Annotated in this window: 46 protein-coding genes, 2 pseudogenes and 1 riboswitch (2 of these 49 running past the window's edge); of the genes and pseudogenes, 18 read left to right on the plus strand and 30 right to left on the minus strand. The window is 72.6% G+C overall.

From position 1 onward, the window contains the following. On the plus strand, positions 1-529 hold the 3' portion of the coding sequence (locus tag M8J73_RS16535; RefSeq protein ID WP_206187869.1) for a response regulator transcription factor. The gene continues 140 nt to the left of window position 1, outside the view; 529 of the gene's 669 nt are visible here — the last part of the coding sequence; the start codon falls outside the window, past its left edge; the stop codon is at positions 527-529. Further along, positions 526-2,028 (plus strand): sensor histidine kinase, encoded by a 1,503-nt coding sequence (locus M8J73_RS16540; RefSeq protein ID WP_079054920.1) that lies wholly within the window; start codon positions 526-528, stop codon positions 2,026-2,028. The genes M8J73_RS16535 and M8J73_RS16540 overlap by 4 nt, the downstream gene beginning before the upstream one ends. Positions 2,029-2,089: 61 nt before the next feature. Here the strand turns inward: M8J73_RS16540 and M8J73_RS16545 are convergent, their stop codons facing one another. The 3 genes from M8J73_RS16545 to M8J73_RS16555 form a co-directional block, all read right to left on the minus strand. Continuing rightward, positions 2,090-3,631 (minus strand): ABC transporter substrate-binding protein, encoded by a 1,542-nt coding sequence (locus M8J73_RS16545; RefSeq protein WP_240501362.1) that lies wholly within the window; start codon positions 3,629-3,631, stop codon positions 2,090-2,092. 192 nt (positions 3,632-3,823) lie between these two features. Next, entirely contained in the window at positions 3,824-5,203 is a 1,380-nt protein-coding gene (locus M8J73_RS16550) for a metallophosphoesterase (RefSeq protein ID WP_055539542.1), read from the minus strand. Positions 5,204-5,219: 16 nt separating this feature from the next. Next, a complete protein-coding gene (locus M8J73_RS16555; protein WP_055518845.1) occupies positions 5,220-5,462 on the minus strand; it encodes an SCO4848 family membrane protein in 243 nt (80 codons plus the stop codon). 121 nt (positions 5,463-5,583) lie between these two features. Between M8J73_RS16555 and M8J73_RS16560 the strand changes: the two genes are divergently transcribed. Beyond that, positions 5,584-6,891: a D-alanyl-D-alanine carboxypeptidase family protein gene (locus tag M8J73_RS16560; RefSeq protein ID WP_055539541.1), complete on the plus strand. Its 1,308-nt coding sequence runs from the start codon at positions 5,584-5,586 to the stop codon at positions 6,889-6,891. Positions 6,892-7,129: 238 nt separating this feature from the next. On the opposite strand, the gene M8J73_RS16565 is transcribed toward M8J73_RS16560, so the two are convergent. From M8J73_RS16565 to M8J73_RS16575, 3 genes and pseudogenes are all read right to left on the minus strand, one after another. Beyond that, positions 7,130-7,993, minus strand: coding sequence for a YihY/virulence factor BrkB family protein (locus M8J73_RS16565; protein ID WP_249828758.1), 864 nt, complete (start codon positions 7,991-7,993; stop codon positions 7,130-7,132). 58 nt (positions 7,994-8,051) lie between these two features. Then, positions 8,052-8,912: a decaprenyl-phosphate phosphoribosyltransferase gene (locus tag M8J73_RS16570; RefSeq protein ID WP_249828765.1), complete on the minus strand. Its 861-nt coding sequence runs from the start codon at positions 8,910-8,912 to the stop codon at positions 8,052-8,054. Positions 8,913-8,984: 72 nt separating this feature from the next. Next, positions 8,985-9,502, minus strand: a pseudogene (locus tag M8J73_RS16575) (phosphatase PAP2 family protein). Between the two features lie 170 nt (positions 9,503-9,672). On the opposite strand from M8J73_RS16575, the gene dprE1 reads away from it, so the two are divergent. Together dprE1 and dprE2 are read left to right on the plus strand one after the other, a co-directional pair. Then, the gene (gene dprE1, locus M8J73_RS16580; protein ID WP_055542366.1) at positions 9,673-11,082 is read left to right on the plus strand and encodes a decaprenylphosphoryl-beta-D-ribose oxidase; all 1,410 of its coding nucleotides are present in this window, start codon (positions 9,673-9,675) and stop codon (positions 11,080-11,082) included. A gap of 56 nt (positions 11,083-11,138) precedes the next feature. Further along, a complete protein-coding gene (dprE2, locus tag M8J73_RS16585; protein ID WP_055542365.1) occupies positions 11,139-11,894 on the plus strand; it encodes a decaprenylphospho-beta-D-erythro-pentofuranosid-2-ulose 2-reductase in 756 nt (251 codons plus the stop codon). A gap of 153 nt (positions 11,895-12,047) precedes the next feature. Here the strand turns inward: dprE2 and M8J73_RS16590 are convergent, their stop codons facing one another. Beyond that, entirely contained in the window at positions 12,048-12,629 is a 582-nt protein-coding gene (locus M8J73_RS16590) for a 2'-5' RNA ligase family protein (protein ID WP_055542364.1), read from the minus strand. Between the two features lie 163 nt (positions 12,630-12,792). Beyond that, a complete protein-coding gene (gene trpS / locus M8J73_RS16595; RefSeq protein WP_055542369.1) occupies positions 12,793-13,806 on the minus strand; it encodes a tryptophan--tRNA ligase in 1,014 nt (337 codons plus the stop codon). A gap of 100 nt (positions 13,807-13,906) precedes the next feature. Here trpS and M8J73_RS16600 point away from each other — a divergent pair, with 100 nt between their 5' ends. From M8J73_RS16600 to M8J73_RS16610, 3 genes are all read left to right on the plus strand, one after another. After that, positions 13,907-14,536, plus strand: a complete 630-nt coding sequence (locus tag M8J73_RS16600; RefSeq protein ID WP_079055205.1) for an RNA polymerase sigma factor — start codon at positions 13,907-13,909, stop codon at positions 14,534-14,536. After that, positions 14,529-15,497, plus strand: a complete 969-nt coding sequence (locus M8J73_RS16605; RefSeq protein WP_372503957.1) for a hypothetical protein — start codon at positions 14,529-14,531, stop codon at positions 15,495-15,497. Before M8J73_RS16600 ends, M8J73_RS16605 begins: the two co-directional genes overlap by 8 nt. Before the next feature lie 194 nt (positions 15,498-15,691). Next, positions 15,692-16,462, plus strand: coding sequence for a hypothetical protein (locus M8J73_RS16610; protein WP_055542362.1), 771 nt, complete (start codon positions 15,692-15,694; stop codon positions 16,460-16,462). Between the two features lie 19 nt (positions 16,463-16,481). Here M8J73_RS16610 and M8J73_RS16615 read toward each other — a convergent pair whose 3' ends face one another. The 4 genes from M8J73_RS16615 to M8J73_RS16630 all read right to left on the minus strand — a co-directional run bounded on the left by M8J73_RS16615 (position 16,482) and on the right by M8J73_RS16630 (position 21,341). Then, positions 16,482-17,930 carry a glycine hydroxymethyltransferase gene (locus M8J73_RS16615; protein WP_055542361.1) on the minus strand — a complete coding sequence of 483 codons (1,449 nt, stop codon included), beginning with the start codon at positions 17,928-17,930 and terminating at the stop codon, positions 16,482-16,484. A 31-nt stretch (positions 17,931-17,961) separates the two neighbouring features. Then, positions 17,962-18,049: riboswitch (ZMP/ZTP riboswitch) on the minus strand. 86 nt (positions 18,050-18,135) lie between these two features. Beyond that, positions 18,136-19,320 carry a glutathionylspermidine synthase family protein gene (locus M8J73_RS16620; RefSeq protein ID WP_055542360.1) on the minus strand — a complete coding sequence of 395 codons (1,185 nt, stop codon included), beginning with the start codon at positions 19,318-19,320 and terminating at the stop codon, positions 18,136-18,138. Between the two features lie 21 nt (positions 19,321-19,341). Next, positions 19,342-19,725, minus strand: coding sequence for a hypothetical protein (locus tag M8J73_RS16625; protein WP_055542359.1), 384 nt, complete (start codon positions 19,723-19,725; stop codon positions 19,342-19,344). Positions 19,726-20,072: 347 nt separating this feature from the next. Continuing rightward, positions 20,073-21,341 carry a helix-turn-helix transcriptional regulator gene (locus M8J73_RS16630; RefSeq protein WP_249828759.1) on the minus strand — a complete coding sequence of 423 codons (1,269 nt, stop codon included), beginning with the start codon at positions 21,339-21,341 and terminating at the stop codon, positions 20,073-20,075. Positions 21,342-21,404: 63 nt separating this feature from the next. Between M8J73_RS16630 and M8J73_RS16635 the strand changes: the two genes are divergently transcribed. Both M8J73_RS16635 and M8J73_RS16640 read left to right on the plus strand, forming a co-directional pair. After that, positions 21,405-22,679, plus strand: coding sequence for an epoxide hydrolase family protein (locus M8J73_RS16635; RefSeq protein ID WP_169797894.1), 1,275 nt, complete (start codon positions 21,405-21,407; stop codon positions 22,677-22,679). Between the two features lie 109 nt (positions 22,680-22,788). Continuing rightward, positions 22,789-23,232, plus strand: a pseudogene (locus tag M8J73_RS16640) (FAD-dependent oxidoreductase); the annotation flags it as partial. A 14-nt stretch (positions 23,233-23,246) separates the two neighbouring features. On the opposite strand, the gene M8J73_RS16645 reads toward M8J73_RS16640, so the two are convergent. From M8J73_RS16645 to M8J73_RS16655, 3 genes are all read right to left on the minus strand, one after another. Further along, a complete protein-coding gene (locus tag M8J73_RS16645) occupies positions 23,247-24,032 on the minus strand; it encodes a serine/threonine kinase C-terminal domain-containing protein (RefSeq protein ID WP_249828760.1) in 786 nt (261 codons plus the stop codon). A 267-nt stretch (positions 24,033-24,299) separates the two neighbouring features. Next, on the minus strand, positions 24,300-25,289 hold the full coding sequence (locus M8J73_RS16650; RefSeq protein ID WP_055539569.1) for a malate dehydrogenase: 990 nt from the start codon (positions 25,287-25,289) through the stop codon (positions 24,300-24,302). Positions 25,290-25,964: 675 nt separating this feature from the next. Then, entirely contained in the window at positions 25,965-27,236 is a 1,272-nt protein-coding gene (locus tag M8J73_RS16655; RefSeq protein ID WP_206187873.1) for a helix-turn-helix domain-containing protein, read from the minus strand. A gap of 494 nt (positions 27,237-27,730) precedes the next feature. On the opposite strand from M8J73_RS16655, the gene M8J73_RS16660 reads away from it, so the two are divergent. Continuing rightward, the gene (locus M8J73_RS16660) at positions 27,731-28,264 is read left to right on the plus strand and encodes a peptidoglycan-binding domain-containing protein (protein ID WP_055539571.1); all 534 of its coding nucleotides are present in this window, start codon (positions 27,731-27,733) and stop codon (positions 28,262-28,264) included. Positions 28,265-28,365: 101 nt separating this feature from the next. Here the strand turns inward: M8J73_RS16660 and M8J73_RS16665 are convergent, their stop codons facing one another. From M8J73_RS16665 to M8J73_RS16675, 3 genes are all read right to left on the minus strand, one after another. Next, positions 28,366-28,860: a helix-turn-helix domain-containing protein gene (locus tag M8J73_RS16665; protein ID WP_055539572.1), complete on the minus strand. Its 495-nt coding sequence runs from the start codon at positions 28,858-28,860 to the stop codon at positions 28,366-28,368. A gap of 338 nt (positions 28,861-29,198) precedes the next feature. Beyond that, positions 29,199-29,714 carry a DUF3017 domain-containing protein gene (locus tag M8J73_RS16670; protein WP_055539481.1) on the minus strand — a complete coding sequence of 172 codons (516 nt, stop codon included), beginning with the start codon at positions 29,712-29,714 and terminating at the stop codon, positions 29,199-29,201. A 469-nt stretch (positions 29,715-30,183) separates the two neighbouring features. Next, on the minus strand, positions 30,184-31,038 hold the full coding sequence (locus M8J73_RS16675) for a bifunctional methylenetetrahydrofolate dehydrogenase/methenyltetrahydrofolate cyclohydrolase (RefSeq protein ID WP_055521975.1): 855 nt from the start codon (positions 31,036-31,038) through the stop codon (positions 30,184-30,186). Positions 31,039-31,546: 508 nt separating this feature from the next. Between M8J73_RS16675 and M8J73_RS16680 the strand changes: the two genes are divergently transcribed. Next, positions 31,547-32,128, plus strand: coding sequence for a hypothetical protein (locus M8J73_RS16680; RefSeq protein ID WP_055537135.1), 582 nt, complete (start codon positions 31,547-31,549; stop codon positions 32,126-32,128). Positions 32,129-32,267: 139 nt separating this feature from the next. Here M8J73_RS16680 and M8J73_RS16685 read toward each other — a convergent pair whose 3' ends face one another. The 3 genes from M8J73_RS16685 to purN all read right to left on the minus strand — a co-directional run bounded on the left by M8J73_RS16685 (position 32,268) and on the right by purN (position 35,146). Further along, positions 32,268-32,651, minus strand: a complete 384-nt coding sequence (locus tag M8J73_RS16685) for a hypothetical protein (RefSeq protein ID WP_079054668.1) — start codon at positions 32,649-32,651, stop codon at positions 32,268-32,270. Between the two features lie 285 nt (positions 32,652-32,936). Further along, a complete protein-coding gene (gene purH, locus M8J73_RS16690) occupies positions 32,937-34,520 on the minus strand; it encodes a bifunctional phosphoribosylaminoimidazolecarboxamide formyltransferase/IMP cyclohydrolase (RefSeq protein WP_249828761.1) in 1,584 nt (527 codons plus the stop codon). Then, positions 34,517-35,146, minus strand: coding sequence for a phosphoribosylglycinamide formyltransferase (gene purN / locus M8J73_RS16695; protein ID WP_055541668.1), 630 nt, complete (start codon positions 35,144-35,146; stop codon positions 34,517-34,519). The genes purH and purN overlap by 4 nt, the downstream gene beginning before the upstream one ends. A 530-nt stretch (positions 35,147-35,676) precedes the next feature. Here purN and M8J73_RS16700 point away from each other — a divergent pair. Beyond that, positions 35,677-36,558 (plus strand): hypothetical protein, encoded by an 882-nt coding sequence (locus M8J73_RS16700; RefSeq protein WP_055541667.1) that lies wholly within the window; start codon positions 35,677-35,679, stop codon positions 36,556-36,558. Between the two features lie 38 nt (positions 36,559-36,596). Here M8J73_RS16700 and M8J73_RS16705 read toward each other — a convergent pair whose 3' ends face one another. Then, a complete protein-coding gene (locus M8J73_RS16705; RefSeq protein ID WP_372503959.1) occupies positions 36,597-38,390 on the minus strand; it encodes a cell division protein PerM in 1,794 nt (597 codons plus the stop codon). Positions 38,391-38,576: 186 nt separating this feature from the next. On the opposite strand from M8J73_RS16705, the gene M8J73_RS16710 reads away from it, so the two are divergent. Beyond that, positions 38,577-39,668 (plus strand): RNA polymerase sigma factor, encoded by a 1,092-nt coding sequence (locus M8J73_RS16710; protein ID WP_249828762.1) that lies wholly within the window; start codon positions 38,577-38,579, stop codon positions 39,666-39,668. Positions 39,669-39,787: 119 nt separating this feature from the next. On the opposite strand, the gene sucD is transcribed toward M8J73_RS16710, so the two are convergent. The 7 genes from sucD to M8J73_RS16745 all read right to left on the minus strand — a co-directional run bounded on the left by sucD (position 39,788) and on the right by M8J73_RS16745 (position 51,417). Beyond that, positions 39,788-40,672, minus strand: coding sequence for a succinate--CoA ligase subunit alpha (gene sucD / locus M8J73_RS16715; RefSeq protein ID WP_055542035.1), 885 nt, complete (start codon positions 40,670-40,672; stop codon positions 39,788-39,790). A gap of 19 nt (positions 40,673-40,691) precedes the next feature. Continuing rightward, positions 40,692-41,870 carry an ADP-forming succinate--CoA ligase subunit beta gene (sucC, locus tag M8J73_RS16720; RefSeq protein WP_055542036.1) on the minus strand — a complete coding sequence of 393 codons (1,179 nt, stop codon included), beginning with the start codon at positions 41,868-41,870 and terminating at the stop codon, positions 40,692-40,694. Positions 41,871-42,389: 519 nt separating this feature from the next. After that, on the minus strand, positions 42,390-44,687 hold the full coding sequence (locus M8J73_RS16725) for a hypothetical protein (RefSeq protein ID WP_055542037.1): 2,298 nt from the start codon (positions 44,685-44,687) through the stop codon (positions 42,390-42,392). A gap of 261 nt (positions 44,688-44,948) precedes the next feature. Continuing rightward, on the minus strand, positions 44,949-46,001 hold the full coding sequence (locus M8J73_RS16730) for a hypothetical protein (protein WP_055542038.1): 1,053 nt from the start codon (positions 45,999-46,001) through the stop codon (positions 44,949-44,951). A 253-nt stretch (positions 46,002-46,254) separates the two neighbouring features. After that, the gene (locus M8J73_RS16735; RefSeq protein ID WP_372503960.1) at positions 46,255-47,490 is read right to left on the minus strand and encodes a vWA domain-containing protein; all 1,236 of its coding nucleotides are present in this window, start codon (positions 47,488-47,490) and stop codon (positions 46,255-46,257) included. A 220-nt stretch (positions 47,491-47,710) separates the two neighbouring features. Continuing rightward, positions 47,711-50,239 (minus strand): DUF5682 family protein, encoded by a 2,529-nt coding sequence (locus M8J73_RS16740; RefSeq protein WP_249828763.1) that lies wholly within the window; start codon positions 50,237-50,239, stop codon positions 47,711-47,713. Then, entirely contained in the window at positions 50,236-51,417 is a 1,182-nt protein-coding gene (locus M8J73_RS16745) for an ATP-binding protein (protein ID WP_055541325.1), read from the minus strand. The genes M8J73_RS16740 and M8J73_RS16745 overlap by 4 nt, the downstream gene beginning before the upstream one ends. Before the next feature lie 133 nt (positions 51,418-51,550). On the opposite strand from M8J73_RS16745, the gene M8J73_RS16750 reads away from it, so the two are divergent. Both M8J73_RS16750 and M8J73_RS16755 read left to right on the plus strand, forming a co-directional pair. After that, a complete protein-coding gene (locus M8J73_RS16750) occupies positions 51,551-52,909 on the plus strand; it encodes an SWIM zinc finger family protein (protein ID WP_055541324.1) in 1,359 nt (452 codons plus the stop codon). 142 nt (positions 52,910-53,051) lie between these two features. Further along, positions 53,052-54,680, plus strand: a complete 1,629-nt coding sequence (locus M8J73_RS16755) for a DUF5691 domain-containing protein (protein ID WP_055541323.1) — start codon at positions 53,052-53,054, stop codon at positions 54,678-54,680. 216 nt (positions 54,681-54,896) lie between these two features. Here M8J73_RS16755 and icmB read toward each other — a convergent pair whose 3' ends face one another. Continuing rightward, positions 54,897-55,313, minus strand: a complete 417-nt coding sequence (gene icmB, locus M8J73_RS16760; RefSeq protein WP_055541322.1) for a coenzyme B12-dependent isobutyryl CoA mutase small subunit — start codon at positions 55,311-55,313, stop codon at positions 54,897-54,899. Positions 55,314-56,008: 695 nt separating this feature from the next. On the opposite strand from icmB, the gene M8J73_RS16765 reads away from it, so the two are divergent. Then, complete coding sequence (locus tag M8J73_RS16765) at positions 56,009-56,869, plus strand: lipase family alpha/beta hydrolase (RefSeq protein WP_055541321.1); 861 nt, start codon at positions 56,009-56,011, stop codon at positions 56,867-56,869. Positions 56,870-57,222: 353 nt separating this feature from the next. Then, a protein-coding gene (locus M8J73_RS16770; protein WP_055541320.1) for a M23 family metallopeptidase crosses the window boundary here: on the plus strand, positions 57,223-57,671 show its 5' end (the start). Its footprint extends 1,126 nt past the window's final position; only the first 449 of its 1,575 coding nucleotides appear in the window; the start codon lies at positions 57,223-57,225; its stop codon lies beyond the right edge, outside the window.

Raw genomic sequence — 57,671 nt, forward strand, 5'->3', positions numbered from 1 at the left:
GCTGGACGTGATGCTCCCGGACGGCGACGGCCGGGCCCTCGGCCGTGAACTGCGCGCCCGGCGGCCGGAGCTGGCGCTGGTCTTCCTGACCGCGCGGGACTCGCCCGCCGAGATCGTGGGCGCGCTCGGCTTCGGCGACGACTACATCACCAAGCCGTTCCACATCGACGAGGTGGTCGCCCGCGTCACCGCCGTGCCGCGCCGCACCCGGCGCGCCGACGTCCTCCCCCAGCGTCCCCCGCTGCGCTACGGCGACCTGGAGCTGGACGAGACGACGTACTCGGTGCACCGGGCCGGCCGCACGGTGGAGCTGACGCCGACGGAGTACGCCCTGCTGCGGTTCCTGGTGCGCAACGGCGGGCGGATCGTGCCGAAGGAGCAACTCCTGCGCCATGTCTGGCAGTACGAGCACGCGCCGGCCGAGTCGACCGTCGTGGAGACCTACATCAGCTATCTGCGCCGCAAGCTGGACGCCCTCGGCCCGCCGCTGATCACCACCCGGCGGGGCGTCGGATACGGACTGGCATGACACTCCCCCGGCGGCTCCTCGCCAGGCCCCGGCTCCCCGGCAGGTCCCGGCGGCTCCCCGGCGGACCACGGCAGGGCCGCCGCCACTACTCCTTGCGCGCCAAGCTCACCCTCGCCAACGTGGTGCTGCTGGCCGTGGCGATCACCGCGGCGACAACGGTCAGCGCGATGGGCATGCGGCTGTACCTACTCGACAGCGTCGACACGGAGCTGATGACGACCCGCGACTCGATCGGCCGGGCGCGGGTCAGCATGGAGCAGGTCGACGCGCTGAGCGCGCTGGTCGCCGTCAGCCGCAAGGCGTCCGCCGACCCGGCATCCGAGGACGCCGACTCCCTCGTGCAGGGCGCCGTCTTCACCGCCCTGGACGACCGGGGCGAGCCGCTGGCCGTCGCCGGTTTCGCGCCCACGGCCGGCCAGCGGGCGCTCGCCGCGGCCGTCGACGACCCGGCGGCCCTCGTCGCCGACGACGCACCCCACGATGTCCACGTGTCCGGCGCCCCGCACCGGGTCACCGCGGCCCGCCTCGGCGACGGCACCACCGTGCTGCTCGCCACCTCCACCGAGTCGCTCCACAAGGTCATCGCCAAGGCCCTCAGGCTGGACTTCGGCGTCGGCGGCCTGCTCCTCGCGCTCCTCGCCTGTCTGACGCTGTTCAGTGTGCGCCGCCGGATGCGGCCCCTGGAGGACATGGTCGAGACGTCGTCGGCGATCGCCGAGGGTGATCTGACCCGCCGTATCCCCTCCAGCTCCGAGGCGACGCTGGAGGTCGAGCAGCTGCGCCTCGCCCTCAACTCGATGCTCCAGCAGGTCGAGTCGGCCTACCGCACCCGTGAACGCAGCGCCGCCCAGCTGCGCCGCTTCGTCGGCGACGCCTCCCACGAGCTGCGCACCCCGCTGTCCGCGATCCGCGGCTACCTCCAGCTCTACGAGAAGGGCATGCTCACCGATCCCGCCGAACGCCGTCGCGCCTGGGACCGCATGAACGGCGAGGTCGACCGCATGGGCCACCTCGTGGACGAACTCCTCACCCTCGCCCGCCTCGACCAGCACCCCGAACTCCGGCTGCGGAACGTGGACCTGGCCTGCCTGGTCCGGGACGCCGCCGCCGATCTCCGCGCCCAGCAGCCCGAACGCCCCGTGACGGTCGCCGCGGCGGGCGCCCTCCTCGTGCACGCCGACGAGTCGGGGCTGCGGCAGATCCTGGGCAACCTGGTGAGCAACGTACGCACCCACACCCCCGCCGATGTGCCGGTCCGCCTGTGCGTGGCACGGGAGAACGGCACCGTGCGGCTGTCCGTCGCGGACGAGGGGCCGGGGCTGCCGGAGGAGGACGCGGCCAGGATCTTCGACCGCTTCTTCCGGGCGGGCGGGGGCGCCGGCAGCGGCCTGGGCATGGCCATCGTGCAGGGCGTGGCGGAGGCCCACGGCGGGGAGGTCACGGTGACCACGTCCCCGGGCGACGGCCTGGAGGTGACGGTGACCCTGCCACCGCGCTGAGACGTCCGCGACCCCCGCTCGCCGTCAGATCCAGCCCGGCCGCCACAACCGGGACATGCCGTCAGATCCAGTCCAGCCGCCACAGCCGGAACACCCCGGTCGCGTCGGACAGGTACTGCGCCCCGCCGACGTCCTCCGTGCTGAGCACGTACTCCTTGCGCTGCCACAGCGGGATCAGCGGGACGTCCTGCGCGACGACGTCCTGGAGGCTCTTGAAGTCGTCCACCGCCCGGCTGCGGTCCTCGTAGCGCCGGCCGTCCCGGACGAGCCGGTCGGCGGCCTCGCTGCTGTACCCGTTCTTCAGGGAGCCGTCGGTGCCCACCAGGGGCCCGCTGAAGGTGTCGGGGTCGGGGAAGTCGGCCACCCAGCCGACGCCGTACGCGTCCAGCCTGCCGTCGGCGTAACGCTGCTGGAAGTCGGCCCAGGGGTAGGCCTTCGTCGTCACGTAGAACAGCCCGGTCGCCTCCAGTTGCCGCTTCAGCTCGGCGGCCTCGGCGACCGCCGACTCCCGGCCCTCGGCGTACCCGTACGTGAAGCGCACCGGCATGCTCACGCCGGCCGCGTCGAGCAGCTTGCGGGCCCGCTGCGGATCGGGCTTCGGGTACGCGTCGAAGAACGAGGTGGTGTGGCCCGTGACGCCGGCCGGGATCAGGGAGTACAGCGGGTCGGTGGTGCCCCGGTAGACCTGGGAGACCAGCCTCTCCCGGTTGATCACGGCGGCGAGCGCCTGCCGCACCCGGCGGTCGTGGAGGGGCGAGTTCTCCCGGACGTTGAGGACCAGGTCGCGGGTCTCGGTGCTGTCGGACTCCGTGACCCGCTGGTCGGGGTCGCTGGGCGACAGTTCCGCGAGCACGGCGGGCGGCAGGGTGCGCGCGGCGACGTCGACACGGCGTGCCCGCCACGCCTTCTCCAGCGCCGCCGAGTCCTTGTAGTAGCGCATGAGGACGCGTCTGCCGGTGTGCTGGACGGCTCCCTGGTAGCTCTCGTTGGGGGTGAGGCGGGCCTGCCGGTCCTTCGTGTACGACGTCAGGACGTACGGTCCGGTGCCGTCGGCGCCGCCGTCGGTGCGCAGCCGGTTCGCCGGGTACCGGGTGCGGTCGACGATCGACCCGGCGCCGGTCGCGATCTTGTACGGGAAGGTGGCGTCCGGCGCGGTGAGGCGGAAGCTGACGGTCGGTCCGTCCACGCTCACCGACTGGAGGGTGTCGAGGAGCGAGGCGGGACCCACGTCGGAGTTGATCCGCTTGACCCGGTCGAAGGAGTACTTCACGTCGGCCGCGGTCACCTCGCGTCCGCTGGGGAACCTCAGTCCCTGGCGCAGGCTGCAGCGGTAGACGGTGAGCGCGTTGCCGGCGAACGCGCAGTCGCCGGCCGCGTCGGGGACGGGGCTCGCGCCGCCGGGCTCGAAGGTCAGCAGCGACTGGAAGACGTTGTTGAACAGGGCCCAGGATCCGGCGTCGTACGCGCCGGCCGGGTCGAGGGACGTCACCGAGTCGGTCGTCCCGACGGTGATCGTCCTGCCCGCGTCCTGCTGGGCGGGCAACAGCTGCCAGCCGCCGATCGCCGCGATCGCCAGCACCAGCAGCGACGCGAGAACCCGCATGCGAACCGACCGCATCGGCGCCCCTCCCATGACTCCACCCGGCCCACGACGCTCAGTGGCCACGCGGGGCGCCGATCACCTAACCACACGCGTTCATACGCACGGAAGAGGGGTTTTGTTGAGTTGAGGAAGAACTCGGTAAGCGTGAGGAGCGCGCGAACTACGCGCTCCCGACGAGATCCTGACGAACCTTCACGCCTGCTTCGACGCCAGCTCCACGACCGTGATGTCCGACGGCGCCCCCACCCGCACCGGAGGCCCCCACGCGCCCGCGCCGCGGCTGACGTACAACTGGGTGTCGCCGTAGCGCTCCAGGCCCGCGAGGGTGGGGTTGGCGGCCTCGGCGACGTAGTTCATGGGCCACAGCTGGCCGCCGTGGGTGTGCCCGGAGAGCTGGAGGTCGACGCCGTGGTCGACGGCGTCATGGATCTGGACGGGCTGGTGGGCGAGGAGCACGACGGCCCGCGAGGTGTCCCGGTCACCGAGCGCCCTGGCGAAGTCGGGGCCCTGCCCGTCGTCCTCCCCGGCGATGTCGTTCACGCCGGCGAGGTCGAGGTACGGCAGCTCCCGGCGGTCGTTCTCCAGCGGGGTCATCCCCAGGCGCCGCACCTCCTCCACCCACTGCTCGGCGCCGGAGAAGTACTCGTGGTTGCCGGTGACGAAGTACGTGCCGTGCCGCGCCTCGAGACCCGCGAGCGGCGCCGCCGCCGGGCCCAGGTCCTTCACGCTGCCGTCGACCAGGTCGCCGACCACCGCGATCAGATCGGGCTGGGTCGCGTTGATGGTGTCGACGACCTTCCGCGCGAAACCCCGGCCCAGCATCGGCCCGAGGTGGATGTCGCTGACCACGGCGATCCGGAAACCGTGCGCCGCGCGCGGCAGCTTCGCCAGCGGCACGGTGACCCGCTCGACGCGGGGGCCGCGTACGACGCCGTACGTGCCGTAGCCGACCGTCCCGACAGCGGTCGCGGCGACGGCCCCACCGACCACACGGGAGACGAAGAGACGCCGGGAGACACCCGAGGGGGACGCCCCGGCGGGCTGGAGGGGGGAGCCGGCGTCGGGTGCGGTGCCGTCCGTGGAGGCCGGGTCGGTGGTCGTGGTCGCGTCGGTCACCGTGGTGCCGGCGGTCGCGGTGCCGTCGGCCGGGGCCGGGTCGGTGGACTCGGCGGCAGCCGTGGGCTTCGCGCCCGCCGGTACCGGCTCCGGTTCGCGCACCGCCGGTTCGAGGCGCTCGGCCGGGGCCGGGGCGCGCCGCGCCAACAGACGGTTCAGCAGGGGGCGTACGACCTCCCCCGCCAGGAGGGCCAGCAGCAGGTACAGCGAGAGGGCGAGCCACAGGAAGCCCGGCCAGCCCAGCGTCTGCTGGAGCCAGAAGGGGGCGCCGCCGCGCTCGGCGCCGAAGGCCGCGAACAGCAGCACCGGCCCGGCGATGAACACACCGGCACCCACGCGTCTGGCCAGGCCCGGCCCCCGAGTCGTGTCCCGCACCAGCCGACGCCAGGCGTACCAGTGCAGGACACCGAAGGCGGCCAGCACCAGCAGCGCCACGACAACGAAGACGATCACCATCACGTCGTGCTCCCCGTCACGTCGTCCGACGAAGTGCGCGCAGACCGCGCAACCCGATGACACCGATGGCCGTCCCAAGGACAAAGGAGACGACGGCGAGCGTCAGATGCACCCAGAAGTACGCGGTCGGATCGCCCGCGTCGTCGAACGCGAGGCCGCTGCCGTCCTTCCAGAGATTCCGGATGAAAGTGACCCAGATGACCCAGCTCCACACCCCGAAGGCGAGCAGGAACCAGGAGAGGGGGCGGCTGAGCTTCATGGGTTCAGTATCACCGCCGGCCGCCGGGGCTTCGCGCCGGGGTGCGAGCGGGGGCGTGGGCGGCGCGGTGGCCGAGAACCGCGGTGGGATTCACCGGGCGGAGCCATGTACTTTCTCGATCGTGCCCGCCTCCAAGAAGACCGCCAGGCGCTCCCTGCCGGTCACCTCCGCCCTCGCCGTGTCCCTCTCGTTGACGTCGCTGTTCTCCCCGGCGCTCGCCCCGGCCGCCCATGCCGCCGACCCGAGCCCGAGCGGCAGCGCCTCCCCGTCGGCGACTCCCCCGGCGGCGATGTCGACCGTCGGAGGCGAACAGCTGGGCAGGCCGGGGACGCAGGCCAACCTGGGCGGTGACGCGCCGGTGGTGCCCAAGGGCATCAGCGCCCGCTCGTGGATCGTGGCGGACGCGGAGTCGGGCGAGGTGCTGGCCGCGCACAACGCGCACTGGCGGCTGGCGCCGGCGAGCACGCTGAAGATGCTGTTCGCGGACACGGTGCTGCCGAAGTTCAACAAGAACGACAAGCACAAGGTCGTCCTCAGCGACCTCGCCGGGATCGGCGCGGGCTCCAGCATGGTCGGCATAAAGGAGAACGAGACATACACCGTCCACGATCTGTGGCTCGGTGTCTTCCTTCGCTCCGGCAACGACGCGGTGCACGTCCTGTCCGCGATGAACGGCGGTGTCAAGCAGACCGTCGCCGACATGAACGCCCACGCCGAGGAGCTCCAGGCCCTCGACACGCACGCGGTCAGCCCGGACGGCTACGACGCCAAGGGGCAGGTGTCGTCGGCCTACGACCTGACGCTGATCGCCAGGTCGGGGCTGCAGAAGAAGGACTTCCGGGAGTACTGCTCCACCGTGCGCGCCAAGTTCCCCGGGGAGACGAAGAAGGGCAAGAAGGGCAAGAAGACCCGGTCGTCCTTCGAGATCCAGAACACCAACCGGCTTCTGACGGGCGACAGCGGTCTGGACGCCTACCAGGGCATCGCGGGTGTGAAGAACGGCAACACGACGAACGCGGGCGCGACGTTCACGGGGGTCGCCGAGCGGGACGGCCGGGTGCTCCTCGTCACCGTCATGCACCCCGAGAAGGAGGAGCACAACCAGGTCTACAAGGAGACCGCGAAGCTCTTCGACTGGGGGTTCGCGGCGGCGGGCAAGGTGCAGCCGGTGGGTGAACTGGTGCCGCCGAAGAGTGCGGAGACCTCCGGTGGCGGCACCGATCCGAGCGCGCAGCCGGGGGGTACGGCATCGGCCACCTCCCCCGCGCCGGCCTCCGGCGGCGCGGGCGGCAAGGCGGTGGCCTCCGCGGCGTCCGACGGAACGAGCGGCATCGGGATCGCGCTGGGGATCACGGGTGGAGTGCTCGCCCTGGTGGCCGGCGGGGTGTTCCTGGTCAACCGGAAGTGGCCTCTGCGGCGGGGGAAGTAGGGCCGTTCCGGGTCGGGTCTGCGGGGTTGCTGTGCATCGCGGTCTGCGGGGGCGCGGGGGCTGATCGTGCAGTCCCCCGCGCCCCTGAAAAGCGACCGGGGCTGCGCCCCGTGCTTTTCAACGGCGAGCCGCGGGGATGAAGGCCGGGCCGCAGGCCCATGCCTTCAGGGGCACGGGGAACTGCGCGAACAACCCCCACCCACCCGCACCCGCCAACGAACCACCCGGCCCCGAGCTATCAGGCGCCCTCGGTCTCCTCCCGCCCCTCCGCCGTCCAAGCCGCGCAGTACAGCAGCAATTTCGCCGTGAAGTTGATCCACAGCAACAACGCGATCGGCACCCCGAACGCCCCGTACATGCTCTTCGACGCGACCCCCTGCATGTACCCGCTGAGCAGCAGCTTCAGCAGTTCGAAGCCGAACGCCCCCATGAGCGCGGCCACCACGAGCCGCCGCCGCGGTGGATGGACGCCCGGCAGCAGCGTGAGGACGTACAGCAGGAGCAGGAAGTCGGCCAGTACGGCCACGCCGAACGCGGCGATCTGGAGCACCACCCCACCCCACCCGTCCCGGTCGACGCCGAGCCGGTCCGCGGTCCAGCCGACCGTCGCCGACGCCACCGTGGACGCCGCGAGGGAGACGAGCACCGCGCCGCCGAGCCCGACGAGGATGCCCGCGTCCTTGGCCTTGGCGAGGACGGGGTTCTCCTCGGGCTCCGGCTTCTCCCACACCGCCCGCAGACAGCCCCGCATCTCCCCGACCCAGCCGATGCCCGTGAACAGCAGCAGCGCGCCGGCGATGATCCCGACGGTGCCGGCGTTCTGGACGAGCCCGGCGATGTCGAGCTGGTCGGAGATGCCGGGCACCTGTTCGGCGAGCCGGTCCTCCAGCTCGCGCTGCCGGTTCTCGTCGAGTGTCGCCGCGGCGATGGCCGCGCCCATGGTCAGCAGCGGGAACAGCGCGAGGAAGCTGATGAACGTCATGGCCGCGGCCAGCCGCGTCCATGTGACCCGCTCCAGCCGTTCGTACGAGCGCCACGCGTGCGTGGTCATCAGGCGCTCGGCCAGCGGGCCGATCCCGGGGAGCTTTTTCAGCCAGTCCATGATCCGACTCTGCCCTCGTCGTGGTCACCCGATGCCGGAGTACCCACGTGAGCGCTGATCACCAGTCGGCGACGGCCAGTCCGTACATTGCCAGCCACACCAGCGCGATGCAGGCGAGGGCCCGGTCGCGCAGGACGACGTCCTCCGGTTCCCCGGCTGTGCCGCGGTCGGCGAAGACGGCGTAGCGCAGGACGGCCAGCACGAAGGCGACCATGGAGAGCTGACGCCACGGCAGCACCCTGGTGCTCGGGACGCCGCCCTCTTCGAGGGCCCACAGGCAGTAGCCGAGGACGGCAAGCCCGGCGGCCGACTGCCAGACGAAGCGCAGATGTCCGGCGGTGTACTCGGTGAGCAGCGCCCGGGTCGCCCCGGCCCGGTCGGCGAGCTGCACGGCTTCCGAGTACCGCTTGGCGGCGACCATGAACAGCGCGCCGAACCCGGTGGTGATGAGGAACCAGCGGGACAGCGGGATGCCCAGCGCGGGCCCGCCGATCATCGCCCGCATCAGGAACCCGGCGGTGACGACCGCGAGATCGACGACGAGGACGTGCTTGAGGCTGGCGCAGTAGGCGAGTTGGAGCCCGAGGTACGCGGTCAGCAGGGCCGCGGTGCACGGGGAGCAGAGCCACACGGCGGCGACCGGCGCGAGGACGGCGAGGGCGCCGCCGACGGCGTACGCGACCGGCGCGGGGACCTGGCCCGCGGCGACCGGACGGTGGCGTGTGACCGGGTGGGCGCGGTCGGCCTCGGCGTCGGGGGCGTCGTTGATCAGGTAGACGGCGGCGGCGCAGACCGTGAAGAGGACGAAGACGAGCGGGAGCCGGGTCAGCGCGCGGGGCGTGAAGAGTTCGCCCGCGGCGGCGGGGGCGGCGATGACGAGGAGGTACTTGATCCACCGGCGGGGGCGGGCGGTCCGCAGGAGGCCGCGCGCGAGCCCCCCTTCGGTGGTGTCGGCGCGGGGACGGTCCGCCGTTCCAGGACGGTCGCGGGCTCAGCCATGGCCGCTCGCTCCCCGTCGGGTCGTCCACCGCGCGCCCAGCGAGGCCGTGGCGGCGCCCAGCGCCATTCCGGCCGCCACGTCCGAGGGGTGGTGCACGCCGACCACGAGCCGCGACAGGTGCATCGCGGCGGCGAGCGGCGCGACGACCGGGACGACCGGGACGACCGGGACGACGCCGAGCGTGCCGTACGCGACGACCGCCGCCGCCGACGAGGTGGCGTGGGGGCTGGGGAAGGAGTGCCGTCCGGCGGTGCGGACCAGCGGTTCGACGTGGGTGGGGTGCGGCGTACGAGCCGTTTGACGCCCATGCTGATCAGATGCGCTCCGGCCGTGCCGCGCAGCCAGAGGACACGCCGCTCCCGGTCGGCGACGGCGCCGGTGAGTCCGGCCGCGAGCCGGAGCGCGCCGTGCTCCCCGGCCCGGGACAGTCCGCGCGCGGCGGCCGCGACACACGGACCGGCGCCCCGGGCTCGGCACACGGAGAGCAACCGTCGGTCCAGGCCGCGCACACCCTCGACAGCCCAACTTCGTCCATGTGATGCCACTCTTCTGGGCGGCCCACCCGAGAACTCCGGCAATCTTGAACGACATCCCATTGATCACCCATTTCAGTGAGGCGCCTGGGAAGGCAGGCCGATACGCCGGATTCCTTGGCATTCACGGCGATACGGTCGCGAGCATGCCAGCCAACGCCGTCCCCTTCCCCGGCCGTACCACCCCCGTCACCGGCTGGGGCCGCACCGCCCCGACCGCCGCCCGGCTGATCCGCCCCCGTACGTACGAGGAGGCCGCGGCCGCCGTGCGGGCGTGCGGGGCGCGCGGCGGGATCGCCCGGGGGTTGGGGCGGGCGTACGGGGACGCGGCGCAGAACGCGGGCGGCGCCGTGCTCGACATGACGGGCCTGGACCGGGTCCACGCCATCGACGCGGACGGCGGCACGGTCCTGTGCGACGCGGGGGTGTCCCTGCACCGGCTGATGGAGGTGCTGCTGCCGCTCGGCTGGTTCGTGCCGGTGACGCCGGGTACCCGCCAGGTGACCGTGGGAGGCGCGATCGCGGCGGACATCCACGGCAAGAACCACCATGTCTCCGGGGGGTTCGCCCGTCATGTGCTGTCGCTGGAACTGCTCACCGCGGACGGCGAGATCCGCACGGCGGTCCCCGGCACCCCGCTGTTCGACGCCACGGCCGGCGGCATGGGCCTGACGGGGGTGATCCTCACCGCGACCGTACGGCTGCTGCCCGTCGAGACGTCCTGGATGTCGGTCGACACGGAACGGGCCCGCGATCTGGACGACCTGCTGGCCCGGCTCACGGCCACCGACCGGTACTACCGCTACTCCGTCGCCTGGATCGATCTCCTCGCCCGGGGCTCGGCGACGGGCCGCGCGGTCCTGACCCGCGGCGAGCACGCGTCCCTGGAGACGCTGGAGTTGGCGTCGGCACGCGCGCGTGGGGCACGTTTCGGCCGACGGGGCCCGCTCGGCCGTCCGCTGGAGTTCCGGACCTCGCGTTTCCCGGCCGCCCCCGCGTTCGTCCCCGAAGGTCTGCTCAGCCGGTCGACGGTAGGGCTGTTCAACGAGCTGTGGTACCGCAAGGCGCCTCGGGCCCGCGCCGACCAACTTCAGCGGATCTCCACGTTCTTCCACCCCCTGGACGGGGTCCCGCACTGGAACCGGCTCTACGGGCGTTCGGGGTTCGTGCAGTACCAGTTCGTCGTCGGGCACGGTCACGAGGAGGCCCTGCGGCGGATCGTGACCCTGATCTCCGCGCGCCGCTGCCCCTCCTTCCTCGCCGTGCTGAAGCGGTTCGGGGAGGGCGACACCGGCTGGCTGTCGTTCCCGATGCCCGGCTGGACGCTCGCCCTCGACATCCCGGCGGGCCTGCCCGGCCTCGGCGTCTTCCTCGACCGGCTGGACGAGGAGGTCGCGGCGGCCGACGGGCGCGTGTACCTGGCCAAGGACGCCCGGCTCCGCCCCGAACTGCTGGCCGCGATGTATCCCCGTCTGCACGAGTTCCGCGCGCTGCGCCGCGAGTTGGACCCCGACGGCGTGTTCGTGTCGGACCTGGCCCGCCGCCTGGGCCTGTGACGCCCGTACCGCGCGACCTGCCACCCCGCCCGTTCCCCAGTCGCTCAGGAGCTGTCATGAAGGACGCGTTCGGCACCCCCCAGTCGCTGCTGATCCTCGGCGGTACGTCGGAGATCGCGCTCGCCACCGCCCGTCGGCTGATCGCCCGCCGCACCCGCACCGTCTGGCTCGCCGGGCGCCCCTCGCCGGACCTGGAGAAGGCCGCCGCCCATCTGCGGGGTCTCGGCGCCGAGACGCACACCGTCGCCTTCGACGCCCTCGCCCCCGACTCCCACGAGACGATCCTCGGCAAGATCTTCGCCGAGGGCGACATCGACATGGTGCTCCTCGCCTTCGGCCTGCTCGGCGACCAGGCGCACGACGAACGCGACCCGGTGGCCGCCGTACGCGTCGCCCAGACCAACTACACGGGTGCCGTGTCGGCCGGGCTGGTCTGCGCGCGGGCCCTCCAGTCGCAGGGCCACGGTTCGCTCGTCGTCCTGTCGTCGGTGGCCGCCGAGCGCGCCCGCCGCTCCAACTTCATCTACGGCTCCGCCAAGGCTGGCCTCGACGCCTTCACGCAGGGTCTCGGCGACGCCCTCCACGGCACCGGCGTCCATGTGATGGTCGTACGGCCCGGTTTCGTGCGCACGAGCATGACCGCCGGCCGCGCGGAGACGCCTCTCGCCACCACTCCGGAGGCGGTGGCGACGGCGATCGAGCTGGGGCTGCGGCGCCGCTCGGAGACGGTGTGGGTACCGGGGGCGCTGCGACTGGTGATGGCGGCGCTCCGCCATGTGCCGAGGCCGCTGTTCCGCCGGCTGCCGCTGTAGAACGCCCGCTGACCCGACAGGGGGCCGCTGTGACCCGACAGGGGGCCGCTGTGACCCGACAGGGGGCCGCTGACCCGACAGGGGGGCGAGTGCCGCTGGAGAACCTGGGGGCGCCCGGACCCAGTGGGTCCTCAGTTCGTTCTCAGTGGGTTCTCAGCGGGTGGGGAGCGTGGTGTCGCCGACCGGGGCGCCCGCCTGCGGGGGGACGACCGAACCGCCGAAGGCGAACTCGCGGAGCTTGCGCCAGATCCCGTCGGCGCCCTGCTCGTAGAGCGCGAAGCCGGTGCAGGGCCATTCGGCCTCGTACCCGGCAAGCTCCTCGAACGCCCGGTCCATCGCCTCCTCGGCGATGCCGTGGGCCACGGTGACGTGCGGGTGGTACGGGAAGTTCAGCTCGCGCGCCACCGGCCCCGAGGCGTCCCTGACCTGCTTCTGCAGCCAGGTGCACGCCTCGGCGCCCTCGACGACCTTGACGAACACCACGGGCGACAGCGGCCGGAAGGTGCCCGTGCCGGCCAGCCGCATCGGGAAGGCCCGGCCGGCGGCCGCGACCTCGACGAGATGCGCCTCGATCGCCGGCAGCTCGGTCTCCTCGACCTCCGTCGGCGGCAGCAGCGTGACATGCGTGGGGATGCCGTGAGCAGCGGCGTCGCCGAAGCCCGCGCGCCGCTCCTGGAGCTGGCTGCCGTGGGGCTCCGGGACCGCGATCGACACACCGATCGTTACGGTCCCCACGTCGTCTCCTGTCGTCGTGTCATGCGTCGTGTCTTCGTCTGTCGTGACGCGCCACCGGCTATCGACTGTAAGGCCACGGCGGTGTTCCGGGCAGGCGCGGCCGGAGTGATGTGCAGCGCTGCCGGTGGCGCGGTCGGCGCTCGGCCGACCGGGGTGGTGCGACTCAGTGCTTGGCGGGCAGGAATCCCACCCTGTCGTACGCCTGGGCGAGCGTCTCCGCGGCGACGGCGCGCGCCTTCTCCGCGCCCTTGGCCAGGATCGAGTCGAGCGTCTCCGGGTCGTCCAGGTACTGCTGGGTGCGCTCCCGGAAGGGCGTCACGAAATCGACCATGACCTCGGCGAGGTCCGTCTTGAGCGCACCGTAGCCCTTGCCTGCGTACTTCTGCTCCAGTTCCGCGATACCCGTCCCGGTGAGGGTCGAGTAGATGGTCAGCAGATTGCTGACGCCCGGCTTCTCGGCGGCGTCGTAGCGGATCACGGTGTCGGTGTCGGTGACCGCGCTCTTGACCTTCTTGGCGGTGGCCTTCGGGTCGTCGAGCAGGTTGATCAACCCCTTGGGGGTCGACGCCGACTTGCTCATCTTGATCGCCGGGTCCTGGAGGTCGTAGATCTTCGCCGTCTCCTTGAGGATGTACGGCTTCGGGATCGCGAAGGTCTCGCCGAAGCGGCCGTTGAAGCGCTCGGCGAGGTCACGGGTGAGCTCGATGTGCTGGCGCTGGTCCTCGCCGACCGGGACCTCGTTGGCCTGGTACAGCAGGATGTCGGCGACCTGGAGGATCGGGTACGTGAAGAGGCCCACGCTCGCGCGCTCGGCGCCCTGCTTGGCGGACTTGTCCTTGAACTGGGTCATGCGGGAGGCCTCGCCGAAGCCGGTGAGGCAGTTCATGACCCAGCCGAGCTGGGCGTGCTCGGGAACATGGCTCTGGACGAAGAGGGTGCACCGCTCGGGGTCGAGACCGGCGGCGAGCAGCTGCGCGGCGGCGAGCCGGGTGTTCGCCCGCAGATCCGCGGGGTCCTGCGGAACGGTGATCGCGTGCAGGTCGACGACCATGTAGAACGCGTCGTGGGACTCCTGCAGAGCCACCCATTGGCGCACGGCGCCGAGGTAGTTGCCGAGGTGGAACGAGCCTGCGGTGGGCTGGATTCCGGAGAGCACACGGGGTCGGTCAGAGGCCATGCTCACCATTCTCTCAGGTATCGGGGCCCGCTCCGGAACCTACCGGAAACAGTCGGGGCACAGGTGGGAACCGATCGGCCGCGAGCGGTGTACCCCTGTTGTGAGAACGCGGGAGGGGGGCCGCATCGTCGATGAGGCCGCGGTGATCGCACGCGTACGCGCCGGAGAGCCGGAGGCGTACGCGGACCTGGTGCGCGCCCACACGGGCATCGCGCTGAGGGCGGCCCGGGCGCTCGGCGCCGGTTCGGACGCGGAGGACGTGGTGCAGCAGGCCTTCTTCAAGGCGTACTGCTCGCTCGGCCGCTTCCGGGACGGGGCGGCGTTCCGGCCGTGGCTGCTGTCGATCGTGGCCAATGAGACGAGGAACACAGTGCGGACAGCCGGACGCCAGCGGTCCCTTGCCGACCGTGAGGCGGCCCTCGTGGAGGCCGAGCCGCTGATACCACCGACGGCCGATCCCGCGGTCGCCGCGCTGGAGATAGAGCGCCGCGTCGCCCTCCTGGGCGCGCTGGAGCAGCTCAGCGAGGAGCACCGACTGGTCGTCACGTACCGCTATCTGCTGGAGATGGACGAACCGGAGACGGCCGCCGCCCTCGGCTGGCCCCGGGGCACGGTCAAGTCCCGCCTGAGCCGCGCCCTGCGCAAGCTGGGGCGTTTGCTGCCCGAGTTCGATCCGGGCGAGTCCCTCGACCGGAGGGGACGCAGGAGAGGGGGTGATGGGGGTGAGTGAGCGGACCGGGGACGAGCAGCGAGAGCCGGAGCGGGCGCGCGGGCAGGGCGAGGGGTCTCGGGGCGGAGACGGGGCCGGTGCCCGTCGCGGTGACGGTTCCCGTGGCGGCGACGGCGACGGTTCCCGTGGCGGCGACGGCGGGCTGCGTGATCGTCCGGTGGTCGGGTTGCCCGCGGAGCTGCGGGCGCTCGGGCGGTCGCTGGACCGGCCGGCGGACGACCGGGACGACGGGGACGAGACCATGGTCGAGCGGGTCCTGCGGCAGATACTCGCCGAGCAGGTGCCGACGCCGGTGGCCCAGCCGCCGGTGACTCATGGGCGGCTGCGGGCGGTGCGCCGGTGGCTGCGGCTCCGGTGGCGTGCGCTGACCGCCGCGCTGTGCGGGCTGCTCACCGCCCTGGTCCTCACTCCCCCGGTGCGGGCGGCCGTGGCCGACTGGTTCCGGTTCGGCGGGGTCGAGGTGCGGTACGACCCGTCGGTGACGCCTTCACCCGGGGCGAGGGTGCCGGGCTGCCCGGACCCGGTGCCGCTCGCCGAGGCCGGGCGTCGCGCCGGGTTCACTCCGCTCGTGCCCGAGGCGCTGGGCGCGCCGGACGCGGTGTCCGTGACCGGGGCTCCGAAGGGCCGCTCCGTGATCACCCTGTGCTGGCGGGAGCGGGGGCGTGTGATCCGGCTCGACGAGTACGCGGCCCGGCTGGCACCGGAGTACGCCAAGACCGTCGCCGGGGAGCAGGACGTGGAGTGGGTCGAGCTGGGCCCCGGCTGGTACGAGGCGCTGTGGTTCCCCCGGGCGCATCAGCTGCGCTTCTGGATGCGCTCCGAGGACGGCTCCCGCTTCACCCGTTCCGAGCGCCCGGCGGGGCCGACGCTGCTGTGGGTGCACGAGGGCGAGTTCACCCTCCGGTTGGAGGGCGTGGACTCCCGGGTGCGGGCCGAGAAGATCGCCCGGTCGGTGAAGTGATCGACCGGTGAAGTGATCGGCCGGTGAAGTGATCGGCCGGTGGGGGGATCGGTCGGTGGGGGGACTAGTCGGTGGGGTGATCAATCGGTGGGAATCGGTCCGGCCGGAGTGGGAACCTCGGCGGCGCGAGCGGTGTACCAGGAATGACACTGCGAGTGCGGGCGGACCGCACCGCTTCCGATCGGGGGTGTCGGATGCGTGGACCGCGACGACCGGCGGCGACCATGGGCGCGCTGCTGACGGCGTTACTGACCGGCTTCGGCCTGGTGCTGCTGGGGGCGCCGCCCTCGGCGGCGGGCGGGCCGACCAGCGTGCTGCTGGCCTCGCCGACCAGCCAACGCACGGCTTCGCTCTACGGCACGGACAAGGCGTACGTGCGACTGCACGAACTGATGGACCCGGCCGCCTCCGGGTCGGGCGGCGGCCGGGGCGAGCCACCGATGTCGGAGGAGGAGATGGCGGAGGCCCCCACCGACATGATCAACGTCACCTGGATGATCCACGACGTGAGCCCGTGGCGGGTCGACCAGGTCTATCCGACCCTGCCCGACACGAAGGACGTCTGGATACACACGACGGTCAGCGTCGGAGCCATGGGGACGGACGCCAACGAGGAGCGCGGCGGCGCCTGGCACAAGGCGAAGGACTCCCAGGAGCTGCGGCAGGTGCTGACCTGGCTCGGTGTCCTGGGCACGGAGCCGGACGGAACGAGGTCGGACGGCCCGGGGAGGAGCGAACTGCCCTCGCTCGGCTCGTCGGCCGGGGCTCGGGCCGACTCCGGCGCGGCGACCGCCGACGGCACGAGGGCAGGAAAGCCGGGCCTGGCGGACCAGGCCCGGTGGGCGATACCCGCGCTGGTGCTGGGCCTCGCACTCGGCTCCACCGTGACGGTGCTGCTGCGTCGCGCGGCAGCCCGGCGTGAGGCGGGCGGCCCGGGGCCCCGTCAGCAGTTGCTGGACGCCTGACCGACCAGGGCGGCGGCCGTCAGCCGAGGTCGATCTCCGGGTACAGCGGGAAGCCGGCCACGAGGTCGGTGGCGCGGCGGGAGATCTCGTCCGAGACCTTCGCGTCGAGCACGTGCTGGGCCTTGGACGGGGCGCCCGACTTGGTGGTGCCGGGCGTCGCGGTGGTGAGGACGCGGTCGATGAGGCCGGCGACCTCGTCCATCTCGGCGGTGCCCAGACCACGGGTGGTCAGGGCGGGCGTGCCGATCCGGATGCCGGAGGTGTACCAGGCGCCGTTCGGGTCGGCCGGGATGGCGTTGCGGTTGGTGACGATGCCGGAGTCGAGCAGCGCGGCCTCGGCCTGGCGGCCGGTGAGGCCGTAGGAGGTGGCGACGTCGATCAGGTTGAGGTGGTTGTCGGTGCCGCCGGTGACCAGGGTGGCGCCGCGGCGCATCAGGCCCTCGGCGAGGGCGCGGGAGTTGTCGACGATGCGCTGCGCGTAGTCCTGGAAGGCCGGCCGGCGGGCCTCGGCGAGGGCGACGGCCTTGGCGGCCATGACGTGCGGGAGCGGGCCGCCGAGGACCATCGGGCAGCCGCGGTCGACCTGGTCCTTGAGGGAGTCGTCGCACAGGACCATGCCGCCGCGCGGGCCGCGCAGCGACTTGTGGGTGGTCGTGGTGACGATCTGGGCGTGCGGCACCGGGTCGAAGTCGCCGGTGAGGACCTTGCCGGCGACGAGGCCCGCGAAGTGCGCCATGTCCACCATGAGCGTGGCGCCGACCTCGTCGGCGATCTCGCGCATGATCCGGAAGTTCACGAGACGGGGGTAGGCGGAGTAGCCGGCGACGATGATCATCGGCTTGAACTCGCGGGCGGAGGCGCGCAGGGCCTCGTAGTCGATGAGGCCGGTGGCGGGGTCGGTGCCGTAGGAACGCTGGTCGAACATCTTGCCGGAGATGTTCGGGCGGAAGCCGTGGGTGAGGTGGCCGCCGGCGTCCAGGGACATGCCGAGCATGCGCTGGTTGCCGAAGGCCTGGCGCAGTTCGGCCCAGTCGGCCTCGGAGAGGTCGTTGACCTGGCGGGCGCCGGCCTTCTCCAGGAAGGGGGCCTCGACACGGTCGGCGAGGACGGCCCAGAAGGCCACGAGGTTGGCGTCGATGCCGGAGTGCGGCTGGACGTAGGCGTGGCGGGCCCCGAACAGCTCCCGGGCGTGCTCGGCGGCGAGGGACTCGACGGTGTCGACGTTGCGACAGCCGGCGTAGAAGCGGCGGCCGACGGTGCCCTCGGCGTACTTGTCGCTGAACCAGTTGCCCATGGCCAGGAGGGTGGCCGGGGAGGCGTAGTTCTCGGAGGCGATCAGCTTGAGCATCTCGCGCTGGTCGGCGACCTCCTGGCCGATGGCGTCGGCCACGCGCGGCTCGACGGCGCGGATCACGTCGAGGGCGGAGCGGAAGGCGGTGGACTCGGTGGAGAGGGGCTCGGCTGACATGGGGACCTCCGGACGTTGCGTTCAGCGTTCACGGTACGGCCCAGGCGCACGGCACTCATCTTCCCGGGCCGCTCCCCGATGGTCCGTCCCATCCCAGCGCGCCAGTCACGGCCCGCCGATCACCTTATCGGGCGGCGTCGAGCGGCAGACCCGGACGTCCACCATTCGAACGACGCGGAGACCGGCGGGCCCAGGGCCGCGGGTGTCACAGGATGACGTGCGGCAGGAAGCGGGCGTACTCGTCGGTCACCAGGCCGGAGGACTCCCGGATGCCGAGGCCGGCGGACTCGTTCTCGACCACCCAGGCGCCGAGGACGACATGGTTGCCGTCGAAGGCCGGCAGGGGCGCCAACCCCTGGTAGCAGCAGGGTTCCTCGCGCAGGACCGGGGCACCGCCGGGCTCATGGACGGTGACACCGGCGCCCTCGCGGCCCAGGAGGGGCTTGGAGACGTAGCCGTCGGTGGCGGCCAGTTCGCGGGGGCCGTCGAGATAGGCGGGGAGGAGGTTGGGGTGGCCGGGGTAGAGCTCCCAGAGGACGACGAGCAGCGCCTTGTTGCTGAGGAGCATCTTCCAGGCGGGCTCGATCCACAGGGTGGTGCCGGTGCCGCCGCCGTTGTCGAGGGTGGCGAGGACGTGCGGGGCGAAGCGGTCCGTGGTGAGCCACTCCCAGGGGTACAGCTTGAAGATGCTGCGGATGAAGCGGAGCTTCTTGTCGACGAAGCGCTCGGAGAGGCGGTCCCAGCCGATGTCCTCCATGGAGATCCAGTCGGTGTCGAGCCCGGCCTGCTCGGCGGTCTCCTTCAGATAGGCGACGGTCATCAGGTCCTCGCCGAGTTCGTCGCCCGCGGTGTGCGCGAAGTACAGGGGGCTGCCCGGCGGGAGGAGGTGGGCCTGCTTCTTCCAGGCGTCGACGAGGCGTTCGTGGAGGGAGTTCCACTGGTCGGCGCCCGGGAAGCGTTCCTCCATCCAGAACCACTGGGGGCTGGCCGCCTCGACGAGCGAGGTCGGGGTGTCGGCGTTGTACTCCAGCAGCTTGGCGGGGCCGGTGCCGTCATAGCGCAGGTCGAAGCGGCCGTATATGGAGGGCAGTTCGGCGCGCCGCCGCCACGCCTCGGCGACGAGGCGGGCGAGGCGTGGGTCGGTGATGCCGAGGTCGGCGAAGCGGTCGTGCTCGACGATGTGCGCGGCGGCGGCCAGGCACATGGTGTGCAGTTCCTCGACGACCTCCTCCAGCGCCTCCACTTCGGGCAGCGTGAAGACGTAGTAGGCGCTCTCGTCCCAGTAGGGGCGTAGGGAGTCGTCCGGGTAGCGGGTCAGGGGGTAGATGAGCCCCTGCTCCTCCACCGTCTGCTGCCATCCCGGCCGGGGTTCGATGGTGCGGCGTTCCATGGCTCTGCCTCCCGGGCGGGGTCAGCCGCCGCCGGAGCCGGATCCGGAGCAGCCGAAGCCGTCCCGGTCGACGGCCTCGCTGCGGCTGAAGGTGCCGTAGTCGGCCCGGTTGCCGGTGACGTCGGCGTCGTAGTACCAGGCGGCGTCGACCGTGCCGGGCTGGCTGCGGTTGCCGCTGCTGTTGGTCTTGCGGTTCTTGCCGTACGAAGAGGAGGAGCCGGAGCCGGAGTCGGAGTTGCAGTTCTTGTCGGCGATGACCTTGTAGCCGTTGGCGACGTCGTAGCTGTCGCGGTCCACGCACCGGCGGTCCGGGTCGGATCCGCAGGAGGTGAGGGCCGCGGCGACGACACCCATCCCACCGAGTACGACCGTGCTGGACCGCAGTCGCCTGCGCTGTTCTCCCATGTGCTCCCCCGTCGGGCTGGTGTGCGCGGCCGAGCGGGGCCGGTACGCGGGGACCACCCCCCGAAGCGCCCGGCGCTCGGCACCCGGCTTACCCGGGCTTTATCGGCGCTCAGACTAGTGATCGGTTCAGGCCACAGCCAAACGGCACGGGACGGATACGGGTAGGGAGGGCGCCGGAGCGCGGGGAGGCGGCGGGAGGACAGGGAAAGCCGGCGGGCGGGAGAGCCGGGGGAAGCTGGAGGGAGAGGGAGGGGGAACCGGAGAGCCGGGGGAAGCAGCGGGAGGGGGAGCCTGGGTGCTGAGGGGGGGGAGCCGGGGGCTGGGGCCTTCCACGCGGAACCGCCGGGTCACTGGGTGTCCTTTCGGCGCTGCGGTGCGGGGCGGGTCAGGGATTCGGACGCGGACGCGGACAGGCAACGGGTCGCCTGGGTGTGGAGCGCCTCGGTGAGTTCCGGGGGCGCGTCCGGGGCGAGGCTGAAGTCCGCGTCCACCGAGGTGATCATCCAGGCGAGGTCCCGTGGGGTGTCGGCGCCCAGGTGCAGCAGGCAGCTGTGGTCGTCGAGGGGTTCGAGGACCCCCATGCCGGGCCACACCCGGTCCGCGACCGCGGACACGGGTTCGTGGAGGGTGACGGTGGCGCGGACGGGCCAGGTCCGCGAGGAGAGGCGGTGCGCCAGATACGTCGCCGCGTCGCCCTCGGGGATCGGTCGGGGCGCGAACCGGGGCCCGGTCGGGGTGCGCGGCACGAGCCGGTCGACCCGGAAGGTCCGCCAGTCGGCCCGGTCGAGGTCCCAGGCGACCAGATACCAGCGCCGGTCAAAGCTGACCAGGTTGTACGGCTCGACGCAGCGGACGGCGCGTATGTCGCCGGACCGGGCTGGGTCCGCCCCACGAGCCCCGGCCCGCTCCGTCCGAGGCACCCCTGGGTCGGACCCGTCGTAGCCCGAGCCGCCGCCAACCGTCCTACCGGCAACGGATCCGCCACCCCCGGGCCCACCCCCGTCGGGCGCGCCCTCGACGGCCCCGTCGGCGTCGGCCCAACCGTCTTCATCGCCTGCGTCATCCCCCACCCCCGCGGTCGTCGGCGGCACCGGCGGCTCGGCGGTGTGGGGGCTGGTCACGTGTGGGCTCGTGTAGGTGAAGCGGAGGTGTTCGCGGCGGCGGCAGGCTTCGGCGATGGTCATGAGGGTGTCCGGCGAGACCGTCGGGGCCGGCGCGGCCCCCGCCCGCACCGTGGCGGTGTGGAGGGTGGTGACCCGGTGCCGAAGCCGGGAGGGCAGTACCTGCTCCAGCTTGCTGAGGGCGCGCAGCGAGGCCTCCTCGATGCCCGCGACCGTACCGTCGGCGGCTGTGCGCAGCCCGACGACCACCGCCACGGCCTCCTCGTCGTCCAGCAGCAGCGGCGGCAGACTCGCCCCGGCGCCGAGCCGGTAGCCCGCGGCGCCCCGGGCGGCGTGCACGGGGTAGCCGAGGTCGCGCAGCCGTTCGACGTCGCGGCGCAGGGTGCGGCGGCTGACGCCCAGGTGCTCGGCGAGTTCCGCGCCGGAACGGTCGCGTTCTCGGTGGGTCTGCAGCAGGGCGAGCAGTCTCAGCAGTCGCCCGGAGGTCTCCAGCATGGTCACGAGACTGCCGCGTTCTTAGGCCCGAAGGTGACCTAACCGGTCCCTAGCGTCGCTGCCATGACGAATCCGATGCCCGGCGGACACGCCGTTCAGGACACCCCCGCCACGCCCGCGCACCCCACCGATGAAGCCCTGCGCCCCTTCCGTATCGACATCCCCCAACTCCAGCTGGACGATCTCCACGCGCGGCTCGCGGGCGCGCGGTGGCCCGACGAGTTGCCCGGTGTCGGCTGGAGCCGTGGCGTGCCGGTGGGCTACGCGAAAGAGCTCGTGGAGTACTGGCGTACCGGGTTCGACTGGCGGGCCCAGGAGGCGCTGCTGAACTCGTACGAGCAGTGGACGACGACGGTGGACGGGCAGAACGTGCACTTCCTCCATGTGCGTTCGCCGGAGCCGGACGCCACGCCGTTGCTGTTGCTTCACGGCTGGCCCGGCTCCGTCGTGGACTTCCTGGACGTCATCGGGCCGTTGTCCGATCCGCGGGCGCACGGTGGCGACCCGGCGGACGCGTTCCATCTGGTCGTCCCGTCGCTGCCGGGGTTCGGTTTCTCCACCCCACTGGCGGGCCCCGGTATGAACGCGGCCCGGATGGCCGGCATTCTCGCCGGGCTGATGTCCCGTCTCGGCTACGGCCGTTACGGCGTGCAGGGCTACGACACCGGTTCCTGGGTGGCCCCCGAGATCGGCAAGCAGGCCCCGGACCGGGTGATCGGCATCCATATGAACGCCGTGATCGCCTTCCCGGTGGGCGCGGAGGGCGAGACGGACGGCCTCAGCGAGGTGGAGCAGCGGCGCTGGCAGACCATGCAGGATTTCAATGACGGCTACCTGCAGTGCAACTCCAAGCGCCCGCAGACCGTGGCGTACGCCCTCACCGACTCGCCTGTGGGCCAGCTGACCTGGATCGTGGATAAGTTCAAGGAACTCACCGACCCGGAGGACGGACTGCCCGAGGACAGCGTCGACCGGGACCGGATGCTGACGAATGTCTCGCTGTACTGGTTCACCGGCACCGCCGCCTCCGCCGCCCAGGTCTACTACGAGGAGATCTCCGCGAACACCTGGGAAGCGGACGGCGCTTGGGACGGGGCGAGCGAGTGGGCGGAGGCGGCCGGTGGTCATCGCGTCCCCACCGGCGTGCTCGTCTCCGCACACGATGTGACGGTCCGGCGCTGGGCCGAGCGTGACCACCACATCGTGCGGTGGACGGAGCTGGACCGAGGTGGTCATTTCCTCGCCATGGAGGCGCCGGAGGCTTTGGTCGCCGACGTCCGGGCGTTCTTCCGGACGGTACGCGGGGAGGAGACGGAGGTACCGCCGGTCGTCCGCTGAGGCGCTGAGGCGCTGAGGCCCGGCTACCCGGTGGGCGGGGGGACCACCGTGATGCCGGCGAGGATGAGGGTGATCCCGGCGAGGAACTGCTCACGGTCGTCGTGCCCACGCAGTCATCGCCTTCGCCGAGGGCGACCCGGCCCTCGCCCGGATCGCACGGGAGTTCGTGGGCTGGGCGCCCGAACTCACCGCGCTGATCAGCGAGAGCGACACCGCGCCGGTGCTGCGCTCCCACCACGCCCCGCCGAGGGGCCACCGCTGGGAGCGGGTGCCGGGCGTGACCCTGCTCGGCGACGCCGCCCACCTCACGGCCCCGAACGGCGACGGTGCCAACCTGGCCATGCTCGACGGCGCCGAACTCGGCAAGGCCCTCGCCGCGCACCCCGACGACATCGAGGCCGCGCTCACCGAGTACGAGCAGGTCATGTTCACGCGCAGCGCCGAGGTGCCCACCTTCGAGGGAGCCGATCTGCACAAGATCGACTCCGAGAGCAACACGGCCCCCTGGCTCCTGCGGGCCTTCCTGGAGCACGAGAAGGACGGGCGGGGCTGAGTGGCTCGGTCGGTTCAGCCCCGTACGCAGGTCGTGCCCGACGGGCACAGCGACGTCACCGCGTTGGTGACGGGCTCGCGGAGGTCGGTGAGGGAGGTCGACTCGGGGGCGCTGAAGCGCACGCCGTAGGGCTTGCCGTCGGGGGCCAGGAAGCGGTGGTCGATGACCCGGCGGGGGCCGGCGCCGCTCTCGCCGTCGAAGCGGTAGACGACCTCGGAGTAGACATCCTCCTCGGAGCGGTCGAGGACCCGGTAGCCGGGGAGGCGGGCGAAGCCGTAGTTCGCGTTCTCGGCGTCGTCCATGGAGGCCGCGGGGCTCTCCTCCATGACCTCGAACAGTTGGAGGACCCGGGTGCCGTCCGGGGACTTGTACGTCACGACCGCCGGCTTGCCGTCGGGCTGCTTCGCCGTGCGGGTCCAGCCGGAGGGAACGTCGACGGTGAAGCCTGCGGGGTCCTCGGAGCGCACATAGCCGGGTGCGACGTCGGCCGGGGTCCCGCCGGAAGCACCGGACGAGCCACCGCCACCGCCCCCGCCTCCGTCACCACTCCCGTCACCGCTTCCGCCCGCACCCCCGCTCGTGAAGCCGCCCGTCCCCCCGTCCGCGCCTCCGGACGAGTCCTGCCCGGTGTCGCTGCCGCCCTTCGCGCCTGCCTCCGGGGCGGAGGGTGACGGGGTCGGCGAGGACGGGTGCGCGGCGGTCGTACGGTTCTTCGTGTCACCGTCCGGACCCACCAGGGTCCATACGCCGAGACCGGCGCCGCCGCCGAGCAGGGCCGCGAGGGCGATCACCAGAGCCATACGCCACACGTTGACGGGTGCGGGCGGGTCGTCCACCCAGCGTCCGGTTGTCGGATCCCAGCGCGCCATCAAGTCCCCCTTGCCGTCGCGGGCGTTCACGACTGCGTCGACACGCGTGCGCGTGAACGCGTTTGACGACGATAGCGGCGTAAACGCCGACAGGCCCCGTCCCGGGCGAAACCGGGACAGAGCCTGTGCGAGCCCGCTATGGAACCGTGACGCCCCGCCTCAGGGGCGACGGCGGGGCCAACGGTGTGGGGGAACCGCTCAGATGAGGCCGAGCGCGCGGACCGCCTCGCGCTCCTCCTCGAGCTCCTTGACGGAGGCGTCGATACGGGCGCGGGAGAACTCGTTGATCTCCAGGCCCTGGACGATCTCGTACTTGCCGTCCTTCACGGTGACCGGGAAGGAGGAGATGAGGCCCTCGGCCACACCGTACGAACCGTCGGACGGGATGCCCATGGAGGCCCAGTCGCCCTCGGCGGTGCCGTTGACCCAGGTGTAGATGTGGTCGATGGCGGCGTTGGCGGCCGAGGCCGCCGAGGAGGCGCCGCGGGCCTCGATGATGGCGGCGCCGCGCTTGGCGACGGTCGGGATGAAGTCCTCCGCGAGCCACTTCTCGTCGTTGACGACCTCAGCGGCGTTCTTGCCGGCGACCGTGGCGTGGAAGATGTCGGGGTACTGGGTGGCGGAGTGGTTGCCCCAGATCGTGAGCTTCTTGATCTCGGAGACCGGGACGCCGGTCTTCTTCGACAGCTGGGTCAGCGCGCGGTTGTGGTCCAGGCGGGTCATCGCGGTGAAGCGCTCGGCCGGTACGTCCGGCGCGGCGGCCTGGGCGATGAGGGCGTTGGTGTTGGCCGGGTTGCCGACGACGAGGACGCGGATGTCGTCCGCGGCGTGGTCGTTGATGGCCTTGCCCTGCGGCTTGAAGATGCCGCCGTTGGCCTCCAGCAGGTCGCCGCGCTCCATACCCTTGGTACGGGGGCGGGCGCCGACGAGCAGGCCCACGTTGGCGCCGTCGAAGGCGACGTTCGGGTCGTCCGTGATGTCGATGCCGGCGAGGAGCGGGAAGGCACAGTCGTCGAGCTCCATGGCGGTGCCCTCGGCGGCCTTCAGCGCCGGCGTGATCTCCAGCAGGCGGAGCTTGACCGGCACGTCCGCGCCGAGCAGCTGGCCGGAGGCGATGCGGAAGAGCAGGGCGTAACCGATCTGGCCGGCCGCGCCGGTGACGGTGACGTTCACGGGAGTGCGGGTCATGGCGTTCTCCGTATGACAGCTGGCGGTGGGGCGTCCCTGCCCCGGACGTTTGATCGATCTCTTGGCATCAAGAGAGATCGGTGGTCAGGCTATCGCGCATCCAGGATCCCCGACGGCCGGGTTCGTGTGGCCCACCACACACGGCCCGTCCCAGGCGCGCCGCCCTACAAGAAAAGGCGGCCGCCGGTCCGAGGGGGGGGTGGACCAATGGCGGCCGCCGGTGGGGGTGCCGGGCCGGGAGAGACCAATCTCCCGGGCGGGCCGGACTCCCGTGGGGGTACCTTCCGCCTGCCCAGGCAACCGGAAGGCATGCCCATCAATTTCCAACTACTTTGAGAGCGACCGAGATCACTGACGGTCACGAAGTAGCAGGGGGCTGTTCAGGGGGTTGTCCGTTCGAAGCACCTCTCGGCCGCCGGGCCGTGCGCATGCGGCGCACCCGAGGTGGGCCCGGCCCTCCGGAACCGCCCTCAACGGCCGCCCACGACGGCCACTCTGGGCTCGTCGGTGACAGCGGAAGCCGCCCTCTCCCGCCGTCGGCCAGGCACGTCAACCGCCCGACGCCTGAGCCGGGCAGCGCCCTCCGCCGCCCGGCTCACCCTGCATGTCAGCCCCTCCGGCCCCTGAGCCCCTCCAGCCCCTGAGCCGCTTCGGCCCGTCAGCCCTGGCGCCTTCTCAGTTCGTGCAGCCCTTCTCGCCCGTGGCCAGCGTTACGCATGCCGTGGCGTCGCCCGCGTCCTTGACCGCGACCATCGACGTGTACGCGATGTTGTCGCCGGGCTCCTCGACCGCCGCTGTCTGCTTGACCTTGCCGGCCGTCACACGCACCTTGTCGCCCTGGGCCGCCAGCGTGATGCGGGCCCAGGCCGCGCGGCAGTTCTGGCTGTAGCGGACCTCGACCCGGGCCGTGCCGACGGTGGCCTCGTCCGCGGTCTTCACGACACCCGTCGTGCACCCCATGGTCTCGGGGTCCTTGCCGGTGCAGTCGGCACCCGCGCACTTGACGCCGGCCGGGAGGTCGGGTTCCGTGCCGACCCCGGTCGAAGCGTTCGCCGGCGGCTTGTTCCCGGCCTCGCTTCCACCGTCCCCCTGGGTGAGGAAGAACGCCGCCGCGATCACGACGAGCGCCCCCACGGCTCCCGCGAGGAACATCGTCACGCGTCGCCCAACCCCCGAGTGGCCGCCGTCGGGACGGCCGGTGCCGCCGGGCGGCGGTCCGAAGACGCCGGACGGAGCCGCCGCGCCACCGCCCGCGCCGGCCGCCGACCCCGACGAGGACGCCGAGGAGACCGACGCGGCCGGGGTCGGCGGAGTGGACGACGTTCCGGCCGGACCCGAGGCGGACGAGGGCGAGGTGGCCCCCCAGTTGACGCGTGGGGCACTCGCGGCCGCCCCCGGCCCGCCCCCTCCGTACCGGGACGACGAGGACGAGGATGAAGATGAGGACGAACTCCCGTACGACGGACGGGACGTGCGCTCCTCCTCCGGCCCGCGCGGCTGCGGCGGAACCGTCGGCGAGACGCCCGCCGGACCCGCGATGCCCGGTGTCGCCGTCACGCTCCGGCCCGCCCTGGCGTTCTGGCCGCCCTTGACGATCGCCTGGCCACCGGTCTCGCCCAGCGCGGCGCGCGCCTGGGAGATGCGGATGGCCTCCATGGTCATGTCGTGGCGCATCTCCGAGCGGCTCCAGGCACGCTCGGCCAGCTCCCACATGGTCGTCAGATGAACGGGGTTGGTGCCGGTCACCTCGGCCAACGCGACGATCGCGCCTTTCGGCGCGAGCAGTCTTCCGTTGAGATACCTCTCCCATGACGTCTTGCTGTAGCCCGTACGGTCGGCCACCGCGGCGATGCTCAGTCCACCGCGGTCGACGAGTCTGCGCAGCTGACTCGCGAACTCCTTGACCTGTGGATCGAGTTCATCCGGCAAGGCCCTCCAACGAGGCATTGATTCCCCCCTCTTCCCCCTGAGCGTTTCTGTCCATGCCCCCCGTGCCGACTATCCGTGTGCCGCGCATGATGCCCTCGCTGAATCCTGGTCCGTGACCGAGCCCGAGGCCCTCTTCCGCACCCCGTTCTGGCCTACCCATTGGGATGCGCCCGGCCGGGATGCCAGTTCCCGGAAAAGGGGCGCGCGGGAGCATTTCGGGCTGGGCGCACCCCCTCGCGCGCCCCCTGCCGGTCCGTGGTCCAGTGTCCCACCGCCATCCCGGCTTTCCGGGCGGAATGACAGATCCCCGCGCGGGCCGTCCCGGACCGTCCCAAAAGCTCACGTTAGCCCTGGCACCGAGCCGATCGTCGGTAAATCCTCGAACTCGCCAACACATCGGCCCGACCACCGCACAGGCACGGCCACCCACGCCGAACAGGCTTACGGAAGTAGCACGGGCATCCTGCGCATCGGTGACGGTCGGAAGGTCATACGGGGATCAGGGGGATCACATGCAACTCAAGGCCAGGCTGCTGCTCGCGGCCGTCGCCGTGACGGCCTCGGCCGGGCTCGCGCTCGGTACCGCCGCTCCGCTCGCCACGGCCTCCGGGCCGCATGTCGTCGACGGTTCGGGCGCCGCGTACAACGACTGGGGCGACGAGGGCACGCTGTCCGTGAACAGCCACTCCAGGAGCAACGCGACCCGGCTGTGGCAGAGCGTCCTCTACGCCGACGGCGCCAAGTGGAAGGACTCGGGCGGCACTCTGCACGCCTTCACCCCGTGGGACATCGACGGGATCTTCGGCTGGAAGACGCGCTCGGCGACGAAGTACTGGCAGGCGCAGGAGGAGCTGGAGGACATCGACGGCATCGTCGGCCAGGAGACCTTCGGGCAGGCGGACGGCTTCCTCGACGGGCCGTACGCCGACGGCCTGGTCACGTACACGGGCACCGTGAACCAGGTGACCTTCAAGCGGCTCGACGGGAAGTACTACGTCCGGGTCGGCTCGAAGTGGAAGCTCGCCGCGTACGACTGGCGCAGCTGAGGTCGGGGCGGCCCGGCGGCGCGCCGCACAATGCCACCCGGCTGCCCCCGGCTGCCCCCGGGGTGCCGCCGGGCTGCCGACCGCCCGCGTCGGGGGGGACGTCACGACAGCGTGGCGGCCCCCAGCAGCGCGGCTCCGACGAGGACCAGGGCGGCGAGGACGGCGAGCGCGGCGTAGAGCGCGAGACGTCCCGGCCGGTGTGACGCCGACTCCTCGGCGGGGGCGTCCCACCAGGGCAGCGTGGGGTCGTCCTCGTACGCCTCCGCCTCCGCTTCCGCCGCCCTCGCGCCGGCCGACGACGGGTCCGGGGTCACCGCCGGTGCCGGCGGGCGCGGCCAGACCCGTACGGCCAGCTCCCAGCGCACCCCGAAGCGTTCGGCGTCCTCCCCGGCGACCTTGCACAGGGCGACGACGGCCTGGCGGGGCGGGGGCTGGGTCGCGTTGAGATAGCGCTGCCAGGAGGACTTGCTGTAGGCGGTGCGCGCGCCGAGGGCGACCAGGCTGAGCCCCGTACGGTCCTTCAGCAGCCGCATCTGCTCGACGAAATGCTGCACCTCCGGGGGAAGTCCGTCCGGCAGCGGCTGCCAGGCGCTCATCGACTGCCTCCTGGGCTCGGTCGGGGTCTGAGCAAGTGACGACGGCCGTGGGCGGACCGGTTCCCGTCGGCGCGGTCACCGGCTCGGGCGCGTGGGGCGACGGCAGGGCGTGCCGGAGCGCGAAGGGCGCGCGGCGGGGTACGGGGGCGGCACGCACGCGGAGATGACCTGCGGGTGCCGACGTCGTGGCCGGGTGGGGACACCTCGGCGGAATTGTCACTTCCGTGCCACAGCGGGTCGGCAGCTGTTGAACGGGGCGTTCGCCGTGCACGAGGGTGGATCGCGACGGCGGTCCGTCCTGACTCGGGGGAGGGGACGGGCCGCCGTCTTCGCGTCCGTCAGCCGGTCTCGTCGCCGACGGTGAAGTGCAGGGTGTCCTTGAGGAAGGGGATCTCCAGCAGCGGCTTCGGCTGTGCCATCAGCGCGAGGAGCACGATGGCGGAGCCCAGCGCAATGTAGGTGACCATGTCGGTGAAGCGGGAGCGGACGGCGAGCATGCCGACGTCCGGGACCAGCCAGCGCAGCAGCGCCCCGGCGAGCAGCGCGGACCCGATCAGGATCGTGCCGAGCCGGAACGCGTCGAACGCGGTGAGCAGCAGGCCGAGGCCCACGGTGCAGAGCACGGCGAGGATCGGCCACTGCCGGGCGGGCGCGGGCGCGTTCCGGGGGGCGGCCCTGCCGCCGCCCTCGGGCCGGGCGGTGTCCCGGGTGAACATCGGGAAGCGCCGGGTGACCCGGACGGGCTTGCCGTCGGCGTCGGGCGCGCTGATGGGATCCCGCACCTCGATCTCGTCCGGCGTGCCACCCGTCACCGCCGCCCCCTGCTTCTCCGTCTCCCTCACGCGCCCCGACATCTCCACCCTCTCCGCCACACCCGACGCCACGGCCCGGCCCGATTCAGCGGACGCACCCGACGTCACGGCCTCGCCCGACTCCCCGGACGCACCCGAGGCCGCGGGCCTGCCCGACTCCGCGGGCGCGCCCGGGCGCTCAGACCTACCCGTCCCTCGGGACGAGCCCGGCGTCTTGGTCGCGTCCGACTTCACCGACGCACTCCGCGACTCGCCTGATGCACCCGGCTCGACCGAGGCGCCCGCCCCGGCTGACGCACTCGACTTGGCCGACGCACTCGCATCGGCCCGCGCCTGCGGCCTACCCGGTGTCGCCGACCCGCCCGGCTTCCCCGACGTACCCGGTGCATCCGGCGTACCCGGCGTGCTCGACGCACCCGGTGTCCCCGACCCGGTCGGAGTCCGTGGCGTGCTCGGCTTCGCCGATGCCCGGGGCGTTCCCCGGACCTCGGCCTTTCCCGACGCCTTGTCGTCAGCCGGCACTGCGCTCCGCCGCCTCGACCACGTTGACGAGCAGCTGGGCCCGGGTCATGGGGCCGACGCCGCCGGGGTTGGGGGAGATCCAGCCGGCGACCTCGGCGACACCGGGGTGCACATCGCCGACGATCTTGCCCTCGGCGGAGCGGGAGACACCGACGTCGAGAACGGCGGCGCCCGGCTTCACGTCCTCGGGGCGGACCAGGTGCGCGGAGCCGGCGGCGGCGACGATGATGTCGGCGCGCTTGAGGTGGGCGGCCAGATCACGCGTACCGGTGTGGCACTGCGTGACCGTCGCGTTCTCGCTGCGCCGGGTCAGCAGCAGCGGCATCGGGCGACCGATGGTCACACCACGGCCGACGACCACGACCTCGGCGCCCTTGATCTCCACGCCGTAGTGGCGGAGCAGGGTGAGGATGCCGTTCGGGGTGCAGGGCAGCGGGGCGGGCTCGTTCAGGACGAGGCGCCCGAGGTTCATCGGGTGGAGGCCGTCGGCGTCCTTGTCGGGGTCCATCAGTTCGAGGATGCGGTTCTCGTCGATGCCCCGGGGAAGGGGCAGCTGGACGATGTAGCCGGTGCAGGCGGGGTCCTCGTTGAGCTCCCGCACCACCGCCTCGATCTCTTCCTGGGTGGCGGTCGCGGGCAGTTCGCGCTGGATGGAGGCGATGCCGACCTGCGCGCAGTCGCGGTGCTTGCCGGCGACGTACTTCTGGCTGCCGGGGTCTTCCCCGACGAGGATCGTGCCGAGGCCGGGCGTGACGCCCTTCTCCTTCAGCGCCGCCACGCGGGCGGTCAGATCGGACTTGATCGCGGCTGCGGTGGCCTTGCCATCGAGAATCTGGGCGGTCATGGGCCCAATCTTCGCGGATGACGGGCTCCCGGTTCCAATCCGGCCGCCCCTCGGACACCCACGGCCGGTCCGCCGCCTGGTACGCCGCCGGTCCGTCGCCGTTCCGCCGCCTTGTCAGCCGCCGGTCCGTCGCCAGGTCAGCCGACTGATCGGATGATCGGTCGACCGCTCGATCAACTGATCGATCGGCCGACGAAGCGCAGGCGTTCGCAGAGGATTCGCGGGGGGCGCGAGGGGGGTTCGCGGAGGGCCCGCACACGCTCCAGCGGAAGCCCTCGGCGAGGGCGTCCCGCCATGCCCCGACCGCCCCGCCACCCCCTGTCCGACAAGATCGGATGTGTTGCACTTGCACAACGTCCCCGGAATCCGGCTGGACATCCGAGCGGGCATATAAAACGATTGGGGCACAGTGCCGCGGGCACTGCCGGGGGGCGTGACCACAACAGAGCAGGGCATTCCTCCGACCCGTGCCGCGCGTCCCCGCACAAGGCAACGGAGGAGACCCGCCATGAGCTTCGGTGACCCGAACAACCCCTACGGCCAGCCCCAGCAGCAGCCGTCCCCGGGCTACGGCTACCCGCAGCAGAACCAGCCCCAGCAGCCCGGCTACGGCTACCCGACCGCCCCGCCGGTCTCGCAGGGGTACGGCGGCGGGTACCCGGGCGGCGCGCCCACCACCATGCCCAGCACGGTCAGCGCGGCCCGTGTGATGCTCTGGGTCATCGCCGGTCTCCAGGTGATCGGCATACTGCTGTACGCGATCGGCGCGGTGGCCATCAGCGCGGCGAGCGACAGCGCCGAGGACCCGGCGCTGAAGGACGCGCTCGGTAACGTCCCGGTCGGCATGATGTGGGCGATCTCCGTGTTCGCCGTGGGCTGGCTCGTCTACGCGATCATGCTCGCGGTGAAGTTCAAGAGCGGCGGCAACGGCGTACGCGTCGCCGCGCTGGTCTTCGGCATCATCACCGCCGTCCTGAGCATCTACCCGTTCTTCCTGATCGGTCTGGTCCACCTGGTGCTGGGCATCCTGATAGCCGTCTTCGCCGGCAACGCCAACGGCAAGGCGTGGTTCAACCGCCCGCGCTACTGAGCCGCCGAGCCCACGAAGGGCCGTACCCCGTCCGAGGGGTACGGCCCTTCGGCGCTTCCGGAGACACGGGACACCGGAGACCGGAGACACCGGAGACACCGGAGACACCGCCAGACGTACGGCTGCGGCTTCCCGGCGGTCAGAACGGGCAGGCCCCGTCGGTCGGGCGAGGTGAGAGTGAGCGCACCTGGTTCGGTCCCGTCCGGGTCTGGCCGGGGCGGAGCACATGGCTGGGAGTACCGGTCACGCAGTAGTCGACGGTCGTGCTGTTGGTGACCTCGCCGACCGCCACGGGAGAGGCGAAGAAGACGCTCGATCCCTGCGCCAGCCGGTAGGTGCGGCCCGCGCCGTTCGGCACCTCGGACATGCAGACGAACCCCCGGGGACAGGGCACGGCGGCCGTGCTCCCCGCGGCGGCGGTGTCGGTGGCGGTCGCCACGCCGGTCATCCCCGTACCGAGGACGACGGCGAGCACTCCGCCGACGGCCGCTGTCCGACGTATCCGGCCCGACCTGTTGCGCATGAGAAACCCCCTGAGACCCGTGCGAGTGGGCTGACCTCTCGAGCCTCGCAGCGGAACGGGCGCCTCTGTACCGGGGTATCGGCCATTCCTCATGCCCCGCCTCGTGCGCACCGGCGGCACCGGCCGCACCGGGACCAAGGACGGGCGGGGCCGAGAACGGGCGAGTCCGAGAACAGGCGGGTCCGAGAACAGGCGAGTCCGAGAACGCGCGGGGGCGCGCCGCGTCGAGCGGCGCGCCCCTTCTGCTCCGCCGTCCGGCGGTCCGTGTCCGGGTCAGTGTCCGTGTCAGTGGAAGAAGTGCCGCGTCCCCGTGAAGTACATGGTGACGCCCGCCTTCTGCGCGGCCTCGACGACCAGTTCGTCGCGGACCGAGCCGCCGGGCTGCACGACGGCCTTGACGCCGGCCTCGGTGAGGATCTCCAGCCCGTCCGGGAACGGGAAGAAGGCGTCGGAGGCGGCGTACGAGCCCTGTGCCCGCTCGGCGCCGGCCCGCTCGACGGCGAGCTTCGCGGAGTCCACACGGTTGACCTGGCCCATGCCGACGCCGACCGAGGCGCCGTCCTTGGCGAGGAGGATCGCGTTGGACTTGACCGCGCGGCAGGCCCGCCACGCGAAGGCCAGCTCCGCCAGTTCCTCGGCGGAGAGGGCCTCGCCGGTCGCGAGCGTCCAGTTCGCCGGGTCGTCGCCGTCGGCCTGGAGCCGGTCCGTCACCTGGAGGAGGGCACCGCCGTCGATCGGCTTGACCTCGGCGGGGTGGGAGGGCGCGGCCGGGGCCTTCAGCACGCGGATGTTCTTCTTCTTGGCGAGGGCGTCGAGGGCGCCCTCCTCGTAGTCCGGCGCGACGATGACCTCGGTGAAGATCTCGGCGACCTGCTCGGCCATTTCCTTGCTCACCGGCCGGTTGACGGCGATGACGCCTCCGAACGCGGACAGCGGGTCGCAGGCGTGCGCCTTGCGGTGCGCCTCGGCGACGTCCGCGCCGATCGCGATGCCACAGGGGTTGGCGTGCTTGATGATCGCGACGCAGGGCTCGTCGTGGTCGTACGCGGCACGGCGGGCGGCGTCCGTGTCCGTGTAGTTGTTGTACGACATCTCCTTGCCGTGCAGCTGCTCGGCCTCGGCGAGACCGCTGCCGGTGCCGTCGACGTAGAGGGCCGCGGGCTGGTGCGGGTTCTCGCCGTAGCGCAGGGTGCTCTTGCGCTCCAGGGCCGCGGCGATGAACTCGGGGAACGGCGAGTCGTCGGCGGGCGCGTAGGCCGAGGCGAACCAGGAGGAGACGGCGATGTCGTACTCGGCGGTGTGGCGGAACGCCTCGGCGGCCAGCCGCTTGCGGGCGGCGAGGTCGAAGCCGCCGTCCTTGACGGCCGTCAGGACGTCCGCGTACCGGGCGGGGCTGGTGACCACCGCGACCGACGGGTGGTTCTTGGCGGCCGCGCGCACCATCGACGGGCCGCCGATGTCGATCTGCTCCACGCACTCGTCCGGGGTGGCGCCGGAGGCGACGGTCTCGCGGAACGGGTACAGGTTCACGACGACCAGGTCGAACGGCTCCACGCCCAGCTCGGCGAGCTGGCGCCGGTGGTCCTCCAGACGGAGGTCGGCGAGGATGCCCGCGTGCACCTTGGGGTGCAGCGTCTTGACGCGGCCGTCCAGGCACTCGGGGAAGCCGGTCAGCTCCTCGACCTTGGTGACGGGGACACCGGCGCCGGCGATGCGCCCGGCGGTCGACCCGGTGGAGACGAGCTCCACGCCCGCCTCGTGCAGGCCACGGGCGAGCTCCTCGAGCCCGGTCTTGTCGTAGACGCTGACGAGCGCGCGACGGATGGCCCGCCTGCCGCTCTCGGCCGTGACAGTGCTGTCGGCGGTCACTGGATAACTACCTTTCGTCCCTCAATGCGATAGCCGTTGCGGGCGAGCCGCCCCACGACATCGACGAGCAGCCTTCGCTCGACTTCCTTGATGCGCTCGTGCAGAGCGCTCTCGTCGTCCTCGTCCCGGACCTCCACCACGCCCTGGGCGATGATCGGTCCGGTGTCGACGCCGTCGTCGACGAAGTGGACGGTGCAACCGGTGACCCTGGCGCCGTACGCGAGCGCGTCACGCACACCGTGGGCTCCGGGAAAACTGGGCAGGAGGGCGGGGTGCGTGTTCACGAACCGCCCGCCGAACCGGGCGAGGAACTCCTTGCCCACGATCTTCATGAACCCTGCGGAGACGACCAGATCCGGCTCGTACGCGGCGACGGCCTCGGCGAGCGCCGCGTCCCACTCCTCACGGGTGCCGTGGTCCTTGACGCGGCAGACGAACGTCGGCAGCCCGGCGCGCTCGGCCCGGGCGAGCCCTTCGATGCCGCCGCGGTCGGCCCCGACGGCCACGATCTCGGCGCCGTAGGCCTCGACGCCGGTCTCGGCGATGGCGTCGAGCAGCGCCTGGAGGTTGGTGCCGGATCCGGATACCAGCACGACGAGGCGCTTGGCCACGGGCTTGGCGGCCACGGTGGGACCCTTTCTGCGGTTCTGGTCCCGTGCGGGTGCGCACGGGCTCCTGGGGGCCGCTCCACGGTCATGCGGAGCGATCCGGCCCGCCGGGACCGTACTTGTACATTCATACGAATGCTTTACGTCCCCCCATACGGGGAAGTCTACGAACCGGCCGACCGGCAGCAACGATACCGGCACACCCGGCGGCCCCCGTGGGACGGGGGCGTGGCCGGAAGGTAGCGTCTGCGAGGAGCGGGCCCGGGAAGGCGGTCGGGAACGCGGCCGGTGCGCGGGGCGTTCACGAAGTGACAGCTCATGCCGTACCAGCCGAGTCCACCGCCGGACCCGACACGCTCAGCACCGTGTTCAGCCGACGCCGCCGACGCCGCCGACATTGACCTGTTCACCGCTGGGTCCACCGCCGTATCACCGCCGAATCGACAACCGACGCGGCTGCCGATCCGACTGCCGCTCGACAGTCGATCCGCCAGCCGTACCGACAGCCGTACCGACAGCCGTATCACCAAGGGGAAGACGCACTCCTGATGCCGGACCGCAGCCTCCGCCTTCCTTCGCTCCTGCTGCGCGAGCGGAGCTCCTCTCCCACGCCTCCGCGCGAGAGCGAGGACGCCGCCGAGCGGCCCGGGCAGCCGGGGTCGTCTGGGTCCGGTGGTTCCTCCGGATCCGCGGGCTCCTCAGGTTCCTCCGGTTCCTCCGGTTCCTCCGGTTCCTCCGGTTCCTCCGAGGACAATCCGTTCGCGCCGCCTCCGGAGGGTGCGCCCGATCGGCCGTGGCAGCCTCGGCGGCCCGCGGGCGGCCAGGGTTCCGACGGCGGTCACGGCGGGGGTCACGGCGGGGGTGGTCACTCGCCGTGGGGCAGTCAGTGGAGCGACCGGCAGCCCGGCCGCTCCACCGGTGGGCATTTCGGTGAACGTCCCGGTGGGCAGGGCCAGGGCGGTCCCGGTGGTCCCGGCGGTCCGGGTCAGGGCCAGGAGGGCGGTCCGGGCGCCGGAATGCGCTGGGACCCGACGGACCCCGCCCAGCGTCGCGCGCGGTACGCGCTGCTCTCCGGGATGTGGGCCTTCTTCTTCGCCCTCTTCGCCTGGCCGTACGTGGCTCTGCTGCTCGGCTCGCTGGCCCTGTACTGGGCGATCAGCGCCTTGCGCGCCAAGCCGCGGACGCCGGACCCCGACGCTCCGGCCCGCCCCGAGGTGAGCGGCCGCCCCCAGCGGACGGCGGCCATCAGCGGCCTCGTGACGGCCTCCCTCGCCCTGACCGTCGTGATCGCCACGTTCACGACCCAGTTCGTGTACCGGGACTACTACACCTGCGTGAACGACGCCCTCACCACAGCCTCCGAGAAGTCCTGCAAGGAGCTCCTCCCGGAGGGCCCGGTACGGGACATGCTGGGCAGCGCGCAGCAGTAGGCGGTGGACAGCGGGGCGAACGGCGGTGAGGGCGGGGATCAGGAGGCTTGGTCGGGTGCCTTCGCCGTCGTCGGCTCGCCGGGGCCGAGAGGTCGGTCCGGGTGATCCGACACCTCGGTACGGTCCCCGGCACCCCCTTCGTGGAGGGGCCGGTCCGAAGCGCGGTCCGGGTGAGCCTCGGCCGTGGAGACCAGGGCGGCCAACGGCAGGTCCGCGAAGCGCTCCCGCGGTGCCGCCGCGTCCAACGCCGCCTCCAACTCCCGCGGAAACACGGCCGGCACCGCCGAACCCGGCCCCGCATCCACCACCCCTCGCTTCCGCTCCGCCCCGCCCGGCCTCCTCATCGACCGCGCCGCCTCCGCACGTACCTCCTTGCGCCGGAACAGACCACCTCTCCTTCCGGTCCTTCCGGTCCGCTCCGCCACGCGACCTTCCGCAGCGGGCCGCCGCACGGTCGTCATGACCGGGCCCGCATCCCCGTCCACGCCCGAGGGCTTCCCGTGTGCGCGGGCGCGCCACCCGCGTGACGAGAGGGCGACGGGCAGGGCGACGGTGGCCACCCAGGCGCCGGCCGCTCCGCCGGTCTGCCACCAGAGGGGGCCGACGTGGCTGAGCGCGGCCACTCCGAGGGGGCCGCTGGCGAGGACGGTCAGCAGGGCTACGGCAACGGCGCACAGGGCGGCGGCGACGAGGGCGGCAGCCGCGGTACGGCGCACGGACCACGGAGCGCCCCGTTCGGCCGCGGCTCGCGCCCCCGTGAACCACCCCACGGTCGCCCCGGCGGCCAGCGGCACCACCCCCACCGCCCAGGTCAGCGCCGTACCGCCCGTCGGCACCGCCGCCAGCAACGGGAACGGCGGCAGCAGAGCGGTCGGCGCCGTCGCCGACAGGGGCGCCACGACGTACCCGGCGCCCAGGACGAACCCGGGGCCCAGCGCATAGGCCGCCGCCCACACCGCCGCGTTCGGCAGCAGGGCCGCACAGAGCATCAGTACGGCGAAACGACCCGACCAACCCTCCGTGAGCTGCGGGAACGACGCGCGGACCGCGTCACCGTGCCCCACCAGGGACACCGCGACGAGCAGCGCCCCGCCGCCGACCAGCGCCAGCGCCCCGGCTCCGGCGGCCCTCCCTGCGGCGGCCAGCACCTGCCGTCGGCCTTCCGTCTCCAGCGCGCCACCGAGGGGCGCGGGCAGGGGCAGCAGGGGGCGCCCGTGTGCCGCCCACACCCCTGTGCCCGCCGCGAGCGCCGCCAGCGCCGGTACGCACACCACCGCCCACCACCACGAGGGCCGCAGCGCACCACCCGACGCGTACAGCGTGACCACCCCGCCGACGGCCGTGTAGCCCGCGACGAGCCCGGCCCAGGTCGCACGCGCGGCGGCACCGACGCCGTCCCCCGCATGGTCGCGGGCGGAGCGGTGCAGCAGGACCAGCGGCAGGGCGAGCAGCAGGAGCGGGACGAGCCCGACGGGGGCGGGGTCGCCGGAGAGCGTGTCCGTCCGGATCAGTTCCACGCCGTGGGACAGCAGCCACAGGGCCGCCGCCACGTGCAGGGCCCCGCCGGGCCCGCTGTCCGGATACGGCGAGCTGATCCACAGCACCATCACCAGCGCCGCGAACGCCCCGAGGCCGAGCCCCGCCGCGAGGATTCCGCCCAGCATCCCGGTGACGAGTTCGGACGACCGGCGGCGGGTCCGGCCGAGCGACGGCGACAGCGCGGACAGCGGCGGCGGGCCGGCCGGGGAGGGCGGGGGCGGCGCCGACCGGCCGTGTGGGGAGGGGTGGTCCGAGGGGGTGGACGGGTCGTTCGGGTCGGTCACGTGCGTCACGTCCGCCATGCTCCCAACGACACGCGCTTTACCCGGGTAACAGGGGATTCGCGCACGTGTCGCCCACTATGTGCTTATGTGCTTGCTCGTACGCGGAACGGTTCTCCCTATGCAGCGGAGGCCAGGGAGGGCGAGGGCGGCCCGCCAGGGTTTCCGGCAGGGTTCCGCACCACGCGAGTGCCACCGATGACCGAGACGCAGGCGCCCACCGAAGCCGAAGCCACGTGTGCCGCCGGCGTCGCGAGTGAGACCGCGAGTGACGCCGGCGTCGCGGGTGAGACCGCGGGTGACGCCGGCGTCGCGGGTGAGACCGCGGGTGAGACCGGGTGTGACGCCGGCTCCGCCGGTGAGGTCGAGTGGTATCAGCAGCCGCTCTCCACGGACGCCGAGGCCGCCGCCGATCCGGCGCTCGCGCCCCCGCCGCTGACGCCCGCACAGGCTTTCGACGCCCTCTACTCGTACTGCGCCCCCACCCTCGTACAGCAGACGTATCTGCTCACCGGGAGTCTTCGGCAGGCCCGCGACGCGGTCGAGCGGGCCTTTCAGCAGGCTTGGCAGCGTTGGCCGGAGGTGGCCGTGGACCGGGACCCGGCCGGGTGGCTGCGGGCGGTGGCCCACGACTGCGCCCTCTCGCCCTGGCACCGGCTGCGTCACCGCCTCCCCGTCCCCTTCCGCGGCCCGGAGTCGGAGCCGGAGCCGGAGCCGGAGCCGGGGCCGGGGCCGGCACCCACGTCGGCGCCGACGGATCCGACCGGTCGCGCCCTTCTCGCCGAACTCCAGAGACTGCGGCCCCCGTACCGGCGCGCCCTCGTCCTCTACGACGGTGTGGGCCTGGACCTGCCGGAAACGGCCGCCGAGACGGAGGCGAGCACCCCGGCGACGGCGGGACGTGTGCAGTACGCGCGCGCGGTCGTCACCGCGTACCTCCCGGAACCGACGACGCCCGAGGAACTGCATCGGCTGCTGAATGAGCTGGCGGCGGACGTCCGACCCCGGCCCACACTGCCGATCGTCCTGCGCACCAGGGCCGATCTGCGGGCCCGGCGCTGGATCCACGCCGCCGTCGTCTTCGCCAGCGTGCTCCTCACCACCACCGCCCTGACCCTCCGCACGGCCCCCGACCACTACGAACCCCCGGTCCCCCCGGGCGACCCCGTGAGCGGCGTCCCCCCTCAGGTGGTCCCAGGCCCCCTCTCCCACAAACAGCTCAAGCTGCGGTCCAAGCTCAGAGCGGCGACGGCCGCGGGGCCCGAACGCCTGCACCCGGAGGCCAGGTGAGGCCGGCCCCGAGTCGGTCGTGGACAACGCGACGGGCCCGTACCCCACGGTGGGGTACGGGCCCGCTCGACGTTCAGCCGGAGCGAGTGCTCAGCACTCAGCACTCAAGCACTCAGCGTTCAGCCGCCGAGGATCTCGCGCGCCAGCTTGGCCGTCTCGGTCGGGGTCTTGCCGACCTTGACGCCGGCGGCCTCGAGGGCCTCCTTCTTCGCGGCGGCCGTACCGGAGGAACCGGAGACGATGGCGCCGGCGTGGCCCATGGTCTTGCCCTCGGGCGCGGTGAAGCCCGCGACGTAGCCGACGACCGGCTTCTTCACGTTCGCCTTGATGAAGTCGGCGGCACGCTCCTCGGCGTCGCCACCGATCTCACCGATCATCACGATGAGGTCGGTGTCGGGGTCGGCCTCGAACGCGGCGAGCGCGTCGATGTGCGTGGTGCCGATGACCGGGTCGCCACCGATGCCGACGGCCGACGAGAAGCCGATGTCACGGAGCTCGTACATCATCTGGTACGTCAGCGTGCCGGACTTCGAGACGAGACCGATGCGGCCCGGCTTGGTGATGTCACCGGGGATGATGCCGGCGTTCGACTGACCGGGGGTGATCAGACCGGGGCAGTTGGGACCGATGATGCGGGTCTTGTTGCCCTTCTCGACCGCGTACGCGTAGAACGCGGCGGAGTCGTGCACCGCGATGCCCTCGGTGATGACGACCGCGAGGGGGATCTCCGCGTCGATGGCCTCGACGACGGCGGCCTTGGCGAAGGCCGGCGGCACGAAGAGGACGGATACGTTCGCGCCCGTCTTCTCGATCGCCTCGGCGACGGTGCCGAAGACCGGGATCTCGGTGCCGTCGACATCGACGCTCGTGCCCGCCTTGCGGGGGTTCACGCCACCGACGATGTTCGTGCCGTCGGCCAGCATGAGCTTGGTGTGCTTCATGCCCGTGGCACCGGTCATGCCCTGGACGATGACCTTGCTGTCCTTGTTGAGGAAGATAGCCATGGCTGTGTGTCCTCGTCCCTTACTTCGCAGCCGCGAGCTCGGCGGCCTTGTCGGCCGCGCCGTCCATGGTGTCCACGCGCTGGACCAGCGGGTGGTTGGCGTCGGAGAGGATCTTGCGACCCAGCTCGGCGTTGTTGCCGTCGAGACGGACGACGAGGGGCTTGGTGACTTCCTCGCCCTTGTCCTTCAGGAGCTGCAGCGCCTGCACGATGCCGTTGGCGACCTCGTCGCACGCGGTGATGCCGCCGAAGACGTTGACGAAGACGGACTTGACGTCCGGGTCGCCGAGGATGATCTCCAGGCCGTTCGCCATGACGGCGGCGGAGGCGCCACCGCCGATGTCGAGGAAGTTGGCGGGCTTGACGCCACCGTGGTTCTCACCGGCGTACGCGACGACGTCCAGGGTGCTCATGACGAGACCCGCGCCGTTGCCGATGATGCCGACCTCGCCGTCGAGCTTGACGTAATTGAGGCCCTTCTCCTTGGCCGCGGCCTCCAGCGGGTTGGCCGACGCCTTGTCCTGGAGCTCCTCGTGCGAGGGCTGGCGGAACTCGGCGTTCTCGTCCAGGGAGACCTTGCCGTCGAGGGCGATGACATCGCCGGAGGCGACCTTCGCCAGCGGGTTGACCTCGACGAGGAGCGCGTCCTCGGCGACGAAGGTCTTCCACAGGGTGACGAGGATGTCGGCGACCTTGTCGGCGACCTCGGCCGGGAACTTCGCGTCCGCGACGATCCGGCGGGCGACCTCGGGGGTCACACCCTCGTTGGCGTCGATCGGGGTCTTGGCGACGGCCTCGGGGCGGGTGACCGCCACCTCCTCGATCTCCATGCCGCCCTCGACGGAGGCGATGGAGAGGAAGGTGCGGTTGGTGCGGTCGAGGAGGAAGGAGACGTAGTACTCCTCGACGATCTCCGGGGCGGTCTCGGCGATCATGACCTTGTGGACCGTGTGGCCCTTGATGTCCATGCCGAGGATGTCCGTCGAACGGGCGACGGCCTCGTCCGGGGTGGCGGCGAGCTTCACGCCGCCGGCCTTGCCTCGACCACCGACCTTCACCTGAGCCTTGACGACCGACTTGCCGCCCAGCCGCTCGGTGATCTCGCGCGCCGCCTCAGGCGTGTCGATGACTTCACCGGCCAGCACCGGTACACCGTGCTTGGCGAAGAGGTCCCTCGCCTGGTACTCGAACAGGTCCACGCGCTTCCGTCCCTATCAGTGATCGCGGTTCGTTGGATGCGTGGGCGTGCCGCGAAGGGCAACGTGACGTCCGCCGAGAGTCACAAGGGAGGCGCACACGGTGTCCGAGCGCGCGGCATGTCCGTCTCGCAGGTTATCTCTGCTTCCGGGAGCCCTCTAAATCGCGCGTCACACCTGAGCGGTGATACCTGTCACATGATGCCGCGCTCACTGGCACGGCGTGCCGGATGTGAGCCGCATGTGCCCCGGATCGCGGGGCCTCACCGGGCTGGGGTACGCCCGGTGAGGCCCCTTTCCGGGCCCTTCCTCGACTCGGGGAAGGGCCCGCGCGGCGGGTGATCGTCTCCCCTATGAGGACCACCCGCTCCTCTCCGCCGGTATCCACCCGAACCCGACCGACGGCTTTCGGCCGTCCGGGACTCCACCGGCGGAGAGCAGCACTGGAGCAGCGCTACGGGCCGGACGCGTTCACCCGGCCCTCCCGCGCACCGGCCGAACGGCACGATGCACGGGGCACGGTCACAGGCCGCGCGGGATGTAGCCCGGCGCCGTCGAGTCGGCGAGGGCCTCGACGCCGGTGACGGCGTTGCCGGCGAGCGGCGTGCCGGTCGCCCGGACGGTCCCGGTGACGTCCTCGGCGAACGGGGCGACCTGCCCGGCGACCGGACCGACCTCACCCGCGACACCGTGCGCGAAGGGGCTGACGTCATGTGCGACGCCGGACGCGAAGGGTGCGACACCGTCGGTCACGCCGTGCGCGAAGGGCGTCACGTCGTCCGTGACGCCGTACGCGAAGGGGGTGACGTCATGTGCGACGCCGGACGCGAGGGGGGTGACGTCGTGCGCGGCGCCGTACGCGACGGGAGTGGCGTCATGCGCGACGCCGTACACGAAGGGCGTGGCGTCGCCCGCCACACCGCCGGCCAGGCCGGTCGCGCTCCCGGCGACACCGTCGCCCACGGGGCGGACGAAGCCGACGACCGCGTCCGCGACCGGCTGTACGGCGCCGACCGTGCCGTCCGCGAAACGCTGCGCGGCGCCGACCGTGCCCTCGGCGAACGGATGCGTGGCGTCGACCGTGCCCTCGGCGAACGGGTACGCGGCGTCGACCGTGCCGTCCACGAACGGCCTGGCCTCCTCCGCGACCAGCTGACCCGCGAACGGCGCCGCGTCCTCGGTGACCAGCCGCCCGGCGAAGACAGCCGCGCTGTCGATGACCTGCTGCTTCGCGAAGGTGGCCGCGTCGTGCGTGACCACCTGCTCCGCGAAGGGTGCGATCTGCTCCCCGACCAGGCCCGTCGCCAGCGGAACCGCCCCGCCGACGACACCCTCCGCGAACGGCGTCACGTCCCCGGCGACCCCGTACGCCACCCCGCCGGCATCCCGGACCGCCTGCCCGGCGACGGGCAGCACACCGTCCACGGCGGTGCCCACGACCGGCGGAAGCACCGCGTCGGTCGTGCCGTCGACGGCGTACGCGGCGACACCGGACGCGTACGGCGGTACGTCGGACACGACATGCCCGGCGAGCGCGGACCCGTCACCCGCGACCCCGTGCCCGAGCCCGTGGGCACCGGCCAGCGCCTGGTCGGCGAGTGCGCCGGTATCGGCGAGGGTTCCCCGCGCCACGGCGGTGGCGTGGGCGACCGTGCCGTGCGCCAGGTTCGTGGTGTCGGCGACCGTGCCGTGCGCCACGGCCGTGGCGTGGGTGGTGGTCGTGCCGGTCAGCGTCGTGACGTCGTCGGCGGCGCGGCCCGCCACCGGGGTCACACCGTCGACGGCGGTACCGACGACCGGGGGCGTGACGGCGGTGACCGTCTCGTCGACGACCGGGGTGACCGTGTGGGTGACGGCTGCGGGGACGCCCTCGACGGTTCCGGTGGCGGTGCCACGGGCACCCGCGACCGTGCCGACCACCGTCGTGCGGACGGCTCCGACCCTGCCCGTGATGTGGGCCGGGACCGCGGCGACCGCGGACTGGGCGGCGTTCGTGGTGGCGGTGACCTGCGACTGGGCGTGGCCGATCGGCGCCGTGAGGCGGGTCCGGGCGCCGTCGGCGGTGCCGTGGGCCGTGGTGCGGGCGGCGGCCGCCGTACGGTCCGCGCCGGTGGTCACGGCAACCACCTTCTGCCGTGCCGTGCCACGGGCGACGTTGCCGGTGAGGCCGGTGCTGCCCTGGAGCCGGGTCTGAGCGGCGGCGAGCGCCTGCTCCAGTTCGGGGGCGAAGGCGGCGAGCGGACCGAAGAGGTAGTCGATCTCGTCGCCGGGGTGGTGGAGGTCGGCGGTGGTGGCCCGAGCGGTGCCGACGCCGGACTCCGCGGTCGCGGTGGTCGCTGCGACGCGGCCCGAAGCCTTGCCCGCGGTGTGCGGGACCGCGCCGTCGACGTAGCGGCGCGCCTGGTCTGCGGCCCCGGCGGGCGCAACGTGCGTGACGGCGGCGGTCCTCTCCGCCTGCGCGGAGAGGTGGCCGGTGACGGCCCCCGCCTTGTCGCCTGCCTGGGGCTTCACGCCGGCCGTGGTGTCGGCGACCGTCCCGGTCACGCCGCTGACCTCGTCGGACGAGGTGACGTCCGAGACGGCGCCGGTGGCCCCGGAGAGGGCGCCGTCCACTGTGCCGGTGACCGTGCCCAGAGTGTCCGTGACCGTGCCGCCGGAGCTGCTGTCGGCGGCGTCCGTGTCGGCGGTGTCCACGCTCACGTCGGGCACGGTGAGCGTCGACGTGTGCAGTTCGTCCGCGCCGGCGGCGGTGGAGCCGAGCGCCCAGGCGCCGGTGACACCGGCGGCTATGACGATGGAGCGGCGGATGTTCTTGTTCATGCGTGCGTCAGTTCCTTCGGGATTCCGAGTCGTGGGAACCGGGTGGGAACCGCGACCGGTGCCGCCGCTTTCGTTGCGGTCCCGTGAGGGGGGACCGGCGGCTGAACACCCGGCGTCGTCGCCTCCGTCGCTGTGACGGGGCCGCGGTACCGGTTCCGAGGGGTTTCGTCCGGGCCTCCGCGCAAGGGAGGGACGTTCCGGACGGAGGGCGGAGCTGTCACGCCCCCGCTCGACGAGTGCGGCGGGGGAGGACGGCCTGCCCTACCCGGGGAACTCGGGGATGTCCCGGTGCCGGTCCCGGGTCCCGTCCGCGACATCGGCCGCGGTGGCGCCGGGCGCGAGACTCAGCGGCGCCCGGTGAGGAGAAGTGACGGCGTGGGGCTCGGCGTGACGCGGCCCGCCGTTGTCGACCGCGGAGCGACCACCAAGAGCACCCGTGGGTACACCGCCAGGGGTCTGCGGCTCGACCGTTCGCCCGACATGCTCGGCCCCCCTACCCGCACCACGGTGGGGCGCCGCCACGGCGGCCACGTCACCGTCCTCGGCGAACGGTCCGTGCGCGACACGAACGGGACCGGCGTGCCGCTCACGACCGCCGTCCACATCGTGGCCTGCCTCGTCGGGCCACACCCCGCCCGGCTCCCGAGGCGTCACCTCGACGGGCAACGTCTCCCCCGGCAACGCGGGCCACGCAGGCACGCCGGGCAACCCGGGCAGCCCAGGCACGTCCAACTCAGGCGCGTCCGGCCACTCAGGGACCCCCGGCCATCCGGAGCCCTCGGGCCACGACGGCATCTGAGCCCCCGGCGGGAACGACGACTCGTCCCCCAGCCCCCCGGTCACGGCCTCCACGACATCCCCGACCGGCCGCAACACATCCTCAGTGACGGGCCGCAGGGCCTCGTCAACGACCGGATCCGGATGCACGACGTCCCGGCCACCCGGCCGCACGACGTGCTGCGCCACGGGCCGCACCGCAACTCGCGTGACCGGCCGCACCACTTCGCGAGCGACGGGCCGCACCACTTCCCGCGTGACCGGCCGCACCACTTCCCGCGTGACTGGCGGCACCGCATCCGGCGTGACCGGCCGCACCGCATCCCGTGTGGTCGACTCGGCGATCTGCCCGCCCGCCGACGTCACCGCGTCATCGATCGCGCCGGTGGTCTCGGCGGGCCCCGTGTCCCCAGGGCGCGTATCGGGGGCGCTCATGCCGACCTCGGCCGAAGTCGTCACCCCTTCCGCCGCGTTCGCGCGTCCCCCGCAGAGAATCCCGAGGACGAACAGTCCACCGACCACGAGCAGCAGCCGCACCGCACGGCGCCCGGTGGCTCCGCGCAACACGCGCGGGGCGGCACCGGCACCGGGGAGTGCGGCTGCTGAAGTCAAGACGGGGAGGTTCCTCCCGTGCGGCGGTACTACGGGGCACAGGGTGGAGATACGAACACCCGTGTGAAGGCTGTGAAGCGCTGCCGATCCTCGCACGGACCGCCCGCCGTCGCGCAAGCCCCACGTCACCGATGCACTGTCATGTCCGCTTTTCCACCTCCCCTGTCCGGTTCCCCGTCTAGGCACTGTCCGGTATCGGCAACGGCCGCTTCTCGATCGCCGCCGCCATCACCTCCGGGAACAGGTCGGGCGTGCAGGCGAACGCCGGTGCGCCGAGGGCGGAGAGGGCCGCCGCGTGCTCCCGGTCGTACGCAGGCGCACCCTCGTCGGAGAGCGCGAGCAGCGTCACGAACTGCACCCCGGACGCCTTCATCGCCGCCACCCGCTTCAGCATCTCGTTGCGGATCCCACCCTCGTAGAGGTCGCTGATCAGCACGACCACCGTCTCCGCGGGCCGGGTGATCTGCGACTGGCAGTACGCGAGGGCCCGGTTGATGTCCGTGCCGCCGCCGAGCTGGGTGCCGAAGAGGACGTCGACGGGATCGTCGAGCTGGTCGGTGAGGTCGACGACCGCCGTGTCGAAGACGACAAGCCGGGTGCTGATGGAACGCATCGACGCGAGCACCGCCCCGAACACGGACGCGTAGACGACCGACGCCGCCATCGACCCCGACTGGTCGATGCAGAGGATGACCTCCTTCTTCACCGACTGCGAGGCCCGCCCGTACCCGATGAGCCGCTCCGGCACGACCGTGCGGTACTCGGGCAGGTAGTTCTTCAGGTTGGCCGCGATCGTGCGGTTCCAGTCGATGTCGTGGTGGCGCGGCCGGCTGACACGGGCGCTGCGGTCGAGCGCACCGGTGAGGGTGGCCCGGGTGCGGGTCGCGAGCCGCTTCTCCAGGTCCTCGACGACCTTCCGCACGACGGCCCGCGCCGTCTCCTTCGTCGTCTCCGGCATGGCCTTGTTGAGGGAGAGCAGGGTGCCGACGAGGTGGACGTCGGCCTCCACCGCCTCCAGCATCTCCGGCTCCAGCAGCAGCGTGGACAGCCCGAGGCGGTCGATCGCGTCGCGCTGCATGACCTGGACGACGGAGGAGGGGAAGTACGTCCGGATGTCCCCGAGCCACCGCGCCACCGACGGCGCCGACGCCCCGAGCCCCGCCGAACGGTCCCTCCCCGTCTGCGGCTTGTCCCCCTTGCCGTACAGCGCGGTCAGTGCCTGGTCCATCGCCGCGTCCCGGCCGCCGAGCGCGCACCCGGTGCCGTCGGCCGAGTCCCCGCCGAGCACCAGCCGCCAACGCCGCAACCGTTCGTCGGCCGCATCCCCACGCGCGCCCTCCACGGAACCCCGTGCGCCCTCCACGGCCCCCTTCGTCCGCTTCACCGGCCCCTTCGCCCCCTCCACGGCCCCCATCACCTCGTCCGCGGCCCCCCTCACCTCGTCCGCGACGCTCTTCGGCCCGTCCGCGATCCCCTGCCCCGTCATCCGCGCACCCCCGTACGAGGCCGGGCCCAGAGCGGCATCACCGGCACTGTCGTCGTCGGCCGGTCATCCGACCGGGGTCCCTGCGCGTGGCCGTCCCCGGTGGCCACCACTTCCGCGGCCCGCCCCGTCCGCCCCAGTCCGTCCGTCGTCATCCCGCCACCCCCGCAAGGTCGTTGTCGTCGATGTGGGCCCGGTCGTCGTCCAGGCCCAGCAGCAGCCGCACCACCGGCAGCACGGCGTCCGCGCGGTCGTGGTCGAGGTCGGCCGCGAAGCCCGGTGCGCCGGATCCGCCGGCTGCCACCGCGCTGCCCCGCCCGGGTCCGCGCCGCACCAGCTCGCCGAGCGTCCTGCGCACTCCCGGCTCGTACGCCGAGAACGTCCGCCGCAGCAGCGGCAGTACGTCCGTGAACGCGTCCCCCGGTACCCCGGTCAGCCAGGTGTCCACCAGCCCGAGGAGCCGTTCGTCGTGGACCAGCAGCATGCCGCCGCCCGAGCCGCCGCCGACGAACCCCTCGATCCATGCCGCCGCGTCGGCCGGAGCCGTGCCCGGGGACAGGACGAGCCCCATGAGCCGGGCCGCCTCGTCCTGCGCCAACTCCCCGTCGTCCAGCAGGAGGCGGACGGCCCGGCCCCGGATGACGCCCGGCACGGTGTCCCGTCCGGAGAGCACCCGCAGGACGGAGTGCCAGCGGACCCGCAGGTCACCGCGTCCGGCGCCTACGGTGTCGCCCAGCAGCCCCACTGCTCCGTGCACGGCGTCCACATGGCCGCGCATCTCCTGTGCCGCCTCCACGTCGAGCGCGGCGCAGGCCGGCGGCAGTCCGACGAAGATCCGCTCGGCGAGCCCGGCGGCGACCTCCGTGAGCGCCCGGGTGTCGGTGGCGCGGACGTCGCCGTAGCGCAGGGAACGGACCAGGGCCGGGAGCGCCTGCGCGAGGTGGGCGACGTCGGCGTCGAGGGCGGCCCGGTCCGCGAGGACCCGCATCACCACGGGCAGCGCGTCGGTCAGTTCGGCCAGCAGGCAGTGCTCGGCGAGCGCGGTGATGTCGGCGAGCGACCGGGCGGAGACGGCGTCCGCCTCGGCCTTCGCGGTCGCCGCCGCGAGCACCGTGGTCCCCCACACCCCGGCCTCGGCGACCCGCACGGCGAGCTCCGGCTCCCAGCGCAGCCGCCAGGTCTCCCGGAACGTCCCCGTGCTGCTCCGCGACACGGTGGGCTCGCCCCAGGCGACGCCCAGCAGCCGCAGCCGGTGCAGGAGGCGGCTGCGCTCGGCGTCGTTCTCCTTGCGCAGGTCGAGTTCCAGTTCCCGTTCCAGCGCCTCCGGCTTGAGCCGCAGTCGCCGCTGGAGCCGTGCCAGGTCCCGCTGGAGCGGCACGGCCGGAGCCGCCTCGGGCACCTCCCCCAGCACATCCCCGACCACCAGCCGGTCGCGCACCAGGGACAGCGGCACGTCCGAGCCCTCGCACATCACGGCCCGTACGGCGTCGGTGGTTTCGGTGAGGCCCGGCAGGGGGCGCCCGCGCATCGCGGCGAGCGTCTCGGCCAGCCGCACCGCCTCGATGACGTGCGCGGAGGACACGATGCGGTCCTCCTCGCGCAGCAGGCCGGCCACCTTGGTCAGCCATCGCTCCACGGGACGGTCGGGCGCGCCGAACAGGTGCCCGTACCAGCCCGGTGAGTCGATCCCCGCCCCGTAGCCGCTGGCCCGGGCCAGCCGCCGGTGCGTCCACGGCACCCAGGTCATGTCCGCCTTGACCTTGGGCAGCCCCTTGAGCAGGGCACGGTCGGCGACCATGGTCCGCTTCTCCCGCAGCGCGGGCACGTGCCAGGCGCCGCACACGACGGCCACCTCGTCGTCCCCGAACTCCTTCTGCGCGGCCCGCATCTGCAAGCGCATGTACGCCTCGCGCACGGTGTCGCGGTCGTGCCCGCCGGTCACCTCCATCTCGCGGAGCACGCCCATGGCCTCCTCCAGCGCGGCGAACGGCGCGAACGTGTCCCCGCCCGTGCCCCGGTGCTCGACCACGTCCTCCCACCAGCGCTCCGGATCGTCGTAACCGGCGGCTTCCGCGAGCGCGGCCAGAGGATCGACCCGAACCGTGTCCACCGCGGACCCCGCGCCGCCGTCCCCGGCGTTCTCGTCGGCCGCCTCGCCGGCGCCTTCCCCGGTCCGCTCCCCTTCCGCTTCCGCTTCCGCTTCCGCTTCCGCTTCCGCTTCCGCTTCCGGGATGGTCTCCCCCTGCGCCTGCTGGGCCGGTTCCTCCGCCGTGGAGGTCGGTCCTTCCGGCTCGGCCGCCGCGGCGCCCTCCCTACCCCAGGCCAGCGTGTGGGTCGCCGGCAGGTCGATGAAGCGGGCGGGGACCTCGTGCTCCAGGGCCCAGCGGATGGCCACCCACTCGGGGGAGAACTCGGCGAGGGGCCAGAACGCGGAGCGGCCGGGCTCGTCGACCGCGTGGGCGAGGAGGGCGACCGGGGGCCGCATGTCCTCGTCGGCGGCGAGCGGGATGAGGGTGTCCGCCTCCGGTGGCCCCTCGATCAGCACGACCCGGGGCCGGGCCGCCTCCAGCGCGGCCCGCACCGCCCGCGCCGATCCGGGCCCGTGGTGCCGTACACCGAGGAGCAGTGGCCCGGAGCCGGACGGCCACGCGCTCTCCCGCCGCTCGTCCTGGGCCGTCACGCGCTCACCTCGCGGCAGGCGCGGTAGAAGTCGGTCCAGCCGTCGCGCTCGCGCACGACCGCCTCCAGGTACTCCTGCCAGATGACGCGGTCGGCGGCCGGGTCGCGGACGACGGCGCCGAGGATGCCCGCGGCCACGTCGGAGGGGCGCAGCACGCCGTCGCCGAAGTGGGCGGCGAGTGCGAGCCCGTTGGTGACGACGGAGATCGCCTCGGCGGTGGAGAGCGTGCCGCTGGGCGACTTCAGCTTCGTACGGCCGTCGGTGGTGACGCCGTCGCGCAGCTCGCGGAAGACGGTGACGACGCGGCGGATCTCGTCGATGCCGTCGGGCGCGGTCGGCAGGTCGAGGGAGCGGCCGATCTGGTCGACGCGGCGCGAGACGATCTCGACCTCGGCGTCGGCGCTCTCCGGCAGCGGCAGTACGACGGTGTTGAAGCGGCGGCGGAGGGCGCTGGACAGGTCGTTGACCCCGCGGTCGCGGTCGTTCGCCGTGGCGATGAGGTTGAAGCCGCGCACGGCCTGCACTTCCTGCCCCAACTCCGGGATGGGCAGTGTCTTCTCGGACAGGATCGTGATCAGCGTGTCCTGGACGTCCGCCGGGATACGGGTCAGTTCCTCGACGCGGGCGGTCATGCCCTCGGCCATGGCGCGCATGACGGGGCTGGGCACGAGGGCGTCGCGGCTCGGGCCGTGGGCGAGGAGCTGGGCGTAGTTCCAGCCGTAGCGGATGGCCTCCTCCGGGGTGCCGGCGGTGCCCTGCACGAGGAGGGTCGAGTCGCCGCTGACGGCCGCCGCGAGGTGTTCGGAGACCCAGGTCTTGGCGGTGCCGGGCACACCGAGCAGAAGCAGGGCTCGGTCGGTGGCGAGGGTGGTGACGGCGACCTCGACGATGCGGCGCGGGCCGACGTACTTCGGTGTGATCACCGTGCCGTCCGGGAGCGTCCCGCCGAGGAGATACGTGGCGACCGCCCACGGCGACAGCTTCCAGCGGACCGGGCGGGGCCGGTCGTCCTGGGCCGCGAGCGCGGCAAGTTCTCCGGCGAAGGCGTGCTCGGCGTGCGGGCGCAGTTCCTCGCCGCCCGCGGGCGCGCCCTGTACGCGCGCATCCGTGTGCGCGTTCGCGGGCGCGGACTGGTCGTGGCTCGGGTCGACAGTGGTCGTTTCTACGGACGCAGGCATGGCTGAGTCCCCCTCCAGCTCGGCCGGTTCGGATCTGCTGACCACGATGCACCACGCCACTGACAATCCAGTCTGACCTGCGGAAATCCATTGGCGCAAGCCAATTGTCAGTGGTGGGATCTACCTTCGAAACATGACTCAGCAGGGGGTGCGCTGGACGGCTGAGCAGGTGCTGGCACTGGCACCTGACGCAGCCTCGCGCAAAGCCGGAAGCAAACTCGCCGCGGCCGGACCGTGGTCGCAGGCGGGCACTTCGGACGAGGGGACGGTGTGGGGACTGTGCAAAGGCAGTGGCAGCAAGCCGTATCAGACTGTGGTCGACGTCGCGGACTCATCCGGGCCCGCGTACAAGTGCAGTTGTCCGAGCCGCAAATTCCCGTGCAAGCACGCGCTGGGACTGCTGCTGCTCTGGGCGGGCGACGCCGGTGCGGTGCCGCCTGGGCAGGCGCCGGACTGGGCGGAGCAGTGGCTGGAAGGCCGCCGCAGGCGCGCAGCGGAGAGGACGACGAGGACGGGCGCGGCATCTGGGGCCACGTCCGCTGACCCCGAGGCGGCGCGGCGCCGGGCCGAGCGGCGCGCCGAGCGGATCACCGCGGGCGCGACCGAGCTCGAACAACGCCTGACCGACCTGCTCCGCGGCGGCCTCGCCGCCGCGGAGCAGGCGGGGTACGGGCTGTGGGAGGAGACGGCCGCTCGTATGGTCGACGCGCAGGCTCCCGGACTCGCCGCGCGGGTCCGGGAGTTGGGCGCCATACCGGGATCGGGCGCGGGCTGGCCGGTCCGGCTCCTGGAGGAGTGCGCCCTTCTCCACCTTCTCGACCAGGGCTGGCTGCGCCGCGAGAGCCTCCCGGAGGGACTCGCGGCGACGGTCCGCTCCCGTGTCGGCCTGCCGGGCTCGGCGGACGGACCGCCGGTCCGTGACCGTTGGCTGGCCCTCGCCCAGTACGACACGTCCGACTCCCGCCTCACCACCCGCCGTATCTGGCTCCACGGCGCCGAGTCGGGCCGTACGGCGCTACTCCTGTCGTACGGGGCCGCCGGCCGCGCACCCGAGCTGTCGCTGCCGGTGGGCCTGGCGTTCGAGGCGGAGGTGGCGGCGTACCCGGGCGGCGGGCAGCTCCGAGCAGCCCTGGGCCAGCGGTTCACCGCGCCCGCGCCCGCGGACATTCGGCCTCCCGGAATCACTCCGGCCGAGGCGGCGGCCCGTTACGGCGAGGCCCTGCGGGACGACCCGTGGCTCGACTCGTACCCGGTCACGCTCGCCCGGGTGATACCCACGCCGGACGGCGACTCCTGGCAATTGGCGGATCCGGAGGGCGACTTGGCGCTGCCGCTCACGCCGTCCGCCCGCTCACGCCCCGGCCTGTGGCGCCTCGTCGCCCTGTCCGGCGGCGCCCCCGTCACGGTCTTCGGCGAATGCGGCCACCGGGGCTTCACTCCGCTGACGGCATGGCCGGAGGATCCGACGGGACAGGCGGTGGCCCTGTGCTGAGACAAGCCCACACCGCGTTCATCGACACCAACGCCGGCATCGATACAGGCACAGGAACTGGCACCGGCACCGGCACCGGCACCGGCAACAGCCGACCGACCGGCCCGGCCCACCCGGCCGTCCCCGTACGGAAGGAACCCTCATGACCAGCACGTCGACCGCACAGGCGGGGCACGCCTGGGAGGAGCTCGTGACGACGGCGCTCCTCGGGACGGACCGCCGTACGTCTCCGGTGTCGGCGTCCGGCCGGGAGGCGCCCGTGGCCCTGCTGGACGCGGCGGCGGTGGAGACCGTCCGGCGCAGGGCGGGGCTACGGCCCGTCCGGGCGGCGGCAGGACCGCAGCCCGCCGCACCGGACGGACGGCCTCCGCTGCCGTCGGCCGCGGCTCGCCGCCTGGCGACGCTGCTGACGGACCGGCCCGGCACGGGCGGCGGCCGCCGGGGGACGGCACCGGACCTGATGGAGCTGTTGCCCCAGTGGCTGGCGCTGGCCAACGCGCACGGGTACGCGGCACCGCCGGAGACGCTGCCCGCGCTGCTCGACGCGGCGCGCGGCCGTACCGATCTACGGACAGCCGCCCTGACTTTCGCGGGCACGCGCGCGTTGTGGCTGGCCAGGTTGAACACGGACTGGCGTTTCGCGTTGCGGGCCGCGCCGGGCGGCGGTTCGGCGCTGCCCGGCCCGGACGAGCCGGAGCGGGTACGGCGACTGTGGCAGGAGGGCCTGTTCGCCGAGCGGGTGGCGCTGCTCACCGCCCTGCGCGCCCAGGACGCGCCCGCCGCACGGGAGTTGCTGGCTTCCACCTGGTCGACGGAACGGGCGGAGGACCGGCTGATGTTCCTCGACTCGCTCCGGACGGGACTGGAGGCGGCGGACGAGCCGTTCCTGGAAGGCGCGTTGTCCGACCGCAGCCGCAACGTGCGGTCCACCGCCGCCGAGTTGCTGTCCGCGCTGCCCACCTCGGCTCTGGCCGGCCGGATGGCGCGGCGGGCGACGGCGTGCGTGGCCGTGGACCGTACGGGCGACACGCCCACGATCGTGGTCGAGGCGCCGCACGAGTGCGATCCCGGCATGGAACGCGACGGCGTCCAGCCGAAGGCTCCCGCCGGCCGGGGCGAACGGTCGTGGTGGCTGGGCCAGTTGGTGGAGGCGGCCCCGCTCGACGCCTGGTCGGCACGGCTCGGCGGCCGTTCACCGGAGGAGGTGGTGGCGCTGCCGGTCGCGGACGACTGGCAGGCGGAGCTGCACGGCGCCTGGTGCCGGGCGGCGGTGCGCCAGCGCGATCCGGGCTGGTCGAGGGCCCTGTTGGGGGCGCCCGTCACGCCGGAAGCGGGCGGGCCAGGAGCTGTGTCGCTGGCCGAGCGGGCGAAACTGCTTGCCACCTTGGATGCCGACGAGCGGGCCGAGTGGGTCGCCGGGTTCATCGGGACGCACGGCCTGTCGGAGGCGTTCCAGCTGCTCGGAGTGTGCGACGTCCCCTGGGCCCCGCCTCTGGGCCGGGCCGTGGTGGACGCCCTCGACATCGCGCGGGACGCCGGCAGTTACCCCTGGAGCTTCAGCGGGGTGATGGGCCTGGCGGAGAGATGCCTGGACCCCGACGAGGCCGCGCGGCTCGAACCGCTCACCGCGGCCACGGAGGAACCGGAGGACGCGGCGCCCGGCGCCGGGGGTTACTGGGCCGAGGCGTTCCAGCGCCTGGCGACGACGTTGCGGTTGCGCGCGACGATGAGAGCGGAGTTGGTTCCGCCGGGCGGGGTCGGCGCCTCGTAGCTCGGGGCTGCGGGGTTCGTTGGCGGGTGCGGGTGGAGTGGGGTTTCTCGCGCAGTTCCCCGCGCCCCTGAAAAGCTGGGGCTGCGCCCCACGCCTTTTCCGCAGCGGTGCACGCGACCGGCCCCAATGCGCCCACACCGACATACGCGGGCCCCTGCCGCAAAGCCGCCCCCTCATCCCCAGGGGGCCCAGGGGGCGGCAGACCGGCGGGGGCGGTTACGTGCCCGCCGGCTGTCGGACGTTCGCCCTGACCCAGTCCACGATCGACGCCGTCGTCGCCCCGGGCGTGAAGATCTCGGCGACACCCTTCTCCTTGAGGGGCGCGATGTCGGCCTCAGGGATGATGCCGCCGCCGAAGACGAGGATGTCCTCGGCGTCACGCTGCTTGAGGAGATCGATGACGGCCGCGAAGAGCGTGTTGTGGGCGCCCGAGAGGATGGACAGGCCGATCGCGTCGGCGTCCTCCTGGATCGCGGTGTCGACGATCTGCTCCGGGGTCTGGTGAAGGCCGGTGTAGATGACCTCCATACCGGCGTCGCGCAGCGCCCGCGCGATCACCTTGGCCCCGCGATCGTGGCCGTCGAGTCCCGGCTTGGCCACCACCACGCGGATCGGACCGGCTGCCACACCCATCACTGCCTCCATGAAACGACTACACCCATCCGTAACAGAGCACGGCCATCACTACCGCACGTACCGCGAAAACCGCACATATCACTACCCGCCGCACCGGGCATGTCCGCATGCCATCCGTTCCGTGGAACAGCTACCCGCACCACATACCGGGGAAGTGAACGAACGTTATCCCCAGCATCCCGCAACCGGCAGTTTCGCGGTGGAGACCGAGGGGGAAATCACACGATGGGACACGTTCGCCGCGCACCGCTCCCGGTTCTCGCGGCTCACGCGTCGCGGGGATCGAGGTGCCACGGCAGCCGTGCCGGGCACCTCAGCCCCCGTGCCACGCGCGCCACGAACGGGAGCGGGCGCACAGGAAGGCCGTCAGCAAGGTGTCGCACCGCCCTCGCCGTTCACGGGAGCCACGGCGACGGAGGATCGACACCGGCGGACGGTGGACGGCAGGACAGCGGGGGCCAGAAGGAGAATCGACGGCTCCCGTAGCGTCACCGACGCCTCACGCGTCGCGGGCGCACCACGCGGTGCAGGGATCGGAGGCATCCGGACACTCCGGATGTGCGCGGACGCATCAGGCGCCGCAGATGACCAGGCTTCGCGTCCTCGCCGCCCGCCGACCGCGCCGCGGGCCTTCCACTAGGGCATACGGGGGACGCCGGCCGTCCGACCGTCTGCCGACGGGAGGGTCGGGCATGAAGGTCACCAGGGCGGCAGCGCCCCTACTTCCGCTCTGCGAGCGACTCCTGCCCGCAAGGCTGGCCGGCCTCTCGGTCGCCCTCCTCAAGGCGACCGCCCTGGAACTGGCGATCCTCGCCGGACACCTGCTGCTCTACCCGTCCGGGATCATCCAGGAGCGCCGGACCGCACCCGCGCCCCCTTCGGCGGACGCGCCCCGCCTGCCGACGGAGGACAAGCCTCCGGTCGTGCTCCTGCACGGCTTCATCGACAACCGCTCCGTGTTCGTGCTGCTGCGCCGCGCCCTCGCCCAGGACGGCGGCCGGCACCTGGAGTCCCTCAACTACTCGCCTCTGACCTTCGACATCCGTGCCGCCGCAGAGTTGCTCGGCCGGCACATCGAGGACATCTGCGAGCGCACGGGCCGGGAGCGGGTCGACATCGTCGGGCACAGCCTGGGCGGGCTGATAGCGCGGTACTACGTACAGCGGCTCGGCGGCGACCACCGCGTCCGCACGCTCGTCACTCTGGGCACCCCGCACGGCGGCACCCAGGTCGCACCCCTCGCGAACGCGCACCCGATCGTCCGGCAGATGCGGCCGGGTTCGGACGTACTGGAGGAGCTGCGTGAGCCGGCGCCGGGCTGTCGCACGCATTTCGTGGCGTTCTGGAGCGATTTCGACCATGTGATGGTTCCGGTGGAGACCGCCTGCGTCGACCACCCCGACCTCATGGTTCGCAATGTCCAGGTCACCGGCATCGGTCATCTCGCGCTGCCCGTGCACCCCACCGTCGCCAACGAGATCCGTCAGGCACTGGACGCGGCCCCGACGGCAACCCGCCCCGCCGCCCGCCCGGGCGGCCTGACGGTGGCGTGACAATAAGGGATACATCGGCGTAAACCCGGCGCGCTCCCGCACGCCCCTGCCATGCGCCGGACCCGCGACACCCTTCCGCTCAGCATCCGCGCGCCCCACAGACGACCCGCCCGCGTATCGAGGAGCGCCCGAAACCCCGGAACTCGGCCGCCCCACAGGCCCCGCACAGCCGCCGACTATCGAACAAACTTCGAACGCAAAGCCAAACTCGTACCCACAGACCGCCGAAAGACGCTCGAATGCCCGTTTCCTACGACCGCGAAACCCGTTGAAGATTGTCGCGCCCGCGTACCGCCGGGTACAGTCACCGCACTGCTCTGCCAGCCCCTGTCGTCGAGGCGAAAGAGAAGTTGGTGAACGATCGTCACCCGTCGGGGACCGCAACATCCCCGGCTCCGGCCTCCGATGCCGACCCGGCGCACTACGCGTCGTACGGCCACCAGGGGGCCAGTTACGGCGACTTCACCACGTACGGCGATTTCTCCGCCACTGGATTTGACTCCGGCACGGGTGCCCAGGCGAACGCCACCGGAACCTTCGAGACCGACCCTCTTTTCGGTGACTTTCCCGGCAACGACGCGGGCAGCGGCTCCTACGACGCCTCCCAGTGGTCCACGGGCAGCCACCAGACGCTGAACTACGACCCGTATGCGGCGCAGCACCAGGCCGCGTACGACACGGGCAACTACGACTCGACGTCCTGGTCCGCCGGGTACGAGCATCTCGCCCAGGTCCCCGGCCAGTCGCAGGGCCCGGACGCCAGCGGCCAGTGGGACGCGAGCGGCTGGCTGCAGGCCGAACA

The organism is Streptomyces neyagawaensis, from assembly GCF_023516595.1.
Taxonomy (GTDB): domain Bacteria; phylum Actinomycetota; class Actinomycetes; order Streptomycetales; family Streptomycetaceae; genus Streptomyces; species Streptomyces neyagawaensis.

Bases quoted from the DNA above. Each gene is read 5' to 3' on its own strand.
- M8J73_RS16765 (WP_055541321.1), top strand. From the start codon at position 56,009: ATGAAGGTCACCAGGGCGGCAGCGCCCCTACTTCCGCTCTGCGAGCGA.
- M8J73_RS16545 (WP_240501362.1), bottom strand. From the start codon at position 3,631: ATGCGGGTTCTCGCGTCGCTGCTGGTGCTGGCGATCGCGGCGATCGGC.
- M8J73_RS16655 (WP_206187873.1), bottom strand. From the start codon at position 27,236: ATGCCTCGTTGGAGGGCCTTGCCGGATGAACTCGATCCACAGGTCAAG.
- M8J73_RS16710 (WP_249828762.1), top strand. From the start codon at position 38,577: ATGACCGAGACGCAGGCGCCCACCGAAGCCGAAGCCACGTGTGCCGCC.
- M8J73_RS16625 (WP_055542359.1), bottom strand. From the start codon at position 19,725: ATGGGAGAACAGCGCAGGCGACTGCGGTCCAGCACGGTCGTACTCGGT.
- M8J73_RS16565 (WP_249828758.1), bottom strand. From the start codon at position 7,993: ATGGACTGGCTGAAAAAGCTCCCCGGGATCGGCCCGCTGGCCGAGCGC.
- M8J73_RS16555 (WP_055518845.1), bottom strand. From the start codon at position 5,462: ATGAAGCTCAGCCGCCCCCTCTCCTGGTTCCTGCTCGCCTTCGGGGTG.
- M8J73_RS16700 (WP_055541667.1), top strand. From the start codon at position 35,677: ATGCCGGACCGCAGCCTCCGCCTTCCTTCGCTCCTGCTGCGCGAGCGG.
- dprE1 (WP_055542366.1), top strand. From the start codon at position 9,673: ATGCCAGCCAACGCCGTCCCCTTCCCCGGCCGTACCACCCCCGTCACC.
- trpS (WP_055542369.1), bottom strand. From the start codon at position 13,806: ATGGCCTCTGACCGACCCCGTGTGCTCTCCGGAATCCAGCCCACCGCA.
- M8J73_RS16685 (WP_079054668.1), bottom strand. From the start codon at position 32,651: ATGCGCAACAGGTCGGGCCGGATACGTCGGACAGCGGCCGTCGGCGGA.
- M8J73_RS16670 (WP_055539481.1), bottom strand. From the start codon at position 29,714: ATGTCGGGGCGCGTGAGGGAGACGGAGAAGCAGGGGGCGGCGGTGACG.
- sucD (WP_055542035.1), bottom strand. From the start codon at position 40,672: ATGGCTATCTTCCTCAACAAGGACAGCAAGGTCATCGTCCAGGGCATG.
- M8J73_RS16630 (WP_249828759.1), bottom strand. From the start codon at position 21,341: ATGCTGGAGACCTCCGGGCGACTGCTGAGACTGCTCGCCCTGCTGCAG.
- dprE2 (WP_055542365.1), top strand. From the start codon at position 11,139: ATGAAGGACGCGTTCGGCACCCCCCAGTCGCTGCTGATCCTCGGCGGT.
- M8J73_RS16665 (WP_055539572.1), bottom strand. From the start codon at position 28,860: ATGAGCGCCTGGCAGCCGCTGCCGGACGGACTTCCCCCGGAGGTGCAG.
- M8J73_RS16735 (WP_372503960.1), bottom strand. From the start codon at position 47,490: ATGGGGGCCGTGGAGGGGGCGAAGGGGCCGGTGAAGCGGACGAAGGGG.
- M8J73_RS16650 (WP_055539569.1), bottom strand. From the start codon at position 25,289: ATGACCCGCACTCCCGTGAACGTCACCGTCACCGGCGCGGCCGGCCAG.
- M8J73_RS16750 (WP_055541324.1), top strand. From the start codon at position 51,551: ATGACTCAGCAGGGGGTGCGCTGGACGGCTGAGCAGGTGCTGGCACTG.
- icmB (WP_055541322.1), bottom strand. From the start codon at position 55,313: ATGGGTGTGGCAGCCGGTCCGATCCGCGTGGTGGTGGCCAAGCCGGGA.
- M8J73_RS16745 (WP_055541325.1), bottom strand. From the start codon at position 51,417: ATGCCTGCGTCCGTAGAAACGACCACTGTCGACCCGAGCCACGACCAG.
- M8J73_RS16660 (WP_055539571.1), top strand. From the start codon at position 27,731: ATGCAACTCAAGGCCAGGCTGCTGCTCGCGGCCGTCGCCGTGACGGCC.
- M8J73_RS16755 (WP_055541323.1), top strand. From the start codon at position 53,052: ATGACCAGCACGTCGACCGCACAGGCGGGGCACGCCTGGGAGGAGCTC.
- M8J73_RS16645 (WP_249828760.1), bottom strand. From the start codon at position 24,032: ATGGCTCTGGTGATCGCCCTCGCGGCCCTGCTCGGCGGCGGCGCCGGT.
- M8J73_RS16675 (WP_055521975.1), bottom strand. From the start codon at position 31,038: ATGACCGCCCAGATTCTCGATGGCAAGGCCACCGCAGCCGCGATCAAG.
- M8J73_RS16635 (WP_169797894.1), top strand. From the start codon at position 21,405: ATGACGAATCCGATGCCCGGCGGACACGCCGTTCAGGACACCCCCGCC.
- M8J73_RS16540 (WP_079054920.1), top strand. From the start codon at position 526: ATGACACTCCCCCGGCGGCTCCTCGCCAGGCCCCGGCTCCCCGGCAGG.
- M8J73_RS16680 (WP_055537135.1), top strand. From the start codon at position 31,547: ATGAGCTTCGGTGACCCGAACAACCCCTACGGCCAGCCCCAGCAGCAG.
- M8J73_RS16550 (WP_055539542.1), bottom strand. From the start codon at position 5,203: ATGGTGATCGTCTTCGTTGTCGTGGCGCTGCTGGTGCTGGCCGCCTTC.
- M8J73_RS16615 (WP_055542361.1), bottom strand. From the start codon at position 17,930: ATGTCAGCCGAGCCCCTCTCCACCGAGTCCACCGCCTTCCGCTCCGCC.
- M8J73_RS16725 (WP_055542037.1), bottom strand. From the start codon at position 44,687: ATGAACAAGAACATCCGCCGCTCCATCGTCATAGCCGCCGGTGTCACC.
- M8J73_RS16620 (WP_055542360.1), bottom strand. From the start codon at position 19,320: ATGGAACGCCGCACCATCGAACCCCGGCCGGGATGGCAGCAGACGGTG.
- M8J73_RS16610 (WP_055542362.1), top strand. From the start codon at position 15,692: ATGCGTGGACCGCGACGACCGGCGGCGACCATGGGCGCGCTGCTGACG.